Here is a 50,838-nt window from a genome sequence, read left to right on the forward strand (position 1 = left end):
CCGGGTTGCCGGTCACTTCCAGCGTTTGCAGGTTGGGGAAGCAGGAAAGGAACTGTTCATTCAGATGCTGCAGTTCCAGCTGGGTCAGTTTCAGTTCCCGGATGTGCGGCATGCGGGCGCTGATTGCGGGTAAATCCGCCAGACGCATGCGTTCCAGCTCCAGCTGGTTGCTCCCACCTTCGCGACGCCAGGCCCGTTTGAGTTGCTCGGCACATTGTTGTCTGTCCAGACGATCGTCCAGGCCCTGCGCATTCGCGACCCATTCGTTCAGGTCATGCTCGAGGCTGCGCAACTCTGCCTGCAACCGGCCAATAGCGGCTCCGAGGTCGCCGGTCTCGCTCAATTCGGCCTGCAAGGCCGTAAACTGGCGACTGTCCAAGTCAGGGAACAGTGAGCGCAGCCGCCGCGCAGCAACACTCGCACTGAGGTTGGCTGCGCCGCGACCGCTGAGCGGGTAACCGATACGCCCATGGGCCAGGCGCATGGGCGTGCGAAAACCGGGCTTGATCGCTTGCTGGCCAAGCAGCGTGGCACAGCCGGGGCGGTCGGCAAGCGCGATATCCAGCAATTGGGCTTCGCTCGCGTGCGGATGTGCAGTTTGCAGGGCTTCGCCCAGCAACTGGCTATCAGCATTGGCCAGGCTGGGCCGGTACAGGCCCAGCAAGGCACGGTCAAGGCGGGCGCGGGCTTGCAGGTAGCGGGCTTCTTCAGCCACGCGCAAGGGCACGCGGCCACTCGCCATGCGTTGTCGTTCGCTGCTGCCGGCATGGGCTACCAGCTCTTCCAGTGCGCTAGCGGGCAAGCCGGAAAACTGGCTGCCGAGCGTCTGCGCGGCGGCGCCGGGAGACGTTTGTTGGCGCTTGAGCATGCTGTCGAAGATGTCGCTGCGGCGTTCTGTCAAACGCTTCGCCAATTGCTCATCCAGCGCGCGTGCGCGCTGTTGCGGCGCAATGCCTGGCAGCAACTGTTGCACGGCTTGCTCATCCATCTGCTCCACGACGACGCTGCTCAGGTTACCTGAGTCGAGGTCTTCCCGGCCGATCTCGATGGATAATGCATCGGGGGCATCTTCAGCGCCGAAGTAGACGGCATCCCCCCACTTTTCAGCCCCCGTGAACACCTTCAGCCGGTAACGTGCTGGCCAGCCCGGCATGCCGGTCAGTTCCGGCAGCACGAAATGCTTGTAGGCCGCCAGGGGCAGGCCGTGGCGCACCCGGGTGATGATGCTCTGGGTTTCCTTATCCAGGCGCAGGCGCAGCAAGGTATCGGCCAGCAACGCGGGTGGGCGTGCGCCGCTGATCTGGCTGTGGCGCAGACTGTCTGCATCGCCACCGGCAATGCGCAGGGCCGTGAGTTGTTCCGAGGGTTCAAGGCCGTTGCTGAACTGGCCAAGCCCGTTCAGCAGTTTGCTGTCGTCCCATGCGAGCGGGTCGTCATGTTCCAGCTGCCAACGTTTGTCACCCAGATAGCGCAATGACGGGCTATAGGCATCGGGGGTTTGAGGATGGCGGACACGCCATCTTCCGTCCGTGCCTTTGAACACTTCGTACAACTCCCCCTCAAGCAGCACATGGTCTTTGCCACCAATGACGTAGAGTCCCTGGTCGTTGGTTTGCGCGTCTGCGGGCAGTACTTCTTCGCTGACATAAGCGCGCATATCGGGCTGCCAGAGGCTTTGCCGGCCACCTTTCCAGACGCTTTGCAGTGCATCGACAAACCCCGACGCCTTGAGCAGTTTTGCACCGACGGCAAAGCCGCCGATCGTGGCCGCATTGATGGCCAGCGATTCCAGTTGCAGCAATGCTTCATGGGTATCGCCGTTCTCCCAGGCTTCAAAGCCGGTGAACACCGAATCCATGATGTCGTAGGCGAACACGCCGAGCATGACGACATCTAGCCCAGGCACAAAGAACGCAGCCACATTCAGCACGCTCATGCCGGCGTCAAGCCACCGCGCAAGCCGTTCCTTGCGTGCTTTGGCATCGACATCGGCGGTGGGAACCGCGATTGTTCGGGCATCAGCTTTCAGGCGCCGCGTGTGGTTGCGGTACAGCACCGGCCAGATGGGCAGCGCCAGCTTGGCAGAGTCGAACTGCACCTTGGGATTCACAGCGGGCTTGCGCCCGGATGGGGTTTGTTCGAACAGGGCCTTATCCAGCTTGTCGGTGAGTTCGGCTTGTTTGTCCTGGTCAGCGAATGCGATCAGGAGGCGGCGAAACGTGCTTTGCAGCAAGCGCTGGCGCAAATGCGCACCGGCCTTCTGTAACGAGGGGAATTCCCTGAGTGGTTGCTCCTGATCCTGAGGCATGTAGAGCATGCACGGGTTGGCCTGGTCGGTGCGATCCGGGCCGATCAGCAGGACATCATTCAGCGGGATGCCGAACAGGCTGAAGCGCCAGCAGTGCAGCGAGTCGTCGGCATAGCGCGGTGTAGGGTGGTTATCGCACAGCTGGGTCAACGCATTACGCCCCTTCAGCGTCAAGAGGTTTTTCAGGTAGGCAGTCATTGCCTGGGTTTTCAGCGCTTGGCGGCTTGCGTCAATCCATCGCTGTTCGATCTCTGCTTGCCCAGGCCCTTCGTAAATGGCTTGCAGGTGGTCTTGATAGCGCTGGCCCAGGTCCAGCGCTCGGCATTGATCGATGAACATCTGTGGCGCGAGGCCGCGGGGTCTTTTGTTGCTGCCAGGGCCTTGGGTCAAGGTGTCATAGGGGCCTACTTCCTCAGACCCGGCAAAATTATGCAGGGCGGCTTCCAGCAGGGAGCGTGGTTGCGGTGGCCCGTCGGGTTCGGTGATGAAGGGTTGGGGCTGGTCCAGTGAAATCTCCAGGCCGGGCGGGTTTGTTTGCTCAATGAACACCTTGTAGGGCTGGTGGATGTATTGGGCCTGGTCCACCTCGACATCCAGGCCCAATTGCTGGCTCAGCAACGGTTTGCAGAACTCATGGATCTGCTTGAAGCCCTTGAGCGCGCCGCGTAACGCCTTGAACTGTGTATCGCGATCGCCAATGAGTTGCCGCACAAGCGCCTGGTCGTCCGGGCTGGCTGCAGCGTACCAGCTGTACGGCGCGCCATTTTCATCCAGGTAGTCCTTGCGTACGGCCTGCACGATGCGGCGAGTATGCTCAGGATGCATCGTGCGCGCCCAGAGGGGCAGGCTGCGGTCGATCTGGGCTTGATGGTAGGGCGTGGGTGGGGTTGTCATGCTGATGGTACTCCTGTCGAAAGAAGCGCCATTCGGCAGCCTGCGCGGCAGCAGAGGGTGGTAGTTAGTTGCTTGCACGGGTCGGTCCTGTGCATGCAAGGGTCGGGGAGAGGCCAGCGTGGCCAGGCCGACTGAGGGATGGTGGGGAACGGCATGTTGTCAGGGAGAACTCCAATGCATTCGCTGTGCAGTCCCAAGGATCATTTGCTGGACCTCGATGGTATTGAAATTGCGGTACGCACCTGGGGGCCAGAAGACGGCATCCCGGTGCTGGCCTTGCATGGCTGGCTGGACAATGCGGCCTCGTTCGAGCGCCTGGGGCCGTTGCTGGAAGGCTGCTTCGTGGTGGCCCCCGACCTGGTCGGCCATGGTCGCTCCGATCACCGCCGCCATGACAGTGGCTATTACCTCTGGGAGCACGCCGAGGACATGCTGGCGGTCACCGACAGCCTGGGCCTGTCCCAGTTTCACGTGCTCGCCCACGGCATGGGCACCGGCATCGCCTCGCTGCTGGCCGCCATGACCAGTGGCATCGCCAGCATGATCTTCCTCGATGGCATCGGCGCGCCGTTCACCGTGGCCGAGGATGATCGCGTGCAGCACCTGGCGCGCGCCTATCGGCTGAAGAAAATGGTCCAGCGCAGCCAGTTGCAAGGTTTTGGCGAGCCTGATGGCAGCCGGTTCGACAACCTGGAAACCGCCCTCGAACAACGGCGCAAGCGCCTGGAGGGTGAGCTGTCGGAGGATGCCGCACGGCTGCTGGCCCTGCGCGACCTGTTGCAGCTGGCCGATGGCTATTGCTGGCGCCACGACCCACGGCTGGTGCTGCCCGAGCCCATGCCCCTGACCGAGCGTGAGGCGTGTGACCTGCTGCGGGAAATCCGCTGCCCGTTGTACCTGATGTTCGGCAGGCAGGGCGCATTCACCGGCAACGGTTTCGAACAGCGCCAGGCGGCGCTGCCGGGCCATGCCAAGGTGTCCTGGCACCCCGGTGGGCACCATTTCCACCTGGAGGCGCCGGACCGGGCACTGGTCGATCAGATCCTGCGCATTCTGGCCCGCCATGAGGGAGGGCTGCTGCAGCGCCTGGTGAACGAATAGCGAGTGATGGCCAGCCTGCCGGCTCCTGCGCTAAGGTGACGAACACCTCAAGGAGCGCTGGCATGCGACCGTTCGCCATCAAGCACATCGACCACCTGGTATTGCGGGTCAGCGACCTGCAGCGCAGCGTGGCCTTCTACCGCGACCTGCTGGGCTGCACGGTCAGCCGTGAGCGCCCGGACCTGGGCATGGTTCACCTGGCGACCGGCACGGCGATGATCGACCTGGTGACGCTCGACGGCCCACTAGGCCGGCCGGGTGGTGCGGCGCCGGGGGCCGAAGGGCGCAACCTGCATCACTTCTGCCTGCGTATCGAACCCTTCGATGAACAGGCCCTTACAGCCTACCTGGAGGCGGCAGGGGTGTCGGTCGAAGCGGCCGAGAAACGCTATGGCGCCGAAGGCGAAGGGCTGTCGCTGTACTGCTTCGACCCTGATGGCAATCAGGTCGAGCTCAAGGGCCCGGTCGAGGCCGAGGTGCAGCGGTTTCTGGGGTGATGGCATCTGGCGATGCTGGCAAGTGGATATTGCGGCAAAGCCGATTATGCTTCAATTACCTTGCTGCGATCCGAGGCAGCTGACCTCGTCGTGCTTCGCGCAACCAATGCTAGCCCTAGGGCCTGGGTGCGACGGTGAAATGGGTGTGAGGTACTCCGGCCTGCGATAACGACAAGACGGAGGCACACCATGGCGGTTCTCGACAGCGCGTCCTCGGGCAGTAGCGCGCCCCAACGGGGTATTACCAAGGAGGAGCGCAAGGTTATTTTCGCCTCCTCGCTAGGTACCGTGTTCGAATGGTACGACTTCTACCTGTACGGCTCGCTGGCAGCAATCATCGCCAAGCACTTCTTCGCCGGCGTCAATGAAACCACCTCGTTCATCTTTGCCTTGCTGGCCTTCGCCGCCGGCTTTGCGGTGCGGCCGTTCGGCGCTATCGTGTTCGGCCGCCTGGGCGACATGATCGGGCGCAAGCACACCTTCCTCATCACCATCGTCATCATGGGCCTGTCCACCGCGGTGGTGGGGCTATTGCCCAGCTACGCGGCGATTGGCGTGGCGGCACCGATCATCCTGATCACCCTGCGTCTGCTCCAGGGCCTGGCACTGGGCGGTGAGTACGGCGGTGCGGCCACCTATGTCGCCGAGCACGCGCCCAAGGGCCGGCGCGGCTACTTCACGGCGTGGATCCAGACTACCGCCACGCTTGGCCTGTTCCTCTCGCTGCTGGTGATCCTGGCCTGCCGCACCGTCATGGGCACCGAGGTGTTCGAGGCCTGGGGCTGGCGGGTGCCATTCCTGTTGTCGATCCTGCTGCTGGCGATTTCGGTGTACATCCGCATGCAGCTCAACGAGTCGCCGGTGTTCATGAAGATGAAAGCCGAAGGCAAGGCGTGCAAGGCGCCGCTGACCGAGTCGTTCGCCCGCTGGGACAACCTCAAGGTAGTGATCATGTCGCTGCTCGGCGGTACGGCGGGGCAGGCGGTGGTGTGGTACACCGGGCAGTTCTATGCGCTGTTCTTCCTGCTGCAGATGCTCAAGATCGACCCGCAGACCGCCAACCTGCTGATCGCCGGGTCGTTGCTGATCGGCACGCCGTTCTTCATTTTCTTCGGCAGCCTGTCGGACCGCATTGGCCGCAAGAAAATCGTCATGGCTGGCTGCATCATCGCCGCGTTGACCTATTTCCCGATCTTCAAGGCGCTGACCGAGTACGGCAATCCGGACGTGTTCGTCGCCCAGGAGCAGAACCCGGTGGTGGTGGTCGCCGACCCTGGCCAGTGCTCGTTCCAGTTCGACCCGGTGGGCAAGGCCAAATTCACCAGCTCCTGCGACATCGCCAAGAGCCTGCTGGCCAAGCGGGCGATTCCCTACACCAACCAGGTGGCCGAACCTGGCAGCGTGGCGCAGGTGCGCATTGGTGAACGGGTGATCCCGAGCTTCGATGGCAGCAAGCTGGCGGCCGCCGACTTGAAGACCCAGAGCGATGCCTTCACCGCGACCATGGGCGGCGCCTTGAAAGAGGCGGGCTACCCGGAAAAGGCCGACCCGGCGAAGATCCACTACCCGATGGTGCTATTGCTGCTGACCATCCTGGTGATCTACGTGACCATGGTCTACGGGCCGATCGCCGCCTGGCTGGTTGAATTGTTCCCGGCGCGCATCCGCTACACCTCGATGTCGTTGCCGTACCACATCGGCAACGGCTGGTTCGGGGGGTTCCTGCCGACGGTGGCGTTCGCCATGGTGGCGGCGACCGGGGATATCTATTACGGCTTGTGGTACCCGATCGTGATTGCGCTGATGACGGCGGTGCTGGGGATCTGCTTCCTGCCCGAGACCAAGGATCGGGATATCAGTTAGGCAGGCCTGGCCTCTTCGCGGCTAAAGCCGCTACAGCCGCGAAGAGGCCGGTACAGGTACACCTCAATCGAAATAGCCCCGCAGGCTGAAGGCGTACCCGGTATCCACTCCCTTGGCCTCACCCCGGCTCCAGCGCTTCTTCAGCACGAATTCAAAAGCCGGTTCGTACAGCCCGTCCCTGATCAGCGCCCCTGCCAGCACCTCGACGTCGTACCAGCCGTTGTCCAGCTCGATCATCGGCCGCCCCGGCACCTGATAGCGGGCCAGCAGGTCACCCAGCGTCTTGGGGGTGAAGTGCTGCAGGACGCGCCACGTGTACAGCATCACCGCACGGTTCTCGACTTGCAGCACATAGCCGTTGCGTCGGTGCTTGAGGCGGCTGCCGGGTTCGAGCAAGGCCGGCGTGTGGCCATCGAGGGTGAACACGATGTGATAGGGCAGGTTGTCGACCCCCGCCAGCGGTACCACCACGCCTTCGGCCACGGCCTTGTCGCCGCTGTCGTTGCTGGTGAACTCGCGGGCCAGGTCGTCGGACAGGTGATTTTCGTGTTTGAAACGATCGAGCAGCTGGATATCACCCAGCAGGAAATAGTCGACCAGGTCGTTGAGCACTTCGCTGAATTCGTGGCGCATCTGTTTTCCTTGTTGTGGCGCACGGGATACAGCTGCAATGTAGCCAATGGCAGCATTGGCTGCCATGGGCGTTGCTCAGTGTTTCTGGGCGATCTGGATCAGGTTGCCGCAGGTATCGTCGAACACCGCGACGGTGACCGGGCCGAGGCGCGTGGGCTCCTTGATGAACACGACGCCAGCCTTGCACAGGCGGGTGTACTCGGCCTGGATATCACGCACACCGAAGGAGGTGGCCGGAATGCCGTCCTGTTTCAGCGCTTGCTTGTAGATCCTGGCCGCCGGGTGCGCATCGGGCTCCAGCAGCAACTCGACACCATTGGGGTCGTTGGGTGAGGTCAGCGTCAGCCAGCGATGCTGGCCCATGGGGATGTCGTGCTTGGGCTCGAAGCCGAGAACGTAATGGTAGAAAGCCAGGGCCTTGGCCTGGTCGTCGACGAGGATGCTGGTAACAACGATCTTCATAGGCGCACACCGTACCTGCGGGTCGTTACCTACCAGTAAAGACGGCTCTGGCCCAATTCACCAGCGAGGCCTGGCCCGGCTCCTTTACGTTGCTGCATTTCCAGATGGGGGCATAGGTTGTTCGGCAATAGCCTTGGCCAGCAATCCCATCTCAGCAAGGAGTAATGCATATGAAGTTCAGGGTTATGGTTGTACTTCTGATCGCTACGGGTCTCGCGCAAGCACAACAGCAGTTGAATACCCGTGACGGCGGCAGCCAGATCGACGATTTGAAAACATTCCAGGCGGATGCCGTCGATGGCAGAGATGCTGATGCGATGGAAAAACTATCCCGAAAGAAACGCGGCGTTGCCCCGGTCGTGGGAATGCTGTGCGAGCACGGGTACAAGTTGATTGGCGATGATTGTGTAGTCGCCAACATCCCCTTCGAGTGACGACGATCGAAAATAGGGTTATGGGCCTAGGCACGTTGGTGTGCAGTTCTGCGACTACAGCAGTGTGTTGACTGAAATGTCCCAGTCACCGGGAAGCCGGCGACTGGGACATTGCTGCTTACAGCCAGCCCTTGATCTGCCGCGCCACTGCCTCGGTGGAGATGCCATAGCGGTCATGCAAGGTCGGCAACGCCCCGGCATCGAGGAACGCGTCCGGCAGGGCGATCTGGCGGAAGGTCGGGGTCACGCCATTGCGCAGCAGCACGCCGGCCACCGCTTCACCCAGCCCGCCGATGATCGAGTGGTTCTCCGCCGTCACCACCAGCCGCCCCGGCTTGCGGGCCTCGGCCAGGATCGTCGCTTCGTCCAGCGGCTTGATGGTCGGCACATGCAGCACCGACACATCCACGCCATCCTTGTGCAGCTGTTCGGCGGCCTCCAGTGCGCGCATGGTCATCAGCCCGCTGGCAATCACCAGCACGTCACGGCCACCGCGCACCACCTGGGCCTTGCCCAGCTGGAAGCGGTAGTCGTAGCGGTCCAGCACCAAGGGCACGTTGCCGCGCAGCAGGCGCATGTACACCGGGCCCTGGTGGGCGGCGATGGCCGGTACCGCCTGTTCGATCTCCAGGGCGTCGCACGGGTCGATCACCATCAGGTTGGGCATGGCGCGCATGATCGCCAAGTCGTCGGTGGCCTGGTGGCTGGGGCCATAGCCAGTGGTCAGGCCGGGCAGGGCGCAGACGATCTTGACGTTGAGGTTTTCTTCGGCAATGGCCATGCAGATGAAGTCATAGGCGCGCCGCGAGGCAAACACCGCATAGGTGGTGGCGAACGGAGTGAAGCCTTCGCGGGCCATACCGGCCGCGGCGCTCATCAGCAGCTGTTCGGCCATGCCCATCTGGTAGAAGCGCTCCGGGTGGGCTTTGGCGAATATATGCAGGTCAGTGTATTTGGACAGGTCGGCGCTCAGCCCGACGATGTCCTGGCGCTGCTCGGCCAGCCTGGCGAGGGCATGGCCGAACGGCGCAGGGCGAGTCGGTTGGCCTTCGGCGGCAATCGAGGCGATCATCGCCGAGGTGGTCAGGCGTTTTGCTGCTACGGTCGGGTTGTTCATGCGCGGCTCCCGGCGTCCAGTGCTTGCAGGGCGAGGTCCCATTCGTGTTCGTCGACACGGATGAAGTGAGTCTTGTCGCGGTTTTCGAGGAAGGGCACGCCCTTGCCCATGCGCGTGTCGCAGACGATCACCCGCGGTTGCGCGCCGGTATGGGCGCGGGCCAGGTCGAACGCCTTGACCAGGGCGTCGAGGTCATTGCCGTCGACCCGTTGCACGAACCAACCGAAGGCCTGCCAGCGGTCGACGATGGGTTCGAAGGCGAGGATTTCACTGGCATGGCCGTCGGCCTGCTGGTTGTTGACGTCGATGAGGGCGATCAGGTTGTCCAGCTGCCAGTGGCTGGCGGACATCGCCGCTTCCCAGGTCGAGCCTTCGTTCAGCTCGCCATCGGACAGCAGGTTATAGACCCAGCTGGTCGAACCCTTGCGCTTGAGGCCCAGGCAGGCGCCGACGGCAATGCCCAGGCCGTGGCCGAGCGAGCCGCCGGTGATTTCCATGCCGGGGGTATAGGCGGCCATGCCGGACATCGGCAGGCGGCTGTCGTCGCATCCATAGCTTTCCAGTTCATCCTCGGCGATTACCCCGGCTTCGATCAGCGCGGCGTACAGGGCGATGGCGTAGTGGCCGATGGACAGGTAGAAACGGTCGCGCTGTTCCCACTCGGGGTTGGCCGGGTCCAGGCGCAGGGCGTGGCAGTAGGCCACGGCCAGCAAGTCGGCGGCGCCAAGGGCTTGGCCGATATAGCCCTGGCCCTGGACCTGGCCCATGCGCAGGGCGTTACGGCGGATGTTGTAGGCGCGCGCAGCCAGAGGCCGCGCACCCGGGGTAGCGGGTACGGCATTCATGGGGTAGCTCCTTACTAGGGAAATTAACGGTTGACCAGGCTCGCAGGTACGCGGAACACCAGTGCTGCACCGACGATCAGCACGGCGCTGATCAGGTACATGCCAATGGCGTTGTTACCCAGGGTGCTGGTGACCCAGCCGATCAGGAAGGGTGAGCAGAACCCGGCCAGGTTGGCGAAGCTGTTGACTGCGGCGATGCCGGCGGCGGCCGACACCCCCCCAAGCAGCGTGGTCGGCAGCATCCAGAACAGCGACGAGGCCGAGAGGATGCCGGACGCCGCCAGGCACAGGCTGAGGATCGACAGGCTCAGGTGGCTGGCGAACACTGCCGCCAGGGTCAGGCCCAGGGCCCCGGCCAGCATCGGGATCGCCAGGTGCCAGCGCCGCTCGCGGTGGCGGTCACCGCTGCGTCCCGCCAACAGCATGGCGCCGATGGCGCAGAGGTAGGGCAGGCTGGTCAGCAAGCCGATGTGCAGCGGGTCGGCGACGCCGGCATTGCGCACCAGGGTCGGCAACCAGAAGGTGATCGCGTACTGGCCCATGACCACGCAGAAGTAGATGCCGGCCAGCAGCCACAGGCGGCGGTCGCGGATGAAGTCGGCCACCGAGCCATGCTGCACCTTGTGCTGCTCGTCCTCGGCCAGCTCCTTGCGCAGCAGGGCCTTTTCCTCGTCGTTGAGCCAGTGCGCCTGGTGCACGCCATCCTTGAGGTAACTGAGCACCAGGATGCCTACCAGCACGGTCGGCACCGCTTCGAGCACGAACATCCACTGCCAGCCGGCCCAGCCGTGCACGCCGGCGAAACGCTCCATGATCCAGCCCGACAGCGGCCCGCCGACCATGCCCGAGAGTGGGATGGCGATGAACCACAGGGCGGTCATCTTCGCCCGCCGGTACGACGGGAACCAGTAGGTCAGGTACAGCAGCAGGCCTGGTGCCAGCCCGGCTTCGGCGACGCCGAGGAAGAAGCGCAGCACATAGAACTGCCAGGCTGTCTCGACGAAGGCGAACAGCGCCGAAATCAGGCCCCAGGTGATCATGATGCGGGCGATCCAGCGCCGTGCGCCGACCTTGTGCAGGATGATGTTGCTCGGCACTTCGCAGAGGAAGTAGCCGATGAAGAACATCCCGGCACCCAGGCCGTAGACCGCTTCGGACAGGGCCAGGTCATCCATCATCTGCAGCTTGGCGAAGCCGACGTTGACCCGGTCGAGATAGGCGCACAGGTAGCACAGCATGAGAAAGGGCATCAGCCGCCAGGCCGTCTTGCGATAGGCATTGCTGCGCGCGGCCATGGCCGCGTCGAGGGTTAGGGTGGTCATGTCGATCTGATCTCTTGTTGTTATCGATTGCCCTGCCGTGGCGGGGCTCAGATGCGATACATAGTGGGTGGGGGCGTCAGTGAATCAGCATGCCCCCGTTGACGTCCAGCGTGATGCCGGTGAGATAGCTGGAAAGGTCGCTGGCCAGGAACAAGGCGGCGTTGGCCACGTCGCGGGCCTCGCCCAAGCGGCCCAGGGGGATGCCGTCGATGATGGCGTGGCGGCGCTCGTCCTGCATCAGGCCGCCGGTGATGTCGGTATGGATCAGGCCGGGCGTGATGGCGTTGACCCGCACATTGTCCGGCCCCAGTTCGCGGGCCATGGCCTTGCCCAGACCCAGCACGGCGGCCTTGGCGGCGCTGTAGTGCGGGCCGCCGAAGATGCCGCCGCCACGCTGCGCCGACACTGACGACATGCAGACGATACTGCCTGAGCGCTGGGCACGCATGGACGGGATCACGGCCTGGGACATCAGCAGCGTGCCGCGCAAGTTTACGTCGAGGATGCGGTCATAGTCCTTGCCGGTGATGTCCAGGGTTTTCACCGGTTGGGTGATACCCGCGTTGTTGACCAGCACATCGATGCGACCGAAATGCGCCAGGACCTCGGCCACCGCATCACGCACCTGGGCTTCGTCGGCGACGTTGGCGGCCAGGCCCAGGTGGCCATCGCCCAGCTGCGCGGCGGCGTCGCGGGCGGCTTGCAGGTCGAGGTCGAGGATGGCCACCTTGGCGCCTTGGGCGGCAAAGGCCTGGGCGGTGGCGCGGCCGATACCGCGGGCAGAGGCGGCGCCGGTGACGATTGCGATTTTACCTTCGAGCAGCATGGGTGTACTCCGGATGTTTGTTGTTGTGGGCAACAGCTTGGTATCCGGACGAGGGCTGGGCAACGCAGTGCGCTTCAGCCTATGCTGAAAAAAATTCAGCACAGGGCAGGGGCGTGATCACGTTCGAGGCCCGTGACACCCAAGGAATACGATGAATCACGATCCGGGCAAGAAGCCCTTGCAACTGCCGCCGCTGAAAGCGATTCAGGCCTTCGAGCAGGCCGCACGCTTTGGTAACGTCGCGCGCGCCGCTGAGCAGCTCAACTTGACCCCGTCGGCGGTCAGCCACCAGATCGCCAACCTGGAGGCACTGATCGGCCGGCCGTTGTTCCTGCGCACAGCCAAGGGGGTGACCTTGACGGCGGCGGGGGATCAGTACCTGCGCGAGGTTTCCGGCATCTTGCAAAGCCTGGCCACCGCCACCGAGCGGGCCGGTAGCGCGGTCGGCTTCGACTGCCTGCGCCTGCATTCGGCGCCGAGCTTCGGCCTGCTCTGGCTGTTGCCGCGGCTGGAGCAGTTTCGCGCCAGCCACCCGGATATCCAGATCAACCTGTCGTGCTCCTATGAAGCGCTGCACTTTGGCCGCCACCAGATCGACGTCGATATCCGCCATGGCTACCCCAACTGGCCGAGCCTGGAGGTACGCACCATCCGCCACGAGCGCGCCACGGTGCTGGCGTCGCCGGCGCTGTTGGCACGCCAGCCGATCGACCAACCGGCCGATTTGCTGGGGCAGAACCTGATCCTCTCCGAGTCGGCGCTGGTGCAATGGCCGTTGTGGTTCGCCCAGCAGGGCGTGTCGCTGCCACAGGCACCGTTTGCCTTGAGCTTTGACCGCTCGTACATGAGCCTGGAGGCAGCCACCCATGGCTACGGGTTCATTCTGGAAAGTTCGCTGCTGGCGCAGGACTATGTGGCGCGTGGGCAACTGGTACCGGTGTTCGGCGCCGAGCAGGCAAGCCCGGTCAGTGCCCATCACCTGGTGTTTCCGCGGGGGCATGCCGAGCTGCCGCGGGTGAGGCGGTTTCTGGCATGGATGCAGGGGCAGTTGGGGCATGATTTCAGTTATTGAGTGCCCGCACCGGCAACACAAGAAAACTATGTTCAAGCCTTAGGCAAATCCTTCATCACCCGGCAGCCCGCTGAATCAGGCCACAGGGTAAAGTGGCAGGAAAATTCCAAGGCGCCCGCGAACGGCGCCAACGAGGTGCCTGTGGCTTCCTACACCCTGCGACAACTGAAGTATTTCGTCACCACCGTCGAGGCCGGCAGCGTCGCCGAGGCCTCGCGGCAGCTGTACATCGCCCAGCCATCGATCTCCACGGCCATCAAGAGCCTGGAAGAAAGCTTCGGTGTGCAGCTGTTCATCCGCCACCACGCCCAGGGCGTGTCGCTGACCCCCAGCGGCAAGCGCTTCTACGCCAAGACCAAATCGCTGCTGCAGATGGCCCACGAGTTCGAGCAGAACGCCCTGGCCGACAACGACACGGTGGCCGGGCAGATCGACATCGGCTGCTTCGAAACCGTGGCGCCGCTGTACCTGCCGCGGCTGATCGCCGGCTTTCGCGAACGCTATCCGGGCGTGGATATTCGCTTGCGCGATGGCGAGCAGCAGGACCTGATCCAGGGTTTGACTGCCGGCACGTTCGACCTGGCGTTTCTCTACGACCACGACCTGGATGGCACCATCGAGGCCGAACCGTTGATGCCGCCGCAGAAGCCTTACGTGCTGTTGCCCGAGAAGCACCGCTTCGCCGGCCAGGCGCAGGTGTCGCTGCGGGACCTGTGCCCGGAGCCGATGATCTTGCTGGACGTGGCGCCGAGCCGGACCTACTTCGTCAGCCTGTTCAATGAAATGGGCCTGACGCCGAATATCGTCTTCAGTTCGCCGTCGATCGAGATGGTGCGCGGGATGGTGGGGCAGGGCTTCGGGTTTTCATTGCTGGTGACCCGGCCGCATTCGGAATGCACGTATGACGGGCAGAAGCTGGTGATGATCGACATCGCCGAGCCGGTGGCGTTGTCGGGGTTGGCGGCGGCGCACCTGAAGCGGGTGCAGCTGACCAAACCCGCGCAGTTGTTTGTCGAGTTTTGCCGCGAAGAACTGGCCAAGTTCTGAAAAAGCTTCGCGGGTAAACCCGCTCCCTGGAGGAGCGGGTTTACCCGCGAAAAGGGCGCAGAGCGCCCCCAGCTATCCCACATGGATCACTGCTGATCCGGCACCACTGCAATCACGTCGATTTCCATCAGCCACTCGGCCTGGGCCAAGCCGGCCACCACCAGCCCGGTGGAGATCGGGTACACACCCTTGAGCCACTTGCCGACTTCCTTGTACACCGGCTCACGGAAGCGCGGGTCGGTGATGTAGGTGGTGGTCTTGACGATGTGCGACAGATCGGAGCCGGCCTCTTCAAGCAGCTGCTTGACGTTTTTCATCGCCTGCTCGGCCTGCGCCCGAGGGTCACCCAGGCCAACCAGCTTGCCTTCGAAGTCGGTACCGACCTGGCCGCGCACGTAGATGGTGTTACCGGCCCGCACCGCCTGGCACAGGTCGTTGTCCAGGGTCTGGTTGGGGTAGGTTTCCTTGGTGTTGAACATGCGGATGCGAGTATGGGTAGGCATCAGTGGGCTCCAAAGGTGCTGACGTTGCTGATCGGGTTTGCTTGCTCATCCGCGTCGCGCTGCTCGCGGTCGCGGTAGGCCAGGTAGGTGCGTTGCGTGGCGATATGGCCGGCGACGTGCTTGGCGTCGTGCCACACGCCCCAGATGAACGACGAGCCACGGCGCGACAGCCAGGGCAGGCCGAGGAAGTACACGCCCGGCTCACGGGCTACGCCGCGCTGGTGCTGGGGCTTGCCGTTGGCGTCGAAGGTGTCGACCTGCAACCAGCTGAAGTCCACGCCGTAGCCGGTGGCCCAGATGATGCTGGTGACGCCGGCCTGGGCCAGGTCCAGTTGCTGCAGCGGGTTGACCATGCAGTCCGGGTCAGCCAGGCGCTTGCGTGCTTCAGGCTCTTGCGGCAGGTCCAGGCCGTTGCGCTCGATGTAGGCATCGGCGGCATCCAGCAGGGCCAGGTAGTTCTCGTCGCCGCGGTTGATGTTGTCGACCAGGTTGTCCTGGAAGCGTGCCACGCCGTTTTCGAACGACTGGGTCAGGCCGACCAGGGTCATGCCCTGGTGGGCGAGGGCGCGGAAGTCCACGGTGTGGCCGCCCCGCGCGCCGCTGACGGCGATGGTTACGTGTTCACGGCCCGGCTTGGCGATTTCCGCGTCCCACTCGCCCAGTACGCCCAGCCACCAGCAGAAGTCGCGGTTGCGGTAGGCCCGTGGCGGGCGGTCGTGGGCGCCGACCGACAGGTATACCTGGCGCCCGGCGCGCATCAGTTCTTCGGCAATCTGCACACCGGAGGAACCGGCGCCCACCACCAGCACGGCGCCTTCAGGCAGCTGCTCGGGGTTGTAGTAGGCGGCGGAGTGGATCTGGTGCAGGTTGGCATCTTTCGGCGCGATGGCCGGGATGACCGGTTTCTGGAACGGGCCAGTGGCGGCCACCACGCGGTTGGCGCGGATCACGCCTTCGTTGGTCTCGACGGTGAAGCCGGGGCGGTCGGCGTTGCGTACCACCTTCTTCACTTCGATGCCGGTGCGTACCGGCAGGTTGTACTTGCGTACGTACTGTTCGAAGTAGTCGGCGACCTGGTCCTTGCCGGCGAAGGCGTCGGCGTCGAGGTTGAATTCCAGCCCCGGGAAGCGGTCGTGCCAGACTGGGCCGTTGGCCACCAGCGAATCCCAGCGGCCGGTGCGCCAGGCCTCGGCGATACGGTTGCGCTCCAGCACCAGGTGCGGCACGCCGAGCTTGTTCAGGTGTTCGCTCATGGCCACGCCGGCCTGGCCGGCGCCAACCACGAGGGTGTCGATTTCGATGTTGTTCAGTGTCATGTCCGAGCCCTTGTTCAGGCGGTTTTTGTCAGGTCGGTTTGGAGGACCGCCATTGCCTGGGGCCAGACTAGGGATGCCTGGAAAATCGCGAAAATAGTATTTAGCTGGGGCTTGCCGATAAAACGGCGAAGGCCCCGATTTGCCTGGGCTTGCCCGGGGTTTTCGGGGCTTCTCCTGCGGTATTGGCCGGCCTTAGTTTTTTCCTGTTCAAGGCACAGGAAAATGTTGGTTTCAAAGCCCTGAGGGTTCCGCCCAGAATGCTGGGCATCGCACAGAACAACAGGAGCTCCACCATGACCTTCTCCATCATCGGTCGCTGCCAGGAAACCGGCCAGGTCGGTATCGCCATCAGCTCGTCGAGCATCGCCGTGGGCGCCCGCTGCCCATGGGTGCGTGCCGGCGTCGGCGCCGTGTCCACCCAGAACATCACCTTGCCGGCCCTCGGCCCGCAGATCCTCGATGCCCTGGAGCAGGGCCAGCTGCCGCCTGCCGCCGCACTGGACCGGGTACTCAGCGCCAATGGCTGGAGCGAGTATCGCCAGGTCACGGTAATCGACAGCCAGGGCCAGGTAGCGTTGTTCACCGGCAAGGAGGCGCTGGGCGTGCATAACGCCGTGGCGGGCGAGCAGTGCGCGGCCGCAGGCAACCTGCTGTCCTCGCTTCAGGTGATCGAAGCCATGGTGCAGGCCTTTGAGCAGGCCGGTGGGCATCTGGCTGACCGCCTGCTGGCGGCCATGCATGCGGCGATGGCGGCTGGTGGTGAAGCTGGCCCGGTGCATTCTGCGGCGCTGAAGATCGCTGGCGAGCTGACCTGGCCGCTGGTGGACCTGCGTGTGGACTGGGCCGATGAAGACCCGATCGGCGTGCTCGACGGCCTGTGGCAGGCGTACCGCCCGCAGATGCAAGACTACGTTACCCGCGCCCTCGACCCGACCGCCGCGCCTAGCTACGGGGTGCCGGGCGATGAGTGAATTCAGCAGCCGCGCCTTGCTGGAGCGGTTGATCGGCTTTGCCACGGTCAGCCGCGACTCCAACCTTGAGCTGATCGCTTTTATCCGCGACTACCTGGCCGGGCTGGGGGTGGAGTGCGAGCTGTTCCACAACCCGGAAGGCACCAAGGCCAACCTGTTCGCCACCATCGGCCCCACGGATGTCGGCGGTGTGGTGCTGTCCGGGCACACCGACGTGGTGCCGGTGGACGGCCAGGCCTGGACGTTGCCGGCCTTCGCCCTCACCGAACGCGACGGGCGCCTGTATGGCCGCGGCACGGCTGACATGAAGGGCTTCATCGCCTCGGTGCTGGCTGCCGTACCGGCGTTCCTGGCGCAACCGTTGCGCATGCCGGTGCACCTGGCGTTTTCGTATGACGAAGAAGTTGGCTGCCTGGGCGTGCGCTCGATGCTGGCCGCACTGGAACAACGCCCGCACAAGCCGCGTTTGTGCCTGATCGGCGAGCCTACCGAGCTCAAGCCGGTGCTCGGCCACAAGGGCAAGCTGGCGATGCGCTGCGAAGTGCATGGCGCGGCGTGTCACTCGGCGTACGCACCTTACGGGGTGAATGCCATCGAGTACGCCGCGAAGCTGATCGGCAAGCTGGGCGAAATCGGTGATGCCCTGGCCTTGCCCGCGCATCACGACGAGCGCTTCGACCCGCCGTTCTCCACGGTCCAGACCGGGGTGATCAAAGGGGGCCGGGCGCTCAACATCGTGCCGGAGGAATGTGCGTTCGATTTCGAGGTGCGCGCCTTGCCAGGGTTCGAAGCACAGGGGGTGGCCGACCAGTTGCAGACCTACGCCGAGGCCGAGTTGCTGCCACGCATGCGCAAGGTCAATGCGGGTAGTGCAATCCGTCTGCAACCGTTGAGTGCGTATCCGGGGCTGGCCACGCCTGCTGACAGCGAGGCTGCGCGGTTGGTGGCATTGCTCAGTGGGTCGGATGAGTTCCGCACTGTGGCATTTGGCACCGAAGGCGGCCTGTTCGACCAGGCGGGGATTCCGACTGTGGTTTGTGGGCCGGGCAGCATGGACCAAGGGCACAAGCCGGATGAGTTCGTCAGTATCGAACAGATGCAGGGTTGTGATGCGATGTTGCTGAGGCTGGCGGATTACCTCAGGCAGGGATGATGGTGTTGGCTTCTTCGCGGATCGCTCCTGCAGGGATTTATCCGCGAAGGGGCCGCAGAGCGGCCCCAGCCGCTTAGAAGGTTGCCTTGACCTGCAGGCCAAGCACCAGCGCGTTGTCGATGTCCTTCCCGGAGAACGCCCCCGGCTCGATGATGTACTGCACATCCGGGCGCAGGTTCAGCCACGGCGTGGCCTGGTAGCCATAGCTCAGTTCGACCAACTGCTCGGCATTGTCGATGTTGGGGAACTGTTGCCCGGCATTGAATGCAGCGTCTTCCAGCACATCACGGCTACGCGGGTTCGGCACGGCGCGGCCATAGCCCAGGGCCACGGTATCGCGTGGGCGGCCTTCGAACGGCTTGTACAGCACCACACCGGCGCCATACCACTTGGTGAACGGCGAGGCCGCCTCGCTCGCTGCCGAGTACTGGCCAAAGGCGTGCAGGCTGCGGCCCGGCGAGCCGGCGTCGTTCCACACGGCCTGGTCGACCAGCAGGTAGTGGCCACCGCGACCGGACACTTCCTTGTTGCTGTCGACGCGCTTCACGTCGGAGCTGTCGTAGTAGTAGCCCAGCTTGTACTCGCCCGGCAGTTCGCCCTGCAGCTTGTACACCAGCTCTACCGGCACCACGGTACCGGTGGTGTGCTTGGGCCCCAGGTGCCAGGCGCGGCTGGAGTTGCCGTTGCTTTGCGGGTCGACGTTGAACGCCGCCACGCGCAGTTGCCAGGACGGCGACAGGTCGTACTTCACGCGCATGCCCAGGTGGGCGTTGGGGTAGTTGGTCCAGCCGCTGCCGCCGGACATGTTCAGCGGGTGGCCGCAGAAGCCGGCGTTCATGAAGTTGCACAGGATGCCGCTGTCGAGGCCGCCGAGGTCGTTGCCCATGGCCATGTAGCCGAGCTTGACGTTGAGTGCCGGGGTGAACAGGGTGCGCTCGTAGCTCAGTTCGGTCAGGCGGGTGTACAGGCCACCGTAGTTTTCCTGGATCGGCAGGCGGTTGCCGACCAGGTCTTCCGAGGCGCTGTTGCCGCGGCGGTCGTTGATGGTCAGCTGGACCTTGCCGCCGTTTTCCAGGCCGTACAGTTTCGACAGGTCGAACTGTGCGCCGAGCTTGATGTTCTGCGAATAGCGCGCCGAGCGGTGCAGGCCACCGTGGGCGTTGTAGGCGGTTTCACCGCTGTAGTCGCCGGTGATCTTGACGCCGTCTTCCTCGAGCTGGTGACGCAGGCCGCCCCAGTCACCGGTCATGGTGCTGCGGTTGAGCAGGTCGCCGTCGGCCAGGGCAGGGGTGCTGGCCAGGGCCAGCAGCAGGGTTGGAGTGATGCGGATAACGGATGGCATTGCTGTGTCTCGTGTTGTTTTTGGGGCCTATTCGCGGGTGAACCCGCCCCCACAAGGACTGCGCCATCAGCATGGGCAGTGCAGATCCTGTGGGAGCGGGTTCACCCGCGAATGCAGCGACGCGGTCTTACGGCAGGGCGTAAGAAATCACATAGTCGCCACGATCGGTCGACTGGCGCGCACCGCCAGCGGTAACCACCACGTACTGTTTGCCGGTCTTCGGCGAAACGTAGGTCATCGGGCCGCCCTGGCTGCCCACAGGCAGGCGGGCTTTCCAGATTTCGTTACCGTTGCTGCTGTCGTAGGCGCGCAGGTAGAAGTCCTGGGTGCCGGCGATGAACACCAGGCCACCTTGGGTCGACAGGGTGCCGCCGAGGGTCGGCAGGCCGATCTTGATTGGCAGGTGCATGCGGATGCCCAGGGGGCCGGTGTCTTCCACGGTACCGACCGGTACCTGCCAGGCGATCTGGCGGGTCTTCATGTCGATGGCGGTCAGGGTGCCGAATGGCGGCGCCTGGCACGGAATGCCGGCCACCGACAGGAAGCGGTTCTTGTTCACCGCGTAAGGGGTGCCCTTGAGCGGTACGGCGCCCATGCCGGTGTTCAGTGCCTCACCGCCGGAAGCGGCGCCACCCTTGTTCTGCGACGGGATCATCTGGATCCACAGGCCCAGACGCATGTCGTTGACGAAGATGAAGCCATGCACCGGGTCGGTGGAGAGGCTGCCCCAGTTCATGCCGCCCAGCGAACCCGGGAAGCTCAGCGACAGGTCGGTGCCCGGCGCAGTGTACAGGCCGTCGTAGCGCATCTTCTTGAAGTCGATACGGCACAGCAGCTGGTCAAACGGAGTGGCACCCCACATGTCCGACTCGGTCAGGGTCTGCGCGCCGATCTGTGGCATGCCTACCGATTTAGGTTGGGTCGGGGAGTACGGTTCATTCGGGATGTTGCTTGGCTTGACGGGTACTTCGTCGACCTGTGTCAGCGGTTTGCCGGTGGCGCGGTCGAGCACGTAGATCTGCCCGGCCTTGGTGCCGATCACCACGGCAGGCACGGACTTGCCGTCGTCCTTGGTGAAGTCGATCAGGCTCGGCTGCATCGGCAGGTCGAAGTCCCAGAGGTCGTTGTGCACGGTCTGGAATACCCACTTCTGGTTGCCGGTGGTGGCGTCCAGGGCCAGTACGGAAGCGCCGTAGGTGTGGTCCAGCGTGTTGCGCTCAACGCCATAGATGTCGGTGGACGACGAGCCCATTGGCAGGAACACGGTGTTCATCGCCGGGTCGTAGGACATCGGTGCCCAGCTGTTCGGGGTGCTGCGCACGTAGGTGTTTTCACCTTCTGGCGCTTTGCGGTCTTGCGGGTTGCCCGGGTCGAAGGCCCAGCGCATTTCACCGGTGATCACGTCGAAACCTCGGATCACGCCGCCTGGCATGTCGGTCTGGACGTTGTCGGCGACACGGCCGCCAACCACCACGGTGGTACCGGCCATCAACGGTGCGGAGGAGAGCTGGTAGAAGGAGTCCGGCACGTCACCCAGGCCGGCCTTGAGGTTGACCTGGCCGTTGTTGCCGAAGCCTTGGCAGAACTCGCCGGTGTCAGCGTCGACGGCAATCAGGCGACCGTCGATGGTGTTGGTCAGCAGGCGACGCTGGCAGTTGGCACCGGCCGCGACGCTACCGCCAGTGATCGGAGAGCTGTTCGGCTGGGTCGGCTGGGCGATCGCGGCGGTGGCGTCGAAGTAGGCCATGCCACGGCAACGCTGCCAGACCTTGGACTGGGCGTTGATCTCGTTTTTCCACAGCTCTTTGCCGGTATCGGCGTCGAGGGCGATCAGGTTGTTGTGCGGGGTGCAGATGAACACCTTGTTACCGATCTGCAGCGGGGTCAGCTGGTCTTCGGCACCGTTGCCGTCACTGATGGCGACGTCACCGGTGTGGTAGGTCCAGGCCACCTTGAGCTTGTTGACGTTGTCGCGGTTGATCTGGTCCAGCGCGGCGAAGCGGCTGCCACCTTCGGTGTTGCCGTAGTGGGCCCAGTCCTTCTGCTCCTTGCCGGCCTCGACCGGGGTCATGCCCGGGCCTTTGCCGGTGGGGGCAACGCTTGGGTGGGCGACGAACATGTTGCCAGCAGCGATCACCAGCACCACGGCCAGCACACCAGCGATGCCGTAGGCACCCCGGCCGGCGCTGGCGCCGTTGGCGCGGGCGAGCATCGGGTAGACCAGCGCCACCACCATGCCGATCGCGCCGAACATGAACAGGCGCGAGAACAATGGCCAGAACACCAGGCCAGCGTCGATCAGTGCCCAGATCGCGGTACCGACCAGGAACGCCGCGTACAGCCAGGCGCCGGCCTGCTTGCGGCGAGCGATGAGGATACCGGCGATGGCCATGGCCAGGCCGCCGATCAGGAAGTACCAGGAACCGCCCAGGCCGGCGAGCTTGACGCCGCCAGCGGCCAGGAGCAGGCCGAGCAGGGCGACGATCACGCCCAAGCCGACCAGGATGATGTTTGTGGCGCCAGAGGCGCGCGGTGTTTCGTTCATGCCAGGGATCTCAGCGGGTGGAATGCGCGCAGTTTAAGCCCTTAGCTTGCTAATTAACAAGTTGGTACATAATTTTCTGAGGCTGATTGTCGCAGGGCTGAACTTGCGAAGATGTGGCTAAAAGTTTAGATCACGCACTGAAACTTGCAGTAAACACGGTGTTTGGTCGGTATATGAATGTGATGGCTCAGACGTTTGTAGCATGAACGAAGGGTGCCTCAATGGCTCGGCCACGGCGTGTCGATGCCATGAAACACGGCAAGCCAGAGGGTCGGTTGCCCCTGGGCAGTCCATTCCACCCGATGCCGGCAATGCGCCGGAATGTCCAAGCAGTCGCCAGGCACCAGCAAACGGGTGTAGTCCTCGTGCTCAAGGCGCAGGCCGGCGCTGCCGGTCAGCAACAGGATCCATTCGCCTTCGGCCTGGTCGTACCAGAAACCGGGTGGGCTGGCCTGGCCGCAGGAGACGATGCGTTCGATGCGCAAGCCAGGGCGTTGCAGCAGTTCGTCGACCCGCTCGGCAGCGGCAGGGTCGCAATGGGGCAGGGCGTTGAGCAGATTGCTGAGGGGCATGGGGAGTTCTCGCGCTGATGGAGATGCTTCCACTATGGACCTGAACGCTCTGTTGTGCGCTTCTTGACCGGCCTTGCGGATTGTAGGAGTGTTCCGAAACCAAGAAACTGGAGTAGCTATGGACAAGCTCCTGGCGATGAAGATGTTTACCGCGACCGTCGATGCCCAGGGCTTTTCTGCAGCGGCGCGCAGGCTCGGCGTGGCCACCTCGTCGGTGACGCGGCTGGTCGATGCGCTGGAGGCGGAACTCGGCACGACCCTGCTCAACCGCTCCACGCGCCAGGTCAGCCTGACCGAAGCGGGCGCGCGTTATTACGCCCGGGCAAAGGAAATCTTCGATGCGCTGGACGAGGCCGATGCCAGCGTCGCCGACCGTGGCGACGAGCCAGTCGGTGTGTTGCGCCTGTGCTTGCCGGTGGAGTTCGGCCGCCGCGTGATCGCTCCGCACCTGGGGCCATTCCTGGCCCGCCACCCGTTGCTGGAGCTGGACATCGACATGAGTGATCGGCTCGATGACCTGCTCGACGGCCGCTACGATCTGTCCATTCGCCTGGGCGATCCGTCACCGAACGACGAACTGGTGTGCCGGCCACTTGGCCGCTTCCAGCGCTGGCTGGTGGCAAGCCCCGATTACCTGGCCAGTCGTGACCCACTGCTGCACCCTGAGCAATTGCTGCAACAGGCCTGCCTGCGTTTTCGCTATGGGCAGAAGGCGCGCCCCTGGCGCCTGCAGCGGGCCGATGAGGCGCTGGAGCTGGAAGTGAGCGGGCCGTTGCGCAGCGCCAACGCCGACCTGTTGCGTGAAGCGGCGCTGGCCGGCAGCGGCATCGCCTTGCTGGCCGATTGGCTGGTGCACGAGGATGTCGCGGCCGGGCGCCTGCAGCGGCTGTTTGCCGACTGGCAAGTCAGCCCCGGCACGGCCAACGACAGCATCAATGCCTTGTATTTGCCCAACCACCGCGGCTCACGGCGGGTCAACGCGTTCATCGGCTTTTGCGAGGGCCTGCTCAAGCGCTGATCCCTGCCGTTGCGCCTGGCGCAAAGCCCCGTTGCGCCGGGGCCGGATTCTCTCGCAGGCAAGCGCTCGGTAAGGTGCCTGGCATATTCCAACCCGATGCCGAGGTACCTCGCATGAATCCTTCCCTTGCTGCTGCCCAGCCAGCCCATGCCGGCCTGAGCCGTGCCCTGGTCGCGCTGCTGGCGTTCTGCTGTGGCGCGATCGTCGCCAATATCTATTACGCGCAGCCCATCGTCGGGCTGATCGCCCCGGACCTGGGGCTGTCCACCGAGCGCGCCAGCCTGATCGTGTCGCTGACCCAGCTGGGCTACGCACTGGGCCTGCTGTTGCTGGTGCCACTGGCGGATTTGGTGGAGAACCGCCGGTTGATGATCATCACCGCCGTGCTGGCCTGCGTCAGCCTGTTGCTGGCGGGGACAAGCAGCAGCGGCCAGGGGCAACTGTTCCTGGTCTATGCCTTGCTGATCGGTTTCAGTTCGGTGGCTGTGCAGATGCTCATTCCGCTGGCCGCGCACCTTGCGCCTGAGCAGCAGCGCGGGCGGGTGGTCGGCAACATCATGGGCGGCCTGCTGCTGGGCATCCTGCTGGCGCGGCCGTTGTCGAGCCTGGTCGCCGACCATTTTGGCTGGCGCACGGTATTCATCGGCGCTGCTGGCCTGATGTTGGCAATCATCCTGTTGCTGGCGCTGACCTTGCCGCGCCGAGTACCGGAGCACAAGGCAAGTTATGCCGGGCTGATGCTGTCGTTGGTCGCCTTGCTGCGCCAATACCCGGTGCTGCGTCAGCGTTCGCTGTACCAAGCGTTGATGTTTGCAGCGTTCAGCCTCTACTGGACCGCCGTGCCGCTGGCTCTATCCACTGAACATGGCCTGTCGCAAAGCCAGATCGCCTTGTTCGCCCTGGTCGGCGCGGTCGGCGCCATCGCCGCACCGATGGCAGGCCGCCTGGCCGACGCCGGCCATGCGCGTGCCGGTTCGTTGTTGGCCCTGGTGCTGGCGCCCTTGGCACTGCTGCTGGGCCTGACCACTCCCGGCTACAGCGTGATCGGTCTGGGGCTGACCGGGGTGCTGCTGGATTTTGCGGTGCAGATGAACATGGTCATCGGCCAGCGTGAGGTCTATGCACTGGACCCGGCCAGCCGCGGACGGCTGAATGCGCTGTACATGACCAGCATCTTTCTTGGTGGGGCAGCGGGTTCGGCGGTGGCCAGCGCGGTGTTTGCCCAGCAGGGGTGGCACGGTGTGGCGCTGGTGGGGGCAGCTCTGCCGGGCTTGGCTCTGGTGGCCTACCTGCTGGCTTCGCGGCGAGGTTAGGCAATTACCGGCTTAGCGGCAAGGCGACGCCAATCAGTGCGAACAGGCTCCCGCAGCAGCGATTGAAACCCTTGCCGCCCTTGGCCAGCCATGGCCGGATACGAAATGCCAGGCGCGCCAGCACGTATTCGACCACGCATTCCACGCTGGCAAAGGTCACCGCCATGATCATGAACTGCAGCAACAGCCCCCGCTGCGGGTCGATGAACTGCGGCAGGAAGGCGCCGTAGAACAACAGTACCTTGGGGTTGGCGAGCGCAGACAGCAGGCCCTGGCGGAACATCCCCTGGTTGCTCAGGCGGGCTGCACGCTCGCTCACCTGCAGATGCAGGGCAGGGCTGCGCCAGAGCTGAATGCCCAGCCACACCAGATAGGCTCCACCGACCCACTTGAGCACAGTCAGCACCGAGGCTGACGTCTGCAGCAGCGCCGTCAGCCCGAACATCGCCAGCGCAATCAGCGCACTGAAGCCGAACACCCCGCCGACGATGGTGAACAGCGTGCGGCGCGCGCCATACAGCGCACCGTGGGTCAGTGCCAGCAGGCTGTTCGGGCCGGGCGTCAGCGACAGGCCGATGCTCGCCAGCAGGTAGATCAGCCAGGTATCCAGAGTCATGATGGGGCCTTCGGTAATCAGGTGCGGCCAGACCAAGCGATGGTTGAGCCGTCGAGGACTACAGCTGGCAGCGCTCCTTCAGGGTCATTGTGGTGTGCCGAACAGGCCGGTCCAGTAGATGCCCGCATCGCTCTTCGGGTCGACCGCATAGGCCGCGCCCATTTCACGGAAGTCCGGGTTCATCAGGGTGGCGCAGTGGCCAGGGCTGTCCAGCCAGCCATCCACCACCTTCTGCGCGGTGTCGCGCCCAGCGGCGATGTCTTCGCCGATCTGCTGGTACAGGTAGCCGGCCAGTTCCGCCCGGTCACCGGGCGTGCGCCCGTCCTTGTCGATATGGTCGAAGAAGTTCTGGTTGGCCATGGCCCGCGTGTGGCTGGCGGCCACGCCCGCCAACGCCGTGCTCCAGCTCAGCGCAGGCGCTGCGGCGAACGGCTGGCCACCGCATTGGCGGGGCGCCTTGCGTGCGGCATTGATGGCCTGCAACACCTTCTGCCCCTCGGCCTGCCAATCGCCCAAGCGCCCACTGAGCAAGGGCCGGGCAAGCACGATGCGCCAGTCGCGGCCTTCCTGGCTGACGCCGATGTCGACAAACTGCGGGTCGAGCACGACCTGGCAGAAGCTCTCCTCGATGGCATGCATGGCCGCCCGGGCATCGCGTGGGCCGGACAGGCTGATGGCCTGGACATTGACCATGGGGTAGGCGGCGCGGCTCATGGCCTGCTGCAGGTCGCGAGTGCCTTCTGGCGACAGTGCCAGGCGGGTGTCGCTGTTGAGCGGCGGCAGCTCCACCGACACCTCTTCCCCGCAGCGCTGGGCCTGGCTGCGGTAGGTATTGATCGAATCGATCAGCTGCGCCTCTTCGCCGGTGACGGCCAGGGCTCCGGTCGACATGACCAGGCCCAGCGACAAGGCGGCAACGGATGACAGGACGCGCATGTGGATCTCCCTGTGACTGGCAGCGTCTTGGTATGCGCTGCTCATCCTACACAAGCGCGAGGCGTTTGGCCCGGTCTCGTGCAAAGCAAAGAAAACGCCAGCAATGACTTGCGGGCGGCAAAAGAGGGAGTAGACCGGCCAACGCCAGAAAAGTGCGATGGCGCGTCAGCGGGCCAGCGCCTGGTTCGGTTTGTAGAACAGAAAGTGCCGGGTCTCGGCCGTCTTGCGATAGGCCTTGGCCCAGTCCGGGTGCACGTTGCGGTCATGGAAATACAGCGCGCCCCTGGTCGGGTCCTTGAGCTGCTGGTTCAGTGCCTTGCGCGCGATCTCCTTGGCCACGTCGTAGCGCTGCGCTTCCTCGACCTGGTCGGAGCGCCCGTCGCACCACCAGGAAAACTGGCAGGCTTTGGTTTCCACGCCCTGCTTGACCACGCCGCAGATGGTGTCGGGAAAGCCCTCGTGGCCCAACCGGTTGAGTACCACGCTGGCCACCGCGCTCATGTCCTGGGCGTCGGCGCCCTTGGCTTCCCAGTAGATGGTGCGGGCCAGGCAGGTGATGCTGTCGTCCATCGGTGCCTGGCCTGCCGGGTCTACCGCCTGCACTTCGCCTGGGGTGATGGTTTCCGGTTTTTTCGGCGGCGGGGCATCTTCCACCACCTTTTTTTCCAGCTTCTCTGCTTTGTCTTCGGCCACCGCGGCCTTGGCGCTGTCAGCGGCATGCAAAGGGCTGGCGAGCAGGGCCGAGGTCAAGCAGATCAACATCCACGACAGGCGCATGGTCGAGTTTCCGAAGTGTGGGCTGAATCACAGTCTAGCCAAGCGGCTTCACTTGAGCGCAAGCATGAGCATCAAAGGCAAGGTCACGGCCGCCAGCACGGTCTGCAGGGCAATGATGGTGGCCATCAGCGGTGCGTTGCCGCCCATCTGCCGCGCCATCACGTAAGACGACGACGCAGTCGGCAAGGCCTGGAACAGCACGGCCACCACCGCTGCCTGGCCACCGAGCCCAAGCAGGCGGCACAGGCCCCAGGTGGTCAGCGGCATCACCAGGAACTTGAACGCCGATGCTGCCAGCAGTGGCCGCACCTGCTGGCCGAGGCTGGCGCCACCCAGCGCCGCCCCCACGCACAGCAGGCCCAGGGGCAGGGCGGCCTGGCCCAGCGCCTTGACGGTGGGTTCCAGGCCCGCCGGCAGGCCCAGGCCGGTGACCCGCAGCAACAGGCCCCCGGCGCAGCCGACGATCAACGGGTTGGCGAAGATGGCCCGCAACACGGTCGTCGGGGAGCTGTGGCGTGCGCTGAAGCGGGCGAACACCAGCACGCAGAGCAGATTGACCAAGGGCACGATGGCGGCGTTGGCCACGGCCGCCAGCGCAATCCCGGCGCTGCCGTAGATGCCGGCGGCGAGGGTGGCGCCGATGTAGTTGTTGAAGCGCACGCCACCCTGGAACACCGAGGTGAAGTCGGCACCGTCGTGGTTTACCGCGCCTTGGTAGAGCACCAGCAGCACGGCGCCCAGCAAGGTCGAAAGCATCAGTACGCCGACCATGCCCAGCACCGGCACGCCATCAAGATTGGCCGTGGCCAGGCCATGGAGGAACAGGGAGGGCAGCAGCACGTAATAGCTCAGGCGTTCGGCGCCCGGCCAGAACGACTCGGCGAGAAAGCCGCGGATGCGCAGGAAGGTGCCCAGGGCGATCAGCAGGATGATGGGCACCAGGGTGGTCAGCATCAGGTGAAGCATGGTGATCGTTCCGTGGTCGGGGACGGGCACAGGTTAGCGTGGCTGACTGGTTGGTAAAAACGTTGATTTCTGCAGTGACTGTTGAGAAAAACTGCACACTCACGCGTCCATGGCAGTCTTCAATACAGCACTCAGGTGCCGCCGCTGGCTCTTTTCGTGTTCCAGCAACACCACCCGCCGCACCAACTGTGGCTCACCAAAGGGCAGGCAGGTGGCCGGTGGCAAGCGTTGCAGGTCGTCATCGGCCATAGGGATGATCGCCACCCCCAGCCCCATCACGGCCATGCGCGCCAGTGCTTCCTGGCTGTCCAGTTCCATCTGTTCGCTGACCTGCAAATGCTGGCGGCGCAGCTCCTGCTCGATCTGCCGCCCGGCCCAGGCACGCTTGTCGAAGCGCAGGAACGGCTGGCTGGCCAGCAGCTGCGGCAGGCTCTGGCCCGCCAGTTCGGGGCTGGCGATAGCCCAGAAGCGGTCTTCGAACAACGCTGTGAAGTCAAGGCTCTGCGGGTAGGGACTGACCGGTTCCGTGGTGATTGCCGCATCCAGCTCGCCATCTTCGACGCGCCGTGCAAGTTCGGCCGACATCCCGGAGTTCACGCTGATGTGCAGTTCCGGGTGATGCGCCTTGATCCATACCAGGGCCTTGGGCAGGCGTCGGGCCAGGACCGTGTGAATCGCGCCCAGGCGCAATCGGCCACGCAGGCTCGGGCCACTGGCCAAGGCATCGGCCAGTTCGTCGTAGGCGCCGAGGATGTGCTCGGCCCGCGCCACCGCCAGTTGCCCGGCTTCGGTGAGCGCCACCTGGCGACGGCTGCGGTCGAACAGCGCGACCTTGAGTTCGTCCTCGAGGGTCTTGATGTGCAGGCTCACGGCCGAAGGGGTGAGGCTGAGCAGGTCGGCGGCACGGGCGAAGGTGCCGTGGCGGGCGATGGTCACCAGGGTGCGCAGGGCTTTGAGGGACACGCGAACGGGCTCCGGGCGGCAGGGGAAGTGTTTCAGTCTGTGGCTGAATGGAATGCCTGGCAAGCTGCGCAGTCCCACGTGTTACGCGGGTACGAAACCCACCTATCCCAAGTCATGGAGAAACGACATGAAAGCAGTAGTCTTCACCGCATTGCTGGCCTCGGCCGGTCTCGCCCAGGCCGCGCAAACGGTCGAACTGAAGCTGGCCGGAGCGGACGGCCCGGGCAAGTCGATCGGTACCATCAGCATCGAGCAGAACAAGTACGGCACGCTGCTCACCCCCGATCTCAAGGACCTGCCGCCGGGTGTGCATGGCTTCCACCTGCACCAGAAGGGTTCGTGCGCGGCGGCAGAGGAGAACGGCAAGCCGGTACCGGCGGGCGCGGCAGGTGGGCACTGGGACCCTGATTCCACCAACGCGCACAAAGGCCCCTACGACGACAGCGGCCACCGCGGCGACCTGCCAGCGCTGTATGTCGGTGCTGATGGCAAGGCCACCTACCCGGTATTGGCGCCACGGCTGAAGGCCGAAGACTTCAAGGGCCATGCGCTGATGGTGCATGCCGGTGGCGATAACCACAGCGATCACCCGCAGAAGCTGGGCGGTGGTGGTGCCCGTGTGGCGTGTGCAGTGGTCCAGTAGGCCCCAGGGCTGCTCAGGGTTGGCGCTCGGCTACCGCACGCAATGTCCGCAGCGTCACCACCGGGGCATCGACCACGAAGCGGTTGGCCAGCCAGCCCGGCACGTCCCCGGCAGGGTCAGCCTGCAACTGGTAGGTGACCTCGGTTTCCCGCTCACCGAGTGGCTTCATGATCCATTCACCGGCCAGGTGCTGCACGCGGATCAGCCCAGGCTCTTCGGGCAGGCGGCCCGGTTCGGCGCTCAGGTGCCGCACCAGGGTCCCGTCAGCCCGGCGCTCGGTGCTGACCTTGAGAATGATGTCGCGCGGCAGGGTCGGCCACGGCAGGTTGGTAGTCAGGTAGACCCAGGTCGTGTCGCCTACCACATCCAGCAGGCGCATCTGGTCGCAGGCATACAGCCATTTGCACGCCACCCGCAGGTTTTCCTGAAGGTCGGTGAGGGTGCGCACGCTGGCTTTCATGGTGCTGATGCCGCGGAACTGCTGGTAGGGCGAGTCTGGGGCCGCGGCCAGGTAGACACGAATACCTTCGCGGTCGTAGGCAATTTTCCATTCATCAGCCGCCAGGCTGACGCTGGAGCAAAGCAGTACGGCAAGCATCAGGCAGCGGTTCATGGCAAGTACCGCGCTAGGGGGCAGGGCTAGTCAGTATGAGCGGCAAACAGAAAGCCCGCCAGGTGGCGGGCTTTGGGGCATCAGCCTGAACTCAACGCTGTGGGTTGAGGGTCAGGTGCACGTGACGGTTCACGTCCTTGTACAGCAGGTAGCTGAACTTGCCTGGGCCGCCGGCGTAGCAAGCTTGCGGGCAGAAGGCGCGCAGCCACATGAAGTCGCCGGCTTCCACTTCGACCCAGTCCTGGTTCAGGCGGTACACCGCCTTGCCTTCCAGCACATACAGGCCGTGTTCCATGACGTGGGTTTCAGCGAACGGAATCACGCCGCCCGGCTGGAAGGTGACAATGTTGACGTGCATGTCGTGGCGCATGTCGGCCATGTCGACGAAGCGGGTGGTGACCCAGCGGCCTTCGGTGCCCGGCATCTCGATGACGGTGGCGTTGTCGCGGTGGGTGACGAACGACTCAGGCACGGCCAGGCCTTCGACTTTCTGGTAGTGCTTGCGCAGCCAGTGGAAGGTGACGTTGGCCTTGCTGTTGTTGCGCAGGCTCCACTCGGCGCCCGGGGCCAGGAAGGCATAGCCGCCTGGGGTCAGGGTGTGATGCTTGCCTTCGACGGTGATGTCCAGCTCGCCTTCGACGATGAACACCACGGCTTCGGCATTAGGGTCCAGCTCAGGGCGCTCGCTGCCGCCTTCCGGGGCCACTTCGACGATGTACTGCGAGAAGGTTTCGGCGAAACCGGTCAGCGGGCGGGCGATGACCCACATGCGCATCTTGTCCCAGAACGGCAGGTGGCTGGTGACGATGTCACGCATCACGCCTTTAGGGATGACGGCATAGGCTTCGGTGAACATGGCACGGTCAGTCAGCAGCTCGGTCTGAGCTGGGTGCCCACCGTGGGGGGCGAAGTAGGAGTGGTTCGACATGAGCGGTCTCGACTTGTTGTTCTCTCCCCGTGCCTTGGACCACACCGGCCGGTGCGTGCAGGGGATGTGCGGACAGCATAGGGGGCAGTCCGCATCATCCACAAATTAAATGTTGAAATACTCGACATTCAGTTACTGAATGCGAACCTGGCGCCCCGCGTGGGCTTCCGGCAGCCGATCGCCGCGGCCGAACAGCTTGTGGCGCAGGGTGCCGTCGGTGTAGTTCAGCGGGTAGCGGCCACGGCGTTGCAGTTCCGGCACCAGCAGATCGACGACGTTGGCCAGGTCGTCCGGTTGCACAGCATAAGTGAGGTTGAAGCCGTCGATGCCGGTCTGGTCGAGCCAGTGTTCCAATTGGTCGGCAATCTCGCCGGGTGAGCCGACCAGTACCGGGCCACGCCCGCCCAGGCCGACGAATTCGGCGGCTTCACGCACGGTCCAGCGGCGGTTCGGGTCGGCGGCGGTGAACGCCGCCAGGGCGGCACGGCCAGCATCGTTCTCGACATATTCGATGGGGGCATCCGGGTCGAGGCCGGCGAAGTCGATACCGGTCCAGCCCGAAAGCAGGGCAAGGGCGGCGTCAAGGTCGACGTAGCGGCGGTACTCGGCAAAGCGCGCCTGGGCTTCATGCGGCGTCGGCGCGACGATCAGCAGTGCCTGGGCATAGATCAGCACCTCATCACGGCCACGCCCGGCCACTTCGCTGGCTTGGCGGATGCCGTCGGCGTAGCGGCGCAGCACGGTGGGCGTCGGGCCACTGATGAACACGCACTCGGCATGCCGGGCGGCGAACTGTTGCCCACGCGCCGAGGCGCCGGCCTGGAACAGTACCGGGGTGCGCTGGGGCGAAGGCTGGCACAAGTGCATGCCGGGCACCTGGAAGTGCTCGCCGGCATGGTTGATGGCATGCACTTTCGACGGTTCGATGTAGCGTCCGCTTTCGCGCTCCAGTTGCACGGCATCATCTTCCCAGCTTTTTTCCCAGAGTTTGTACAGCACCTCCAGGTATTCCTCGGCCAGGTCGTAGCGCTGGTCATGGCCCAGCTGGCGGGCCAGGCCCAGGTTGCGCGCGGCGCTGTCGAGGTAGCCGGTGACGATGTTCCAGCCGACCCGGCCATTGCTCAGGTGGTCGAGTGTGGACATGCGCCGGGCGAATGGATAAGGGTGTTCATAGGTCAGCGAAAAGGTTACGCCGATGCCCAGGTGCTCGGTGGCCCCGGCCATGGCCGGGACCAGCAGCAGCGGGTCGTTGACCGGCACCTGCACGCCACCGCGCAGGGCGGCTTGCGGGCCACCCTGGTAGACGTCGTAGATACCCAGCACGTCGGCGATGAACAGCGCATCAAACAGCCCGCGCTCCAGCAGGCGCGCGAGGTCGGTCCAGTAGTCCAGGCGGTTGAACGCCACGCTGGTGTTGCGCGGGTGGCGCCAAAGCCCCGGGGACTGGTGGCTGGCAGCGTTCATGCTGAAGGCGTTGAAGCGGATGTGGCGGGGCATTGCCTTCACTCCCTGGTCACGGCAATACAGAAGCCGGGTAGATGGCATCGGCGACCTGCAACTTGTGCGGGATCAGGCCCAGGCCCTGGAAGGTATCGGCCAGTTTCTGCTGCTCGGCGACGATCTGCGGGGTGATGGCCACGGCGTTATAGTTGCGTCGCTCGCTGGCCACCTCCAGCACATTGGCGCTGATGCCCAGTTGCGGTGCCAGCAGTGCGGCGACTTCGGCGGGCTTGGCGTTGGCCCACTGGCTGACCTTGCCCAGCTCGCTGAAGAAGGTCTTCAGCAGGTCGCGGTGCTGGTCGGCGAAGGTGGCGGTAGACAGGTAGAAGGTGCGGTTGTTGGTCAGGCCGCTGCCATCGCGCAGGTTCTTCAGGCCCGGCTGGCTTTCGGCTGCGGCGAGGAACGGGTCCCACAGGGTCACGGCCTGCACGCTGCCCGATTGCAGGGCGGCGACGGCATCGGCAGCGTTGTTGACGTAGGCCGGGGTGATGTCCTGATAGCTCAGGCCGGCCTGTTCCAGGGCCACCGCCAGCAAGTATTGGGCGTTCCAGCCGCGGCCGGTGGCCACGCGCTTGCCTTTGAGGTCCTGCACCGCGGTGAGCTGATCCTGCTCGCGCACCACCAGGCCGATGCCGCGCGGGTAGGGTTGTTCGGCGGCGAGGTAGACCACCGGCTTGCCGGCGGCCTGGGCGAATACCGATGGCGCGTCGGCAGCGTGGCCCAGGTCGATGGCGCCGGTGCTCAGCGCTTCGAGCAGCTGCGGGCCGGCGGCAAATTCGTGCCAGCTGACTTTCACGCCTTGGGGCGCCAGGGCCTTTTCCAGCGCGCCGCTGCCTTTGAGGATGTTGATGCTGTTGAACTTCTGATAACCGATGCGCAGGGTCTTGGTGTCTTCGGCGAAGGCACTGGACCAGGGCAGCAGGCTGCTGGCGACAGTCGCCAGGAGGCCGCCGACCAGCAGGCGGCGAAGGGGGGAGAAGGGCATGGGCGTCGCTCCTTGAGGGGGTGGGAAACGGTGTACCCAGCCTAAGGAGGAGGCGTTTGGCTTTCAATTTCTTAATTCCATTTTGTTAGATTGTTTTGTTCTTTTTATATCCTTTTGTTGCTGTGTCGTCTGATGTCGAAATTTTCACATCCTCTTGCTAGGATTCGAACCCATCAAAAGGAGCCCTGTTCATGCCCATCCTGCGCCGGCGCAGTACCCGTATCGCCCTGACTGCCACCACCGGGCTGGTCGCCGCCACCCTGGGTTTTTTCGCCTGGCAATCGTTCTACCCGGTGCAGACTGCCAGTGGCTGGCGTGTCGAGGTGCTGCACCGCGACGTGGCCAAGGCCGCTTCGTTGCTGCCCCAGGCCGACGGCAGCCTGCTGGTCAGCCGTGAGCTGGATGACGGCAAAGGCAGCATTCTCAAGATCACAGCCAGCGGCGACCGCGTGGTGCTGATCGACAACCTGTCCAAGCCCGACGGCATGGTCGCGGCACAGGGTGGCTGGGTGTTCAGCCAGGAAGGCGGCCACGCGCCGGTCAGCCTGTCCCGCGATGGCCAGGTCACCCGCCTGTTCGACGGCGACAGCGTGCAGGGGCTGTGGAACGATGGCGATCACCTGTATGCCATCGAAGACCGCAAGGGCAACGGGCGCCTGATGCGCTATGAGTGGGCCAGCGGCCAGCTCGAGGTGCTGCGCGCGGGGCTGACCGAAACCGAAGGCCTGACCCGCTGCGCCGACGGCCGCCTGCTGTACACCGAGAAAGGCACCGGCATCGTTCGTGCGTTGTCCGACGACGGTAAAGACCCGGTGGTGGTCGAGGGCCTGCGCCATCCCACCTTCCTGCTGTGCGACCAGCGCGGCCTGTGGATCAGCGAAGACAACACCCACCGCGCGCGCCTGCTGCGGGTGGACGCCGATGGTACCCAGCACGTGGTGCTGACCTTCCTCAAGGCGCCGCAATCGATCATCGCCGATGGCAAGGGTGGCTACCTGCTCGCCGAAGGCGGGCGCAATCGCGTGCTGCAACTGAGCCCGCCTGCCGACGAGGCCACTGCCCAGCGTTAACTGGGCAGGCGCCGCTTGCGACCTGGCAGCAGGCCCAGCACCAGCATGCAACCGAGCAGGATCACCAGGCCGCCAGCGGCCTGTAGCAGGCTCAAGGCTTCGCCAAGGAACAGCGCGCCGACCAGCACCGCCACCAGGGTGACCACGAACTCGACGCTGATGGTGCGCGTTGCACCGATGCGCGCCACCAGGCCGAAATACAGCACATAGGTGGTGGCGCTCATCACGCTGCCGCTGAGCAGCAGGTACAGCCAGTCACTGGCCTGTGGCAGGCTGGGCAGCGGGACGACCAGCAGCAACGGCAAGGTCAGCACACCGCCTGCCAGGAAGGCGCCACCCGTGACGGTCCAGGGGTCTTGCCCGCGCAGGCGCAGGCTGGCGTAGTTGCTGCCGAAGGCTGCGCACAGGCAGCCGAACACCGAGGCGAGGCAGCCGTGGATGAAGTCCTCGGTGACCGGCTGCGCCGGGTAGCCCACCAGCATGACGATGCCCAGCACCCCCAGCAGCAGGCCTAGCAGGCCTTGTGGCGTGATTTTTTCGATGCCCCAGAGGCGGCCGATGATCATCGAAAACAGCGGAATGGTGGCAACCAGAATGGCCGACATCGCGGTACCGATGCGCGGGGTGGCGTAGGACAGGCCGATCAGCTGCCCGGCGACGGTGGTGGCGCCGACCACCAGCAAAGGTTTGAGCAGCGGGCGCAGGCGCAGGCCACGGCCCAGCAGGGCGGCGAGCATGGCCAGGGTGCCGCCGGCGATGAAGGCGCGCAGGCTGACCGCGCCGACCCAGCCAAAGGCGTGCACCACCTTGAGCACCACCAGGAAGGAAAAGCCCCAGGCGATGGCCAGGAACAGGTAGGCGGCGATATCGCGGGGTTGCATGCGGCAAGGTCCATCCAGAAAGGAGGAGCGCAGGCTAGCGGGTTGCTGCAAAGCTTTTCAAGCCTGGCCAGCCACCAACAGCAACGACTGCGGCACCGGGCTCTGCGGATGCTGCGGCTCCTGCAGGCTCAGTAACCTGAACCCTGCCATGTCCAGAGCATTCAGCCAGCTGGCCAAGGTCCGGAAGTACCACGGCATCGGCCGCCAGTCTCCCGCAAAGCCAGCAAATGACTCTTCACGCCAGCCGTCCTGATAGTCCCCGCCCGCCACGCTCCAGGGATGCAGCGTCTGGATCACCAGTTCGCCACCGGGCGTCAGCAGTGCTTTCATGGCCGCCAGCAAGGGAATAATGTCTTGCTGCAACAGGGCGAAATTGGCACAGATCAGTTCGTAGCCACTGCCGATGTCCACTGCACCTTCGGCCAGCTGCGCATAGCTGGCCTGGTGCACCTGCGTCGAGCCTGCGGCCCGCGAAGCTTCGACCAGCGCGGCGTCGCCATCCACGCCAGTCACCTCGATGCCACGATCGGCCAGCGCCCGCAGCAACCAGCCTTCGCCGCAACCCAGGTCCAGCACCCGCTCAGGCTGGCGACCGAGGATCGCCAGCAGGATCGCCTGGTCGGTGACCTGCAGGCGGCTCTCGATAGCGCCGCCACGCACGGCGTCTATCCACGCCCGAGCATTGTGCTGCCAGCTGTGCAGCAGGGCGTCTTCGGGGTTGGGCATGTCGGTGATCCTGAGCAGTGGGACTGCTCAAGCATAGGCGTTCACCGACACCTTGTCCGAGGGAGACCGAGCGGGAGCCTGGAGCGCTTCGCGCCCATAGAAGCCCAAGGCGGTGGCCCAGGTGGTCAACCACACGAAAATCCCGGCCCAGAAGGTGTGCGACATGTAGTGCCAGCCTTGCAGCACGCGAGTGGTGCCGTAGACGAAGCCGATCAGCAGGATGGCCACCAGCAGCTTGCGCGCATGCTGCCAGCGGTAACGCAGTGCCACGAAGTACAGCGCCAGCAGGGTGAAGCCGCTGGACGCGTGGCCGCCTGGCCAGCACCGGCCTTCACCGGCCTTGCTGAACCACTTGAAGTTCTCGTACCACTCCACGTGCGCCTCAGGGCCGCCGTAGAGGGTGGTTTCCACCGGGCAATACACGCTGGTGTGGCTTTTCAGGTAATGAATGACCGTGGTGCACAGGGCAAATGCCACCACCACGAACAGGAAGTCGCGGCGATGACGGCTGGTGAAGCGCAGCACCGGGCTGATTCTGGCGGCATTCAGGCCGCGGGTGATCAGCGCGTCGGGGTGGTTGGCCAGGCGTGGCCAGATGAACGACAGCAGCGAACCGATGATCGCCGCCTCGCCGGTCCAGTTCGGCAGGATGCGCGGCCATTTGTGGGTCACTTTCTCGAACAGTTGGTCGTGCAACAGCGGGAACTGCCCGGTGACCGGGTCAAGGAGCAGGTTGCTGATCCAGCGGTCCAGCGTGGTGAGGTCGAACAGCAGGAACGTGATCGCTGCCAGCAGCAGTGGCAATAGCAAATTGTTGACGTAGAACGTGGTGCGTGAAGAACCGGGCATGCTTACTTCCCTGTGCTGCTGTTGAGTGTCTGCCATTGGTTGGCGTTGAGTTGCCCGAGCAAGTGTGCCTTGCCGTTGCTGTCTTTGCTGATGAACAGTGCACTGGCATAGCCAGCAACGCGTTCGCCGCCCGCTACGCGCAGTTGCCGTTCGAGGTGGTCGATGCAGCCACTGTGGGTGACCAGCACCAGGTTGTGGCCTTCGCGCTTGTGGGCCAGGGCAGCGTCGGCAAAGGTGCCGTCACAGCGTGCCAGCCAGTCTTGGGTTTCGATAGCCTTGCCGAAGATGGACGATGCTGTCTGCTGGGTGCGCACTTCCGGGCTGCTGAGGATATCGGCATTGGCCAGGCCCAGGCGGCGGATGCCGTCGCCAACGGCGGTTGCGGCCTGGTTGCCGTCCACGGTGATGCCGGCAGGGTCGCCCAGGCAGGCATGGTTGGAGCGGTCGCAGCGTTCGGCATGGCGGATCAGGACAATCACCTTGCCGCTGCTCCAGGCGTTGTACACGCCATGCTCGCTCATCAGTTGCGCGCTGCCCAGGTTGGTGACATGCGTACGAAGCACGTGCCAGAGGCCGAATGCCGTGAAGGCCAGCAACAAGGCCAGCAGCCAGACAACGGGCAGTCTCCGGCGTTTCAGGCGCAGAAGGCGCGGGTGCGTCGCTATTACATTTTCCAGCATGCTGCCACTCCGAGGACAAGGCTGGCAGCACCTTATCCTCGGCTTTGTGGCCCAATAGTGAAGCGGATGTGAAAATTGTCTTAGCCCTGCCAGCTGCCGCCGAACGTCCTGTGCTGGCTGGCGCGGGTTTTTGGGCAGCTTGAGGCCCGCGCCCTGCGGGGCGTGGATCAGGCTGCTGCGGCAACCGGCAACGCGGGTTGCTCGCGACGAATGCTGGCCAGCGGCACCGCCACCAGCAGCAAGGTCAGCACTACCGTCACGCCGATGCCCCAGGCCGCCAGGCTGAAGCCACCCAGCGAAATCAACCCGCCGGAGATCGCCGGGCCTACCGCCAGCCCAAGGCTGAGGAAGCTGCCGGCGGCAGCCACTACGCGGCCCTCGCGGTCCAGCGCTGCGGCCAACCCGGTAAGGTAGCTGAGGGCGTAGAAGTAGGTTATGCAGATGGTCATCACCCCAGCGGTGTACAGGGTCTTGGAGTGCTCACCCAGCACATAGCTGAGGCTGGTTGCGCCGGTCAGCAGAATCGCCAGGATTACCGGTGTGCTCATGCCGAAGCGCTTGCCGACCATGGCGGCGATCAGCGGCCCGATCAGGCCGACGAACGACTGGAACGACAACAGCACACCCAGTTCATCGCCGCTGTAGCCGACCAAGGTGCCGATCCGCTCGACAAAGGCCCAGCCCATGGTGTCGCGGGCCTGGAACACGAACATCGCCAGCATCATGCAGATCGCCGGCAGGCTCAGCAGGACATTGCCTGCCCCTGGCTGGCCGGCTGGCGCTTGAGCTGAAGGTTCGGCAACCGGTGCGCGCTGCGCCATCGCCGGTATGGCCAGCAGCATCACCGCCATGGTCGCTGCCATCGCGTAATACAAACCGTGCAGGCCATGGGCGGCCATGACCTTGGCGTAACCCAGCATCACCACGATCATCAGCACCACCGACAGCACGTTCATGTGCCCGGCGACCCGGTCCGGGTGCTTGGCGCTGGACACGGCAGCATTGCCACAGGCCAGCGCCAGGCCGGCGCCAATACCCGCAACACAGCGTACTGCCGCGAGTGCATAGAGGCTGTCGACATTGGCACTGAGCAGGTTGGCGGCAATCGCCAGCAGGGTGCCGGCCAGCGCCAGGGTGCGCCGGGGCGCGCGGCCCATGAACGGGGCGACCAGCAGCGAGGCGAGCATGGTGAAGCCGAACTCGGCCGACATCAGCAGCCCGGCCTGGGCTTCGTTGAGTTGCAAATCGTGAATGATGGCGCTGATCAGGAACGGCAAGGCCCACAGCCCGAGCAGGCCGACGCCGTAGGCAGACGCGGCGGCGGAGAACACCAGGCTCCAGCTCTCGGGCAAGCAGTGTTTTATTGTTTTCATTGGGGTAACCCCTGAATGGCAGGCACAGCGTTGGGTAGACGCGCGCCGGTGGTTGGCGCGCGCAGGGTAGTGTTACTGCTGGCTCTCGTCGACCGGGGTGCCGTCGTCGTACTGCGACAGCCAGCTGACCATCGCATCGCGGTAACGGGTGAAGCCCTTGTAGTCGACCAGTTCCTGGTCCAGGTCGCGGATCACCCGGTGCATGCGTTTGGCCCACTGTGGCGCGAACTCGGCCAGCTCTTGCAGGCTGACCAGGTAGGTGCGCACCGGGAACAGCACGGCGTTGCTGCGCGGCAGGCGGTGCAGCGGTTGCAGCTCGATGCGCAGGTTGACCAGCTCGCCGGCGTTTTCGGCGGTCACCGTGGTGCGCTCCGGGGCCCAGTCAGGCAGGGTTTCGGCGGAGGTTTCCAGGCGCGGGTTGACCGTGATCGACCAGTTGGTGCGGCGCACCGGGTGGCCAGGGCGCAGGCGCAGGAGGAACTTCAGCGCCCGCTGCAGGATGCCCATTTCATGCAGCTTGGGCACCGGGCCGTGGAATTCCATGAAGCTCATGCCGAGGTTGAAACGCAGCGAGTAGTCGGCGCGCTGGGTGGCCATGCCGGCGCCCATCACCAGGGTGTCGTCACGCTCCTCAAGCAGAATGAACTCGCCCTGGGCCTGGCGGGTGATGTATTCCATCGGCTCCATCGGCAGGGTGCTGGCGTCACCGAAGGTGAAGGTCTGGTCGATCTGCAGCGGGCGGTTGACCCAGTGCCACTGGCTGCCTTTCTTCTCCAGGGTGAAGTGCTCGGGGTAGTCGCGCGAGTACGACTCCATCAGCAGTTCCAGCAGGTCCCACTGGGCTTCCATCATGTGCGGCAGGGCGGCGTAGTGCACGCCCGGCTGGCTGTCGAGGGTGTGCGCACGGTGGTGGCATTCGGAGATGTAGTGCTCGTCGATGTCGAACTGCCCGCGCAGCGCGCCCGTGCCGAACGGCACGTGTGGCTCGACGTTCATCGAGTACATGTACTGGTCTTCCGGATACGGGAAGGGCAGGCGCAGTACGGCTTCGCGGCTGTTCTTGTAGGTGTGGCCCTGGCCTGCGTCGGCGTAGGTCTCGATCGGCTTGAATACGGTCATGTTGTTGTTTTCCTGTTTCAGAGGTCTACGACCAGGCGGCTGCAGTTGGCGCGGGATACGCAAGGCATGAATTTGCGCTGGCTCAGTTTGTCTTCCTCGCTGAGCCAGTCGTCGCGATGGTCGAGTTCGCCATCGAGGTCCAGCACTTCGGTCTCGCAGTAGCCGCAGGCACCGCCGCGGCACAGGTAGGGCACCTTGTAGCCGGCCTGTTCGGCGGCTTCGAGCAACGACTGTTCGGCCGGCACTTCGATGGTCACGCCCTGGCGGGCCAGGGTGACGCTGAACGGCTGGCCGCTGGAGCCTTGCTCGACAAAGCGCTCATAGTGGATGTGGCTGTCGGTCCAGCCGAGGGCGTGGGCGCTGTCGAGGGTGTCGTCGATCATGCTGTCCGGGCCGCAGACATACACGTGGCTGCCCAACGGCCGGTCAGCGAGAATGTGGCGGATATCCATGCGTGCATCGACGCCTTGCACATATAAATGCACGCGCTCGCCGTAGCGTGCCTGCAGCTCCAGGCCCAGGGCGGTGTGTTCGGGGCCGCGCACGGCCAGGTGCAGCTCGAAGGTGGCCTGCTTGAGTTGCAGCTCTTCCAGTTGCGAATAGACCGGGGTAATGCCCACGCCGCCGGCAATGAACACGTGCTGGCGGGCATGCTTGGCCAGCGGGAACAGGTTGGCGGGTTGCAGGATCTGCAGCAGGTCGCCTTCCGCGACCCGGTCATGCAGGTAGCGCGAGCCGCCCCGGCCTTCGCTGACCCGGCGCACGGCGATCTGGTAGGCGCTGGAGTCGTAGGGCGAGCTCATCAGCGAGTAGGCGTTGCGGTGGGTCTTGTCGCCGTCTTCGAGCACCACCACAACATGGCTGCCGCCGGAAAACGCCGGCAGGTGCTTGCCGGCCGGATCGACCAGGGTAAAGCGGGTGATTTCCGGGGTGAGCGCTTCGATGCGGGCGACGCGCACGCTGAGGGTGCCGTTATGGGTATTCATGTGTCGAGCTCCTCGGCTGCTGGCAGTTCGCCCGGGACTTCGCCATCGGCCTTGATGCCCTGGAAGGCGGCCAGGCGGCGGGAATAGTGGTCGCGCACCACCAGGTCGAGCTGGCAACCGGGGCAACTGAATACGCGCTGAGTGACGTTCTCGGTGTAGGTGTCGCAGTGCGCGCACCACACGCGGCGGACCAAGGTGCCGCTGTGTTCGCGCAGCACTTCGTCGCGGTTCAGGTCGACCGCATTGGCGGCTTGCATGGCGGTGCCGATGAAGCTTTCCGAGCCACTGAGGTACAGGCGCGTGCCCATGTGGGCCTGGCCCAGCCGTTCGCGCAAGGCGGCGATCAGTGCCTGGTTGCTGGGGAACACCTCCAGCCCGGCCGCTTCTGCGGCTTGCAGGGCCTGCAGGTGGTCGTGCCCGGAGAACGACTCGGTGGAATAGAGCAGGGTGCTGTGCGCGCGCTGTGCGGGGGACATGTCCGCGATCAGGCGCAGCATGGCCGCGCCGCCGCTGCCCTGGCCCGCGATCAGGTGGCGCAGGCCGCCTGTCATGGGCCGCAGCTGGTCATAGACCGGGCGGCTTTTGATGCCGGTGATAAGCATGGTGACACACCTCGTAAGCCCGAACCCCCGGCCTGTGCCGGAAGGTAACGTTGACGGCTGATTTCAGGCTCGGGCACGGGTGAAAGCAGAACCCATGCCATATTGCCTATGGTTTTATATGTTTTATGACCAAAGTCGACAATCAGTGCTTGAACATCACGTGGCGCACGCAGGTGTAGTCTTCCAGGCCGTACAGGGACATGTCCTTGCCATAGCCCGATTGCTTCATGCCGCCATGGGGCATTTCGCTGACCAGCATGAAGTGCGTGTTGACCCAGGTGCAGCCGTATTGCAGGCGCGCAGCCAGGCGGTTGGCGCGGCCGACGTCGCGGGTCCACACCGAAGAGGCGAGGCCGTAGTCGGAGTCGTTGGCGAAGGCCAGGGCCTGGGCTTCGTCGGTGAACGGGGTAATGCTGACCACCGGGCCGAACACTTCACGCTGGACGATCTCGTCGTCCTGGCGGGCATCGGCCAGCACGGTCGGCTCGAAGAAGAAGCCATCACCTGCCCCCCGATGGCCGCCGGTGACCAGGCGGATATGCGGCTGCGCCTTGGCGCGTTCGACAAAACCTTCGACCCGCTCCAGGTGCTCGCGGGTGATCAGTGGGCCGAGTTCGGTTTGTGGGTCGTCCTGCAGGCCCATGCGCAGGCTGGCCACGGCTTCGCCCAGCTTGCTCACGAACTGCTCGTAGACGCCTTGCTGGACATACAGGCGGCAGGCTGCGGTGCAGTCCTGGCCGGCATTGTAGAAGCCGAACGCACGGATGCCTTCGACGGCGGCATCGATATCGGCGTCGTCAAAGATCAGTACCGGCGCCTTGCCACCCAGTTCCATGTGGGTGCGCTTCACGCTGCTGGCGGTACTGGCGATGATCCGTGCGCCGGTGGCCACGGAACCGGTCAGCGAAACCAGGCGCACCTTGGGGTGGTTGACCAGCGGCTCGCCGACGCTCGGGCCGCGGCCGAACAGGATGTTGACCACGCCGGCCGGGAACAGCTCGGCCATGATCTGGCCCAGCGCCAGGGCGGTCAGCGGGGTTTGCTCGGAGGGCTTGAGCACCACGCAGTTGCCGGCAGCCAGCGCCGGGGCGAGCTTCCAGGCGACCATCATCAGCGGGTAGTTCCACGGCGCGATGGAGGCGACCACACCAAGCGGGTCACGGCGGATCATCGAGGTGTGGCCCGGCAGGTATTCACCGCCGGCCGAGCCCGACAGGCAGCGGCTGGCACCGGCAAAGAAGCGGAACACGTCGGCGATGGCCGGGATTTCGTCGTTCAGTGCTGCCTGGTAAGGCTTGCCGCAGTTCTGCGACTCCAGGCGGGCGAGGGTGGCGGCTTCGGCTTCGATGCGGTCGGCCAGTTTGAGCAGCAACTGGGCGCGGTCCTTGGGTGCGGTCTGCGACCAGCCCTCGAAGGCCTGGTCGGCGGCCTCAACGGCGGCATCCACCTGGGCAGCGCTGGCTTCGGCGATATGCACCAGCACCGTGCCTTCGGACGGGTTGTACACGGCGTACGGGCTGCCTTGCCCGTCGACCAACTGGCCGTTGATCAGGAGTTTGGTTTGCATGGCGGATTCCTTGGTCGGTCTTATTGGTAGAAATCTAAACCTATGAAACCATATCTTAATATTTTTAGTTTGCCAACCACTGCGAAAACCCACTTCCAAGCGGTAGAATGGCCCGTCAATCGGTATCGGGCGCTGGCCCGTTCGCTATAAGATGCGAAACTGAACTTTTTAGCCGAGGCCCGCGCCAAGCCTGGCAATGCTCGATAGGGAGAGGCAATGACTGCCCTGAATAGTGCTCGTAACACCGCCTTCATCCGGTTGCGCCAGGAAGGGCGGACCGATGAAGTGGCGCGCCGCCTGGTGGAAGCCATCGAGCTGGGGATGTTCGCTGAAGGGCAGCAACTGCCCAGCGAGTCGGAACTGGCGCTGCAATTGGGCGTGGCCACGGTAACCCTGCGCGAAGCGCTGGTGGTGCTGCGCCAACGTGGCTTGATCGAGACCCGTCGCGGGCGCAATGGCGGCAGCTTTGTCTGCGCCCCGGTAGAGCTGCCCGAAGCACTGCTGCTGCAACGCCTGCGCGACATGAGCGGCCCCGACCTGCGCGACCTGGGCGATGAACAGACCGCGATTTCCGGTACCGCGGCGCGCCTGGCCGCCAAGCGCAGTTCGCCGGAGCAGCAGGCGCGCATCGCCCAGCATATCGAAACCCTCAGCCAGGCCACTTCGCGCCTGGCCCGGCACCGCGCCGATGCGCGCTTTCATATCGAAGTGGCCGCCGCGGCCCAGTCGCTGCGCCTGACCAGTGCGGAAATGCGCCTGCAGTCGGAAGTCGGCGAACTGCTGTGGATGGAGGCCGCCGGCGGCGGTGACGTGACGGTGGTCGAGCACGAGCACCGGGCGATTCTCGAAGCACTGGTGGCCGGTGATGCGGTGCTGGCTGGCGCCTTGGCCGAAGCCCATGTCAGCCGTGGTATCAAGCGCCTGATCAGCCTGCGTCTTGAGCTGCTGGCCGACGGCCAGGACTGAGCCGTCCATAACAACAAAGCTGTACCTGCGTGAGGTAATGCCATGTTTGCCCTGAGCGACAACGACCCGCTGTCAGCCTGTGCCCAACAGCTGGACCCCACCCTGGGGACCATCTTCGGCCAGGTTCGCCAGCTGGTGGAAGAAACCCGAGCGCTATGGGAGCGGGTACTGGCCGAAGGCCGCCAGCCGAGTGCCAAGGACCTGGCCACCCTGCGCCCGGCCATCGACCAGCAATTGCTCACCACCGGTGCCTTTGGCTGTGGCGGCGGCGTCATCGTCGAGCCCAACGGCCTGGCCGACCGCGAGATGCACCTGGAGTGGTGGTACCTGGCCGACGGCGGCAAGACCCTGCCGCTGCGGCCGAACTTCGACCGGCGCCGCGAGAATTACTACGACTACACCGAAATGCCCTGGTACAGCCGGCCGATGAAAACCGGCAAGAGCGTGGTCGAAGGGCCGTACGTGGACCTGTACGGCACCAACATGTATGTGCTGACCTTCACCATGCCGATCGAGGTGCAGGGCCGGTTCATCGGCGTGGCCGGGCTGGACCTGTCGTTGCACAACGTCGAGCGCCTGCTGGTGCGCAGCCTGATGCGTCTGGAGCATGAGGCGGTGCTGATCTCGGCGGACGGGCGGGTGATTGCCTCGAACACGGCAAACTGGATGGTCGGTGACCTGGCCCAGGCGTTGTTGAACACCTTGCCGCGTGATGGCATTCGCCTGGCGTTGGCCGAGTCCGAGGCTGGGTGGTCGTTGGTGCGCTTGCCGGTGCTCAGGCGCAAGTGATCATCTGCCTGGCCGCTGGCCGGCAACGTCATTGTCCAGCCAGGCATGCCAGCGCTGGAGCGGTTGCCCCGTGATGGGGCGTGTCTGGCCAGGCGCACCCTGTCGGTGCGTTTGCCGGGGCCGTCGAACCTTGGAACGCGCGAATAGTTAGCTTGCATACGAGTTGGCGTGCAACTTGCTGTCACTTTGCTATCTGGTGTCGCGTATGGTGAAAACAATGTCGCTTTCAAGCAGTTCCATGCAGTTGTCATCGAGCGAGAAGGGTTGGCTGCCCTGGTTCGGTAAAACCGGCAAGGTCCGCATGGGGTGGGCCTGCCGCCTCAACCGCGCGCATTATCCGGTGATCGAGCAAACCTTCGAAGCCATCGCTCAGACCCGCGTGCAGTTGCTGCACAACTGGGCCCGCCAGCAGTGGGAGCACCTGGCAGAGCTTGCGCAGCACATGGCCCCAGGTTGCAGCGAAGCCGACCGATCGCTCCTGCTCGACAAGCTGGCCCAGGCGGAAGATTTTTCCGAGCTGTGCGTGATCGACACCGTTGGCAATGTGATCGTCTCTACCTGGGCCAAGCGCAGCAACACCCGGAGCGACCAGATGCAGGCTTTAGCGCAGGGCCTGAAGGCGCCGTTCCTGCATGGCCCCTACAGTGACCCGCTGACGCTGCAGATCGGCCCGTCATCGTCGCGTTTCCACGATGAGGTGACGCTGATGTTCTACCAGCCGCTCAAGCGCGATGGCAAAACCGTCGGTTGCCTGTGCGGGCGGGTGCCCAACGATGTGCTCGGCGACCTGATCCAGCGTGAGGCCGGGCATATCTTTGCCGAGTCCGGCGACAATTACCTGTTCATGGCGCAGTCGCACTTCGACCGCACCATCCAGCCAGGCACTGCCTTGTCCCGTTCGCGTTTCGAGGACGGCACCTTCACCCATGGCGAAAACCTCAAGAGCGGTGTGCACACGCCCTGGACCACGGTGCAGATCCAGCGCCACACCGAGCTGGAGCTGCGTTTCACTGACCCGTCCACGCGCGAACTGCACCCCGGCGTGCGTGAGACCATCCGCCGCGGCGCCAACCTGTTCGTGACCTACCCAGGCTACTCGGACTACCGCCATGTGCCGGTGGTCGGCAAGGGCGTCACGTTCCAGTTGCCCGGCTCGCCAGACCGCTGGGGGATGATGTGCGAAGCCGACCTGGAAGAAGTCTATCGTCGCCGCTCGCTCAGCTACGGGCTGATGAAACCCTACGTGGCAACCATGGCCGGGCTGTTCGGTTGCAACTACCTGGTGCAGCACTACGCCGGTTTGCCACAGGGGTTTAACGACGCCCTCGAAGCGCTCGGCATGCTCGCCGCCACGTGGCTGTTCAGCGTGCTCGGCCCCAAACGGCTGGCCGCACGCTTGAACGGCATGAGCGGCGTGTTGCGCACCATCGCCGAGGGCGAAGGCAACCTGCGTCAGCGCCTGGACACCAGCGTCATGGCCAACGACGAAAGTGGCGACATGGCGCGCTGGATCAACAGTTTCATCGACCGCCTGGACGCGGTGGTGGGGCAGGTGGTCAAGGCCAGCCGCACGGTTGGCACCACCAACCAGATGATGCTGGGCCGCAGCCAGGAGGCGAGCGTGACCTCCGCCGATGTGGCCGACGCGGTGCACCAGATGATGATCATCATGGAGGAACAGTTGGGCGAATTGCAGCAGGCCTCGGTCAGCGCTGAACAGATGAAGCAGGCCATGGACGAGGTGGTCAGCCGTGCCCGCGAGCAGTTCCTGGCGGTGCAGGCGGGCACCCAGTCGATTCGCGACGTGGTGGCGCGTTCGTCGTCCAGCGTGCAGTTGCTCGACAGCCGCATGGGCCAGATCGGCAATATCACCGGGCTGATCAGCGACATCACCAACCAGACCAACCTGCTGGCCCTCAATGCCGCCATCGAGGCAGCGCGTGCTGGCGAGCACGGCCGTGGTTTCGCGGTGGTGGCCGACGAGGTGCGCAGCCTGGCGGCGCGGACCGCGCGTGCCGCCGAAGACATCCAGCACATGGTCGAAGGCCTGCAAGGCGAAACGCAGCAGGCCGTGAGCTTCATGGAGGCCGGCGTGCAGGATGTCGATAACAGCCTGCGCCTGGCCGAGGATGCCTCGTCGGAGAACGTGCAGCTGCATCAGGCGGTGGAGGCGATGTTCGCGATCATCCAGCAGCTCAACCGGCGCAGCGTGGAATACGGCAAGACCATCGAGCAGGTCAACCAGTCCTCCAGCGAAATGCGCCAGACGGCGGTGGAGTTGCAAAGCAGTGCCGAGACGGTGAAGGTCAATGCCAGCAAGCTGCAGAAGCTGGTAGGGCAGTTCGAAGTCAGCAGTGATGACGGGCGTGCCGTGGCGGCTTGAGCAGCCTCAGGTTTGGGCGCGGTTTCATACAGGGTATGATTCGCGCCCGCAACTGGAGCCCGCCATGGCCAAAGACATCGAAAACCCCTGCGTCTCGCTCTGCCAGCTCAACAGCGAGCTGTGCGTGAGCTGCGGCCGCACCCGTGAGGAAATCCGCAAGTGGCGCGGCATGAAGCGCCCGGAGAAGATGGCCACCGTGCAACGCGCGGCCACGCGGATGAAGGCGCTCACCAAGAAGAACGCCAAGCGCCAAGGTAACGACTGAAGCCGCTGCGCTTGTGTAAGATGCAGGCTTCGAAACGCTGCAGAGCTTACCGTATGGATACCCACTCGCTTCTCGCCTTCACCCTGGTCGCTGCAATCGCCATTGCCAGCCCAGGGCCCGCCACCCTGATGGCCATCAACAACAGCCTCAACCATGGCCAGCGCAGCGCCGTGTGGTCGTCACTGGGCAATGGTACGGGCCTGTTCTGCCTGTCGGCGGCGGCCATGCTCGGGCTGGGCGCGTTACTGGCCAGTTCCGAGATGCTGTTCAACGCGGTCAAGCTGATCGGTGCCGGCTACCTGTTCTACCTCGGTGCCCGGCAGTTGCTCAGGAAAGGCCCGATGCTGGTGGACCCGGCGGCTGCGCAGGTCAGCAAGCCGACCCCGTTGAAGTTGTACAAGTCGGCGTTCCTGACCGCCGTCACCAACCCCAAGGCAACCATGTTCTTCACCGCACTGTTCCCGCAGTTCATCGACCAGGGCGCGGCGCTGCTGCCGCAGTTCCTGACCCTGACCGGGATCTTCGTGGCGTTGTCGCTTGCGTCGTTGAGCCTGTATGCGGCGCTGGCATCGCGGGCCAAGGGTGTGCTGACCCGGCCGGCGCTGTCGCGTTGGGTGAGCCGGGTAGTCGGCACGACGTTCATCGGCTTTGGTGCGGCGATTCTGACCATGCGCCGCCAGGCCGGTTAAGAGCGTTCTCGGGCCCACCGGTTGGAGACTGACAAGGAGCGTTGCAATGAAGTACCCGGGAAGGCTCACACCCGATCAGCATGAAGCGTTCATGACACGCTATGGCCCAGTCTTCGGTTTGGGCATATTGCTCTGCATGGTGGCAGCAGGAACAGGTATTGGCCTGTTGCAGAGTAGCTACCTGCGTAATCAGCCAGGCAGTGGGGCCTATGCACTGAGTACCGGTTTTGCACTGGTCTTGCTGCTCTGTGCCGGCCAGTTTGCGATGATCCGCGGTTTCCGCTGGGCCATATGGCTGATCCTGCCGAGCTTGATCGCGCCTGCACTCACGGCGGTCAGTCTGTTCGGTAGCCGGCATGCCGGTACCCTGCAGGTGATCATCCTGGCGATTGCCCTGGTGGGCTTGCTGGTGTTGAACAGCAAGCGCCATCGCGCCATGCGTCGGCGCCTGGTGGAAATGCGCCTGCAGCGCATCGGCCAGCTGCCACCCACCCGTGAAGACGAGTTTCCAGACGGCACGCCGCCCGCAAAACCCTGGTTCAGCATCACGCTACTGGTACTGGCCGCGCTTGTCGTCATTGGCAAGGTCTGGTTGCTGGTGATGAACTAGCGGCGTCATGGCTTTTGACTAACGCCTGAAGTTCACTCTAGCGAGACCAAGGAGAACGGACATGGACCTGCTCATTGCTCCGGCAGTCCCAGAAGATCTCGCCGGTATTGCGGCCGTGACGGTGAAGGCCTGGCAGGCAACGTTCCAGGGCATCCTGCCGGATGCCTATCTCGCCGGATTGACCATCGAGGCTCAGCAACAACGGCACCAGAGCCTGTTCGGCGGCTGTGGCGTGGTGTACCACGTGGCCAAGGTAGCGGGAGAGATCGTCGGCTTTTCGTCGGGGGGGCCGAATCGAGACCCAGCGTCTGATGAGGCCAACGAACTCTATGGCTTGTATCTGCTGCCGAGTTGGCAAGGGCAGGGCATCGGGCGGCAACTGCTGCTGGCCGTGGCGATGCAGCTGCAGGCGCCGGGCCGGCAAGGTTTGTTCGCCTGGGTGCTGGCGGATAACCCGCACCGGCATTTCTATCAGCGCTGCGGTGGCGTGGAGGTATCCACACAGTCCATCGAGCTGGCCGGGCAATCATGGCCGATCACGGGGTATCGCTGGTCTTCAGCTGCTGCAGCTGATACGTGCGTGTTCAATCCCGATGACTATCTTGAAACGCTTGGCGGGCGCGTGTTCAGCCAGTCGCGCAACGCCGAGGCTTGGCGGCTCGTGCTGCTGGCGCTAGAGAGAGCACTGTCGCGCGCGAGGCCGAACGTGCGGTTGCAGTTGGTGGTGGGCGTGCAGGCGTCGGGGAAAAGCTATTGGATCGAGCAAACTCGTGCCGCTACCAACGACACCAGTTGCCTGTATTTCGATGCAGCACTGCCGCGGCGCGTGCACCGTGCGCCAATCCTGGCGTTGGCTGCGCGCCATGGTGTGCCGGTCACGGCAGTCTGGGTGCAGGCTCCGGTCGAGCAGGCATTGGCACGCAATGCCTTGCGCCGGGGCGATCATCAAGTGCCGAGCGCGAGTATCGAGGCGGTGGCGGCTGCGTTCGAGCCACCTTGCAGGTCCGAGGGGTTTGTCGAGGTTATCGAAGTGAACGCCCGCCAAAGTGGGCACGAGAAGGCTGCAAGGCTTTGAGTGTCGGCAATCGGTCGGAAGCTGCCGGTTGCGAATGGCTGCTTCCGACCCAGGCTGTGTGAAAACGCCTGCGATTGTCTAACCTTCTGATCGTCGAGATCGCGGCGGGGACGATCATGAAGCGATT

Annotated in this window: 49 protein-coding genes (1 of these 49 cut by a window edge); 19 read left to right on the forward strand and 30 right to left on the reverse strand. The window is 64.5% G+C overall.

Annotated features, from left to right (window positions below; all coding sequences use genetic code 11):
• Positions 1–3,202 carry the 5' portion of an NEL-type E3 ubiquitin ligase domain-containing protein gene (locus F6X59_RS13470; RefSeq protein ID WP_372240381.1) on the reverse strand. 1,673 nt of this gene lie to the left of the window's left edge, so 3,202 of the gene's 4,875 nt are visible here — the first part of the coding sequence; its start codon is at positions 3,200–3,202; the stop codon falls past the left edge of the window.
• A gap of 174 nt (positions 3,203–3,376) precedes the next feature.
• Between F6X59_RS13470 and F6X59_RS13475 the strand changes: the two genes are divergently transcribed.
• The 3 genes from F6X59_RS13475 (at position 3,377) to F6X59_RS13485 (ending at position 6,663) form a co-directional block, all read left to right on the forward strand.
• A complete protein-coding gene (locus F6X59_RS13475; RefSeq protein WP_152956625.1) occupies positions 3,377–4,303 on the forward strand; it encodes an alpha/beta fold hydrolase in 927 nt (308 codons plus the stop codon).
• Positions 4,304–4,365: 62 nt separating this feature from the next.
• On the forward strand, positions 4,366–4,800 hold the full coding sequence (locus F6X59_RS13480) for a VOC family protein (RefSeq protein ID WP_152956626.1): 435 nt from the start codon (positions 4,366–4,368) through the stop codon (positions 4,798–4,800).
• A 189-nt stretch (positions 4,801–4,989) separates the two neighbouring features.
• Positions 4,990–6,663 carry an MFS transporter gene (locus F6X59_RS13485; protein WP_152956627.1) on the forward strand — a complete coding sequence of 558 codons (1,674 nt, stop codon included), beginning with the start codon at positions 4,990–4,992 and terminating at the stop codon, positions 6,661–6,663.
• Positions 6,664–6,726: 63 nt separating this feature from the next.
• Here F6X59_RS13485 and F6X59_RS13490 read toward each other — a convergent pair whose 3' ends face one another.
• Complete coding sequence (locus tag F6X59_RS13490) at positions 6,727–7,296, reverse strand: hypothetical protein (protein ID WP_152956628.1); 570 nt, start codon at positions 7,294–7,296, stop codon at positions 6,727–6,729.
• A gap of 75 nt (positions 7,297–7,371) precedes the next feature.
• Positions 7,372–7,758, reverse strand: a complete 387-nt coding sequence (locus F6X59_RS13495; RefSeq protein ID WP_152956629.1) for a VOC family protein — start codon at positions 7,756–7,758, stop codon at positions 7,372–7,374.
• Positions 7,759–7,928: 170 nt separating this feature from the next.
• On the opposite strand from F6X59_RS13495, the gene F6X59_RS13500 reads away from it, so the two are divergent.
• A complete protein-coding gene (locus F6X59_RS13500; RefSeq protein ID WP_152956630.1) occupies positions 7,929–8,192 on the forward strand; it encodes a hypothetical protein in 264 nt (87 codons plus the stop codon).
• Positions 8,193–8,310: 118 nt separating this feature from the next.
• On the opposite strand, the gene F6X59_RS13505 is transcribed toward F6X59_RS13500, so the two are convergent.
• From F6X59_RS13505 to F6X59_RS13520, 4 genes are all read right to left on the reverse strand, one after another.
• Positions 8,311–9,309, reverse strand: a complete 999-nt coding sequence (locus F6X59_RS13505; RefSeq protein WP_103447624.1) for a transketolase family protein — start codon at positions 9,307–9,309, stop codon at positions 8,311–8,313.
• Complete coding sequence (locus F6X59_RS13510) at positions 9,306–10,154, reverse strand: transketolase (protein WP_152956631.1); 849 nt, start codon at positions 10,152–10,154, stop codon at positions 9,306–9,308. Before F6X59_RS13510 ends, F6X59_RS13505 begins: the two co-directional genes overlap by 4 nt.
• Before the next feature lie 23 nt (positions 10,155–10,177).
• Positions 10,178–11,476, reverse strand: a complete 1,299-nt coding sequence (locus F6X59_RS13515; protein WP_152956632.1) for an MFS transporter — start codon at positions 11,474–11,476, stop codon at positions 10,178–10,180.
• Positions 11,477–11,552: 76 nt separating this feature from the next.
• Entirely contained in the window at positions 11,553–12,302 is a 750-nt protein-coding gene (locus F6X59_RS13520) for an SDR family NAD(P)-dependent oxidoreductase (protein ID WP_152956633.1), read from the reverse strand.
• A 151-nt stretch (positions 12,303–12,453) separates the two neighbouring features.
• Between F6X59_RS13520 and F6X59_RS13525 the strand changes: the two genes are divergently transcribed.
• Together F6X59_RS13525 and F6X59_RS13530 are read left to right on the forward strand one after the other, a co-directional pair.
• Positions 12,454–13,374, forward strand: a complete 921-nt coding sequence (locus F6X59_RS13525) for a LysR substrate-binding domain-containing protein (protein WP_152956634.1) — start codon at positions 12,454–12,456, stop codon at positions 13,372–13,374.
• Between the two features lie 141 nt (positions 13,375–13,515).
• Positions 13,516–14,421: a LysR family transcriptional regulator gene (locus F6X59_RS13530; protein ID WP_103447619.1), complete on the forward strand. Its 906-nt coding sequence runs from the start codon at positions 13,516–13,518 to the stop codon at positions 14,419–14,421.
• A gap of 86 nt (positions 14,422–14,507) precedes the next feature.
• Here F6X59_RS13530 and F6X59_RS13535 read toward each other — a convergent pair whose 3' ends face one another.
• Together F6X59_RS13535 and F6X59_RS13540 are read right to left on the reverse strand one after the other, a co-directional pair.
• A complete protein-coding gene (locus F6X59_RS13535; RefSeq protein WP_152956635.1) occupies positions 14,508–14,924 on the reverse strand; it encodes a RidA family protein in 417 nt (138 codons plus the stop codon).
• Positions 14,924–16,240: an NAD(P)/FAD-dependent oxidoreductase gene (locus tag F6X59_RS13540; RefSeq protein ID WP_152956636.1), complete on the reverse strand. Its 1,317-nt coding sequence runs from the start codon at positions 16,238–16,240 to the stop codon at positions 14,924–14,926. The genes F6X59_RS13535 and F6X59_RS13540 overlap by 1 nt, the downstream gene beginning before the upstream one ends.
• 293 nt (positions 16,241–16,533) lie before the next feature.
• Here F6X59_RS13540 and F6X59_RS13545 point away from each other — a divergent pair, with 293 nt between their 5' ends.
• Together F6X59_RS13545 and argE are read left to right on the forward strand one after the other, a co-directional pair.
• Positions 16,534–17,211, forward strand: a complete 678-nt coding sequence (locus F6X59_RS13545) for a DUF1028 domain-containing protein (RefSeq protein WP_103447616.1) — start codon at positions 16,534–16,536, stop codon at positions 17,209–17,211.
• On the forward strand, positions 17,204–18,364 hold the full coding sequence (argE, locus tag F6X59_RS13550) for an acetylornithine deacetylase (protein WP_152956637.1): 1,161 nt from the start codon (positions 17,204–17,206) through the stop codon (positions 18,362–18,364). The genes F6X59_RS13545 and argE overlap by 8 nt, the downstream gene beginning before the upstream one ends.
• Positions 18,365–18,437: 73 nt before the next feature.
• Here the strand turns inward: argE and F6X59_RS13555 are convergent, their stop codons facing one another.
• The 3 genes from F6X59_RS13555 to F6X59_RS13565 all read right to left on the reverse strand — a co-directional run bounded on the left by F6X59_RS13555 (position 18,438) and on the right by F6X59_RS13565 (position 22,823).
• The gene (locus F6X59_RS13555; RefSeq protein WP_152956638.1) at positions 18,438–19,706 is read right to left on the reverse strand and encodes a carbohydrate porin; all 1,269 of its coding nucleotides are present in this window, start codon (positions 19,704–19,706) and stop codon (positions 18,438–18,440) included.
• 127 nt (positions 19,707–19,833) lie between these two features.
• On the reverse strand, positions 19,834–22,251 hold the full coding sequence (locus F6X59_RS13560; RefSeq protein WP_152956639.1) for a glucose/quinate/shikimate family membrane-bound PQQ-dependent dehydrogenase: 2,418 nt from the start codon (positions 22,249–22,251) through the stop codon (positions 19,834–19,836).
• Between the two features lie 218 nt (positions 22,252–22,469).
• On the reverse strand, positions 22,470–22,823 hold the full coding sequence (locus F6X59_RS13565; RefSeq protein WP_152956640.1) for a cupin: 354 nt from the start codon (positions 22,821–22,823) through the stop codon (positions 22,470–22,472).
• Between the two features lie 118 nt (positions 22,824–22,941).
• Between F6X59_RS13565 and F6X59_RS13570 the strand changes: the two genes are divergently transcribed.
• Both F6X59_RS13570 and F6X59_RS13575 read left to right on the forward strand, forming a co-directional pair.
• A complete protein-coding gene (locus F6X59_RS13570) occupies positions 22,942–23,841 on the forward strand; it encodes a LysR family transcriptional regulator (protein WP_152956641.1) in 900 nt (299 codons plus the stop codon).
• A gap of 113 nt (positions 23,842–23,954) precedes the next feature.
• Positions 23,955–25,154 (forward strand): MFS transporter, encoded by a 1,200-nt coding sequence (locus tag F6X59_RS13575; protein ID WP_152956642.1) that lies wholly within the window; start codon positions 23,955–23,957, stop codon positions 25,152–25,154.
• A 4-nt stretch (positions 25,155–25,158) separates the two neighbouring features.
• Here the strand turns inward: F6X59_RS13575 and F6X59_RS13580 are convergent, their stop codons facing one another.
• The 5 genes from F6X59_RS13580 to F6X59_RS13600 all read right to left on the reverse strand — a co-directional run bounded on the left by F6X59_RS13580 (position 25,159) and on the right by F6X59_RS13600 (position 29,412).
• Complete coding sequence (locus F6X59_RS13580; RefSeq protein ID WP_152956643.1) at positions 25,159–25,770, reverse strand: LysE family translocator; 612 nt, start codon at positions 25,768–25,770, stop codon at positions 25,159–25,161.
• 84 nt (positions 25,771–25,854) lie between these two features.
• Positions 25,855–26,706, reverse strand: coding sequence for a CAP domain-containing protein (locus F6X59_RS13585; protein WP_152956644.1), 852 nt, complete (start codon positions 26,704–26,706; stop codon positions 25,855–25,857).
• Between the two features lie 165 nt (positions 26,707–26,871).
• Positions 26,872–27,483: a cell wall hydrolase gene (locus tag F6X59_RS13590; protein ID WP_152956645.1), complete on the reverse strand. Its 612-nt coding sequence runs from the start codon at positions 27,481–27,483 to the stop codon at positions 26,872–26,874.
• A gap of 48 nt (positions 27,484–27,531) precedes the next feature.
• Positions 27,532–28,449: an AEC family transporter gene (locus F6X59_RS13595; RefSeq protein WP_152956646.1), complete on the reverse strand. Its 918-nt coding sequence runs from the start codon at positions 28,447–28,449 to the stop codon at positions 27,532–27,534.
• A gap of 99 nt (positions 28,450–28,548) precedes the next feature.
• Positions 28,549–29,412 (reverse strand): LysR family transcriptional regulator, encoded by an 864-nt coding sequence (locus F6X59_RS13600; RefSeq protein ID WP_346652223.1) that lies wholly within the window; start codon positions 29,410–29,412, stop codon positions 28,549–28,551.
• Positions 29,413–29,539: 127 nt separating this feature from the next.
• On the opposite strand from F6X59_RS13600, the gene sodC reads away from it, so the two are divergent.
• On the forward strand, positions 29,540–30,055 hold the full coding sequence (sodC, locus tag F6X59_RS13605) for a superoxide dismutase family protein (protein ID WP_152956647.1): 516 nt from the start codon (positions 29,540–29,542) through the stop codon (positions 30,053–30,055).
• 13 nt (positions 30,056–30,068) lie between these two features.
• Here the strand turns inward: sodC and F6X59_RS13610 are convergent, their stop codons facing one another.
• The 4 genes from F6X59_RS13610 to F6X59_RS13625 form a co-directional block, all read right to left on the reverse strand.
• Complete coding sequence (locus F6X59_RS13610) at positions 30,069–30,668, reverse strand: START domain-containing protein (protein ID WP_152956648.1); 600 nt, start codon at positions 30,666–30,668, stop codon at positions 30,069–30,071.
• A 91-nt stretch (positions 30,669–30,759) separates the two neighbouring features.
• Positions 30,760–31,596 carry a bifunctional allantoicase/(S)-ureidoglycine aminohydrolase gene (locus F6X59_RS13615; protein WP_027918838.1) on the reverse strand — a complete coding sequence of 279 codons (837 nt, stop codon included), beginning with the start codon at positions 31,594–31,596 and terminating at the stop codon, positions 30,760–30,762.
• 132 nt (positions 31,597–31,728) lie between these two features.
• Positions 31,729–33,093 carry an LLM class flavin-dependent oxidoreductase gene (locus F6X59_RS13620; protein WP_152956649.1) on the reverse strand — a complete coding sequence of 455 codons (1,365 nt, stop codon included), beginning with the start codon at positions 33,091–33,093 and terminating at the stop codon, positions 31,729–31,731.
• Between the two features lie 16 nt (positions 33,094–33,109).
• Positions 33,110–34,081, reverse strand: a complete 972-nt coding sequence (locus F6X59_RS13625; protein WP_152956650.1) for an aliphatic sulfonate ABC transporter substrate-binding protein — start codon at positions 34,079–34,081, stop codon at positions 33,110–33,112.
• Between the two features lie 191 nt (positions 34,082–34,272).
• On the opposite strand from F6X59_RS13625, the gene F6X59_RS13630 reads away from it, so the two are divergent.
• Entirely contained in the window at positions 34,273–35,151 is an 879-nt protein-coding gene (locus tag F6X59_RS13630) for a hypothetical protein (RefSeq protein WP_152956651.1), read from the forward strand.
• On the opposite strand, the gene F6X59_RS13635 is transcribed toward F6X59_RS13630, so the two are convergent.
• The 9 genes from F6X59_RS13635 to F6X59_RS13675 form a co-directional block, all read right to left on the reverse strand.
• Positions 35,148–36,032, reverse strand: a complete 885-nt coding sequence (locus F6X59_RS13635; protein WP_152956652.1) for a DMT family transporter — start codon at positions 36,030–36,032, stop codon at positions 35,148–35,150. The genes F6X59_RS13630 and F6X59_RS13635 overlap by 4 nt on opposite strands.
• Before the next feature lie 57 nt (positions 36,033–36,089).
• Entirely contained in the window at positions 36,090–36,758 is a 669-nt protein-coding gene (locus tag F6X59_RS13640; RefSeq protein WP_152956653.1) for a bifunctional 2-polyprenyl-6-hydroxyphenol methylase/3-demethylubiquinol 3-O-methyltransferase UbiG, read from the reverse strand.
• Between the two features lie 27 nt (positions 36,759–36,785).
• On the reverse strand, positions 36,786–37,607 hold the full coding sequence (locus F6X59_RS13645; protein ID WP_152956654.1) for a phosphatase PAP2 family protein: 822 nt from the start codon (positions 37,605–37,607) through the stop codon (positions 36,786–36,788).
• Positions 37,608–37,609: 2 nt separating this feature from the next.
• The gene (locus F6X59_RS13650; protein ID WP_152956655.1) at positions 37,610–38,287 is read right to left on the reverse strand and encodes a histidine phosphatase family protein; all 678 of its coding nucleotides are present in this window, start codon (positions 38,285–38,287) and stop codon (positions 37,610–37,612) included.
• 167 nt (positions 38,288–38,454) lie between these two features.
• A complete protein-coding gene (locus F6X59_RS13655; RefSeq protein ID WP_152956656.1) occupies positions 38,455–39,660 on the reverse strand; it encodes an MFS transporter in 1,206 nt (401 codons plus the stop codon).
• Positions 39,661–39,732: 72 nt separating this feature from the next.
• Positions 39,733–40,779 carry a DUF3445 domain-containing protein gene (locus F6X59_RS13660; RefSeq protein WP_152956657.1) on the reverse strand — a complete coding sequence of 349 codons (1,047 nt, stop codon included), beginning with the start codon at positions 40,777–40,779 and terminating at the stop codon, positions 39,733–39,735.
• A 17-nt stretch (positions 40,780–40,796) separates the two neighbouring features.
• The gene (locus tag F6X59_RS13665; protein ID WP_152956658.1) at positions 40,797–41,765 is read right to left on the reverse strand and encodes a PDR/VanB family oxidoreductase; all 969 of its coding nucleotides are present in this window, start codon (positions 41,763–41,765) and stop codon (positions 40,797–40,799) included.
• Entirely contained in the window at positions 41,762–42,367 is a 606-nt protein-coding gene (locus F6X59_RS13670; protein ID WP_152956659.1) for a dimethylamine monooxygenase subunit DmmA family protein, read from the reverse strand. Before F6X59_RS13670 ends, F6X59_RS13665 begins: the two co-directional genes overlap by 4 nt.
• Before the next feature lie 142 nt (positions 42,368–42,509).
• Positions 42,510–43,934, reverse strand: coding sequence for a gamma-aminobutyraldehyde dehydrogenase (locus F6X59_RS13675; RefSeq protein WP_152956660.1), 1,425 nt, complete (start codon positions 43,932–43,934; stop codon positions 42,510–42,512).
• Positions 43,935–44,150: 216 nt separating this feature from the next.
• On the opposite strand from F6X59_RS13675, the gene F6X59_RS13680 reads away from it, so the two are divergent.
• From F6X59_RS13680 to F6X59_RS13710, 7 genes are all read left to right on the forward strand, one after another.
• Positions 44,151–44,900 (forward strand): FadR/GntR family transcriptional regulator, encoded by a 750-nt coding sequence (locus F6X59_RS13680; RefSeq protein WP_152956661.1) that lies wholly within the window; start codon positions 44,151–44,153, stop codon positions 44,898–44,900.
• 42 nt (positions 44,901–44,942) lie between these two features.
• The gene (locus F6X59_RS13685; RefSeq protein ID WP_152956662.1) at positions 44,943–45,689 is read left to right on the forward strand and encodes a cache domain-containing protein; all 747 of its coding nucleotides are present in this window, start codon (positions 44,943–44,945) and stop codon (positions 45,687–45,689) included.
• A 1,732-nt stretch (positions 45,690–47,421) separates the two neighbouring features.
• Entirely contained in the window at positions 47,422–48,072 is a 651-nt protein-coding gene (locus tag F6X59_RS28975) for a methyl-accepting chemotaxis protein (RefSeq protein ID WP_372240382.1), read from the forward strand.
• 64 nt (positions 48,073–48,136) lie between these two features.
• Positions 48,137–48,337 carry a DUF1289 domain-containing protein gene (locus tag F6X59_RS13695; RefSeq protein ID WP_152956664.1) on the forward strand — a complete coding sequence of 67 codons (201 nt, stop codon included), beginning with the start codon at positions 48,137–48,139 and terminating at the stop codon, positions 48,335–48,337.
• 53 nt (positions 48,338–48,390) lie between these two features.
• Positions 48,391–49,026: a LysE family translocator gene (locus F6X59_RS13700; protein WP_152956665.1), complete on the forward strand. Its 636-nt coding sequence runs from the start codon at positions 48,391–48,393 to the stop codon at positions 49,024–49,026.
• A gap of 91 nt (positions 49,027–49,117) precedes the next feature.
• Positions 49,118–49,636 (forward strand): hypothetical protein, encoded by a 519-nt coding sequence (locus tag F6X59_RS13705; protein ID WP_152956666.1) that lies wholly within the window; start codon positions 49,118–49,120, stop codon positions 49,634–49,636.
• 61 nt (positions 49,637–49,697) lie between these two features.
• Positions 49,698–50,711: a GNAT family N-acetyltransferase gene (locus F6X59_RS13710; RefSeq protein WP_152956667.1), complete on the forward strand. Its 1,014-nt coding sequence runs from the start codon at positions 49,698–49,700 to the stop codon at positions 50,709–50,711.
• Positions 50,712–50,838: the final 127 nt, after the last annotated feature.

Origin of the sequence: Pseudomonas sp. MN1F (genome assembly GCF_009391885.1) — a bacterium.
Taxonomy (GTDB): domain Bacteria; phylum Pseudomonadota; class Gammaproteobacteria; order Pseudomonadales; family Pseudomonadaceae; genus Aquipseudomonas.

What these genes read in the sequence shown, in the direction of transcription:
- F6X59_RS13485 (WP_152956627.1), top strand. Translation starts at nt 4,990, where the DNA reads ATGGCGGTTCTCGACAGCGCGTCCTCGGGCAGTAGCGCGCCCCAACGG.
- F6X59_RS13515 (WP_152956632.1), bottom strand. Translation starts at nt 11,476, where the DNA reads ATGACCACCCTAACCCTCGACGCGGCCATGGCCGCGCGCAGCAATGCC.
- F6X59_RS13640 (WP_152956653.1), bottom strand. Translation starts at nt 36,758, where the DNA reads ATGCCCAACCCCGAAGACGCCCTGCTGCACAGCTGGCAGCACAATGCT.
- F6X59_RS13520 (WP_152956633.1), bottom strand. Translation starts at nt 12,302, where the DNA reads ATGCTGCTCGAAGGTAAAATCGCAATCGTCACCGGCGCCGCCTCTGCC.
- F6X59_RS13505 (WP_103447624.1), bottom strand. Translation starts at nt 9,309, where the DNA reads ATGAACAACCCGACCGTAGCAGCAAAACGCCTGACCACCTCGGCGATG.
- F6X59_RS13615 (WP_027918838.1), bottom strand. Translation starts at nt 31,596, where the DNA reads ATGTCGAACCACTCCTACTTCGCCCCCCACGGTGGGCACCCAGCTCAG.
- F6X59_RS13475 (WP_152956625.1), top strand. Translation starts at nt 3,377, where the DNA reads ATGCATTCGCTGTGCAGTCCCAAGGATCATTTGCTGGACCTCGATGGT.
- F6X59_RS13540 (WP_152956636.1), bottom strand. Translation starts at nt 16,240, where the DNA reads ATGACACTGAACAACATCGAAATCGACACCCTCGTGGTTGGCGCCGGC.
- F6X59_RS13655 (WP_152956656.1), bottom strand. Translation starts at nt 39,660, where the DNA reads ATGAAAACAATAAAACACTGCTTGCCCGAGAGCTGGAGCCTGGTGTTC.
- F6X59_RS13555 (WP_152956638.1), bottom strand. Translation starts at nt 19,706, where the DNA reads ATGCCATCCGTTATCCGCATCACTCCAACCCTGCTGCTGGCCCTGGCC.
- F6X59_RS13545 (WP_103447616.1), top strand. Translation starts at nt 16,534, where the DNA reads ATGACCTTCTCCATCATCGGTCGCTGCCAGGAAACCGGCCAGGTCGGT.
- F6X59_RS13500 (WP_152956630.1), top strand. Translation starts at nt 7,929, where the DNA reads ATGAAGTTCAGGGTTATGGTTGTACTTCTGATCGCTACGGGTCTCGCG.
- F6X59_RS13660 (WP_152956657.1), bottom strand. Translation starts at nt 40,779, where the DNA reads ATGACCGTATTCAAGCCGATCGAGACCTACGCCGACGCAGGCCAGGGC.
- F6X59_RS13595 (WP_152956646.1), bottom strand. Translation starts at nt 28,449, where the DNA reads ATGCTTCACCTGATGCTGACCACCCTGGTGCCCATCATCCTGCTGATC.
- F6X59_RS13525 (WP_152956634.1), top strand. Translation starts at nt 12,454, where the DNA reads ATGAATCACGATCCGGGCAAGAAGCCCTTGCAACTGCCGCCGCTGAAA.
- F6X59_RS13570 (WP_152956641.1), top strand. Translation starts at nt 22,942, where the DNA reads ATGGACAAGCTCCTGGCGATGAAGATGTTTACCGCGACCGTCGATGCC.
- F6X59_RS13495 (WP_152956629.1), bottom strand. Translation starts at nt 7,758, where the DNA reads ATGAAGATCGTTGTTACCAGCATCCTCGTCGACGACCAGGCCAAGGCC.
- F6X59_RS13635 (WP_152956652.1), bottom strand. Translation starts at nt 36,032, where the DNA reads ATGCAACCCCGCGATATCGCCGCCTACCTGTTCCTGGCCATCGCCTGG.
- F6X59_RS13670 (WP_152956659.1), bottom strand. Translation starts at nt 42,367, where the DNA reads ATGCTTATCACCGGCATCAAAAGCCGCCCGGTCTATGACCAGCTGCGG.
- F6X59_RS13490 (WP_152956628.1), bottom strand. Translation starts at nt 7,296, where the DNA reads ATGCGCCACGAATTCAGCGAAGTGCTCAACGACCTGGTCGACTATTTC.
- F6X59_RS13680 (WP_152956661.1), top strand. Translation starts at nt 44,151, where the DNA reads ATGACTGCCCTGAATAGTGCTCGTAACACCGCCTTCATCCGGTTGCGC.
- F6X59_RS13675 (WP_152956660.1), bottom strand. Translation starts at nt 43,934, where the DNA reads ATGCAAACCAAACTCCTGATCAACGGCCAGTTGGTCGACGGGCAAGGC.
- argE (WP_152956637.1), top strand. Translation starts at nt 17,204, where the DNA reads ATGAGTGAATTCAGCAGCCGCGCCTTGCTGGAGCGGTTGATCGGCTTT.
- F6X59_RS13510 (WP_152956631.1), bottom strand. Translation starts at nt 10,154, where the DNA reads ATGAATGCCGTACCCGCTACCCCGGGTGCGCGGCCTCTGGCTGCGCGC.
- F6X59_RS13620 (WP_152956649.1), bottom strand. Translation starts at nt 33,093, where the DNA reads ATGCCCCGCCACATCCGCTTCAACGCCTTCAGCATGAACGCTGCCAGC.
- F6X59_RS13645 (WP_152956654.1), bottom strand. Translation starts at nt 37,607, where the DNA reads ATGCCCGGTTCTTCACGCACCACGTTCTACGTCAACAATTTGCTATTG.
- F6X59_RS13610 (WP_152956648.1), bottom strand. Translation starts at nt 30,668, where the DNA reads ATGAACCGCTGCCTGATGCTTGCCGTACTGCTTTGCTCCAGCGTCAGC.
- sodC (WP_152956647.1), top strand. Translation starts at nt 29,540, where the DNA reads ATGAAAGCAGTAGTCTTCACCGCATTGCTGGCCTCGGCCGGTCTCGCC.
- F6X59_RS13700 (WP_152956665.1), top strand. Translation starts at nt 48,391, where the DNA reads ATGGATACCCACTCGCTTCTCGCCTTCACCCTGGTCGCTGCAATCGCC.
- F6X59_RS13685 (WP_152956662.1), top strand. Translation starts at nt 44,943, where the DNA reads ATGTTTGCCCTGAGCGACAACGACCCGCTGTCAGCCTGTGCCCAACAG.
- F6X59_RS13560 (WP_152956639.1), bottom strand. Translation starts at nt 22,251, where the DNA reads ATGAACGAAACACCGCGCGCCTCTGGCGCCACAAACATCATCCTGGTC.
- F6X59_RS13575 (WP_152956642.1), top strand. Translation starts at nt 23,955, where the DNA reads ATGAATCCTTCCCTTGCTGCTGCCCAGCCAGCCCATGCCGGCCTGAGC.
- F6X59_RS13650 (WP_152956655.1), bottom strand. Translation starts at nt 38,287, where the DNA reads ATGCTGGAAAATGTAATAGCGACGCACCCGCGCCTTCTGCGCCTGAAA.
- F6X59_RS13590 (WP_152956645.1), bottom strand. Translation starts at nt 27,483, where the DNA reads ATGCGCCTGTCGTGGATGTTGATCTGCTTGACCTCGGCCCTGCTCGCC.
- F6X59_RS13695 (WP_152956664.1), top strand. Translation starts at nt 48,137, where the DNA reads ATGGCCAAAGACATCGAAAACCCCTGCGTCTCGCTCTGCCAGCTCAAC.
- F6X59_RS13565 (WP_152956640.1), bottom strand. Translation starts at nt 22,823, where the DNA reads ATGCCCCTCAGCAATCTGCTCAACGCCCTGCCCCATTGCGACCCTGCC.
- F6X59_RS13580 (WP_152956643.1), bottom strand. Translation starts at nt 25,770, where the DNA reads ATGACTCTGGATACCTGGCTGATCTACCTGCTGGCGAGCATCGGCCTG.
- F6X59_RS13625 (WP_152956650.1), bottom strand. Translation starts at nt 34,081, where the DNA reads ATGCCCTTCTCCCCCCTTCGCCGCCTGCTGGTCGGCGGCCTCCTGGCG.
- F6X59_RS13480 (WP_152956626.1), top strand. Translation starts at nt 4,366, where the DNA reads ATGCGACCGTTCGCCATCAAGCACATCGACCACCTGGTATTGCGGGTC.
- F6X59_RS13585 (WP_152956644.1), bottom strand. Translation starts at nt 26,706, where the DNA reads ATGCGCGTCCTGTCATCCGTTGCCGCCTTGTCGCTGGGCCTGGTCATG.
- F6X59_RS13535 (WP_152956635.1), bottom strand. Translation starts at nt 14,924, where the DNA reads ATGCCTACCCATACTCGCATCCGCATGTTCAACACCAAGGAAACCTAC.
- F6X59_RS13705 (WP_152956666.1), top strand. Translation starts at nt 49,118, where the DNA reads ATGACACGCTATGGCCCAGTCTTCGGTTTGGGCATATTGCTCTGCATG.
- F6X59_RS13665 (WP_152956658.1), bottom strand. Translation starts at nt 41,765, where the DNA reads ATGAATACCCATAACGGCACCCTCAGCGTGCGCGTCGCCCGCATCGAA.
- F6X59_RS13630 (WP_152956651.1), top strand. Translation starts at nt 34,273, where the DNA reads ATGCCCATCCTGCGCCGGCGCAGTACCCGTATCGCCCTGACTGCCACC.
- F6X59_RS28975 (WP_372240382.1), top strand. Translation starts at nt 47,422, where the DNA reads ATGGACGAGGTGGTCAGCCGTGCCCGCGAGCAGTTCCTGGCGGTGCAG.
- F6X59_RS13710 (WP_152956667.1), top strand. Translation starts at nt 49,698, where the DNA reads ATGGACCTGCTCATTGCTCCGGCAGTCCCAGAAGATCTCGCCGGTATT.